This window comes from Fontibacter flavus, assembly GCF_042432905.1.
GTDB lineage: Bacteria > Bacteroidota > Bacteroidia > Cytophagales > Cyclobacteriaceae > Fontibacter > Fontibacter flavus.
This window is the reverse complement of the sequence record NZ_JBHLWI010000009.1, coordinates 1-57,671: the sequence shown is the minus strand read 5'-3', so window position 1 is coordinate 57,671 and position 57,671 is coordinate 1. Positions and strand designations below refer to the sequence as shown.

At 39.7% G+C, this 57,671-nt stretch carries 46 protein-coding genes (1 of these 46 running past the window's edge); 31 read left to right on the top strand and 15 right to left on the bottom strand.

All coding sequences use genetic code 11. From position 1 onward, the window contains the following. The 12 genes from ACFFIP_RS04825 to ACFFIP_RS04770 form a co-directional block, all read left to right on the top strand. Positions 1-1,465 carry the 3' portion of a c-type cytochrome gene (locus ACFFIP_RS04825; RefSeq protein WP_382386440.1) on the top strand. The gene continues 365 nt to the left of window position 1, outside the view, so only the last 1,465 of its 1,830 coding nucleotides appear in the window; its start codon lies beyond the left edge, outside the window; its stop codon occupies positions 1,463-1,465. A 22-nt stretch (positions 1,466-1,487) separates the two neighbouring features. Then, positions 1,488-3,446: a Sec-dependent nitrous-oxide reductase gene (gene nosZ / locus ACFFIP_RS04820; protein WP_382386439.1), complete on the top strand. Its 1,959-nt coding sequence runs from the start codon at positions 1,488-1,490 to the stop codon at positions 3,444-3,446. Between the two features lie 53 nt (positions 3,447-3,499). Then, the gene (locus ACFFIP_RS04815; RefSeq protein WP_382386438.1) at positions 3,500-4,069 is read left to right on the top strand and encodes a hypothetical protein; all 570 of its coding nucleotides are present in this window, start codon (positions 3,500-3,502) and stop codon (positions 4,067-4,069) included. A gap of 49 nt (positions 4,070-4,118) precedes the next feature. Then, positions 4,119-4,553 carry a nitrous oxide reductase accessory protein NosL gene (locus tag ACFFIP_RS04810; RefSeq protein WP_382386437.1) on the top strand — a complete coding sequence of 145 codons (435 nt, stop codon included), beginning with the start codon at positions 4,119-4,121 and terminating at the stop codon, positions 4,551-4,553. A 79-nt stretch (positions 4,554-4,632) separates the two neighbouring features. After that, on the top strand, positions 4,633-5,880 hold the full coding sequence (locus ACFFIP_RS04805; RefSeq protein ID WP_382386436.1) for a nitrous oxide reductase family maturation protein NosD: 1,248 nt from the start codon (positions 4,633-4,635) through the stop codon (positions 5,878-5,880). Further along, positions 5,855-6,601 carry an ABC transporter ATP-binding protein gene (locus ACFFIP_RS04800; RefSeq protein WP_382386435.1) on the top strand — a complete coding sequence of 249 codons (747 nt, stop codon included), beginning with the start codon at positions 5,855-5,857 and terminating at the stop codon, positions 6,599-6,601. The genes ACFFIP_RS04805 and ACFFIP_RS04800 overlap by 26 nt, the downstream gene beginning before the upstream one ends. Further along, positions 6,594-7,361 carry an ABC transporter permease subunit gene (locus ACFFIP_RS04795; RefSeq protein ID WP_382386434.1) on the top strand — a complete coding sequence of 256 codons (768 nt, stop codon included), beginning with the start codon at positions 6,594-6,596 and terminating at the stop codon, positions 7,359-7,361. The genes ACFFIP_RS04800 and ACFFIP_RS04795 overlap by 8 nt, the downstream gene beginning before the upstream one ends. 168 nt (positions 7,362-7,529) lie before the next feature. Continuing rightward, positions 7,530-8,141, top strand: a complete 612-nt coding sequence (locus ACFFIP_RS04790) for a fumarylacetoacetate hydrolase family protein (protein ID WP_382386433.1) — start codon at positions 7,530-7,532, stop codon at positions 8,139-8,141. Then, on the top strand, positions 8,128-9,987 hold the full coding sequence (locus tag ACFFIP_RS04785) for a M23 family metallopeptidase (RefSeq protein WP_382386432.1): 1,860 nt from the start codon (positions 8,128-8,130) through the stop codon (positions 9,985-9,987). Before ACFFIP_RS04790 ends, ACFFIP_RS04785 begins: the two co-directional genes overlap by 14 nt. Positions 9,988-10,013: 26 nt before the next feature. Next, positions 10,014-10,463, top strand: coding sequence for a thioredoxin-dependent thiol peroxidase (gene bcp, locus ACFFIP_RS04780; RefSeq protein ID WP_382386431.1), 450 nt, complete (start codon positions 10,014-10,016; stop codon positions 10,461-10,463). Positions 10,464-10,473: 10 nt separating this feature from the next. Then, positions 10,474-11,325 carry a transketolase gene (locus tag ACFFIP_RS04775; RefSeq protein WP_382386430.1) on the top strand — a complete coding sequence of 284 codons (852 nt, stop codon included), beginning with the start codon at positions 10,474-10,476 and terminating at the stop codon, positions 11,323-11,325. 1 nt (position 11,326) lies between these two features. Then, positions 11,327-12,295 (top strand): transketolase family protein, encoded by a 969-nt coding sequence (locus ACFFIP_RS04770; RefSeq protein WP_382386429.1) that lies wholly within the window; start codon positions 11,327-11,329, stop codon positions 12,293-12,295. A 139-nt stretch (positions 12,296-12,434) separates the two neighbouring features. Here the strand turns inward: ACFFIP_RS04770 and galE are convergent, their stop codons facing one another. From galE to ACFFIP_RS04755, 3 genes are all read right to left on the bottom strand, one after another. After that, on the bottom strand, positions 12,435-13,454 hold the full coding sequence (galE, locus tag ACFFIP_RS04765; protein ID WP_382386428.1) for a UDP-glucose 4-epimerase GalE: 1,020 nt from the start codon (positions 13,452-13,454) through the stop codon (positions 12,435-12,437). Positions 13,455-13,585: 131 nt separating this feature from the next. Then, positions 13,586-16,732: a PKD domain-containing protein gene (locus tag ACFFIP_RS04760; RefSeq protein ID WP_382386427.1), complete on the bottom strand. Its 3,147-nt coding sequence runs from the start codon at positions 16,730-16,732 to the stop codon at positions 13,586-13,588. 121 nt (positions 16,733-16,853) lie between these two features. Continuing rightward, positions 16,854-19,970, bottom strand: coding sequence for a PKD domain-containing protein (locus ACFFIP_RS04755; RefSeq protein WP_382386426.1), 3,117 nt, complete (start codon positions 19,968-19,970; stop codon positions 16,854-16,856). 114 nt (positions 19,971-20,084) lie between these two features. Between ACFFIP_RS04755 and ACFFIP_RS04750 the strand changes: the two genes are divergently transcribed. The 3 genes from ACFFIP_RS04750 to dprA all read left to right on the top strand — a co-directional run bounded on the left by ACFFIP_RS04750 (position 20,085) and on the right by dprA (position 22,155). Continuing rightward, a complete protein-coding gene (locus tag ACFFIP_RS04750; protein ID WP_382386425.1) occupies positions 20,085-20,429 on the top strand; it encodes an L-rhamnose mutarotase in 345 nt (114 codons plus the stop codon). 264 nt (positions 20,430-20,693) lie between these two features. Next, complete coding sequence (locus ACFFIP_RS04745) at positions 20,694-21,050, top strand: MerR family transcriptional regulator (protein ID WP_382386424.1); 357 nt, start codon at positions 20,694-20,696, stop codon at positions 21,048-21,050. Further along, on the top strand, positions 21,028-22,155 hold the full coding sequence (gene dprA, locus ACFFIP_RS04740) for a DNA-processing protein DprA (protein WP_382386423.1): 1,128 nt from the start codon (positions 21,028-21,030) through the stop codon (positions 22,153-22,155). The genes ACFFIP_RS04745 and dprA overlap by 23 nt, the downstream gene beginning before the upstream one ends. A gap of 125 nt (positions 22,156-22,280) precedes the next feature. On the opposite strand, the gene ffh is transcribed toward dprA, so the two are convergent. Next, positions 22,281-23,618, bottom strand: coding sequence for a signal recognition particle protein (ffh, locus tag ACFFIP_RS04735; RefSeq protein ID WP_382386422.1), 1,338 nt, complete (start codon positions 23,616-23,618; stop codon positions 22,281-22,283). A 203-nt stretch (positions 23,619-23,821) separates the two neighbouring features. Here ffh and ACFFIP_RS04730 point away from each other — a divergent pair, with 203 nt between their 5' ends. The 8 genes from ACFFIP_RS04730 to ACFFIP_RS04695 all read left to right on the top strand — a co-directional run bounded on the left by ACFFIP_RS04730 (position 23,822) and on the right by ACFFIP_RS04695 (position 32,636). Further along, positions 23,822-26,251 (top strand): YfhO family protein, encoded by a 2,430-nt coding sequence (locus ACFFIP_RS04730; RefSeq protein ID WP_382386421.1) that lies wholly within the window; start codon positions 23,822-23,824, stop codon positions 26,249-26,251. Between the two features lie 3 nt (positions 26,252-26,254). Next, a complete protein-coding gene (locus ACFFIP_RS04725) occupies positions 26,255-27,298 on the top strand; it encodes a glycosyltransferase family 4 protein (protein WP_382386420.1) in 1,044 nt (347 codons plus the stop codon). A 20-nt stretch (positions 27,299-27,318) separates the two neighbouring features. Continuing rightward, positions 27,319-28,161: an FkbM family methyltransferase gene (locus ACFFIP_RS04720; protein WP_382386419.1), complete on the top strand. Its 843-nt coding sequence runs from the start codon at positions 27,319-27,321 to the stop codon at positions 28,159-28,161. Between the two features lie 8 nt (positions 28,162-28,169). Beyond that, on the top strand, positions 28,170-29,648 hold the full coding sequence (locus ACFFIP_RS04715; RefSeq protein ID WP_382386418.1) for a lipopolysaccharide biosynthesis protein: 1,479 nt from the start codon (positions 28,170-28,172) through the stop codon (positions 29,646-29,648). A gap of 536 nt (positions 29,649-30,184) precedes the next feature. Next, the gene (locus tag ACFFIP_RS04710; protein WP_382386417.1) at positions 30,185-31,108 is read left to right on the top strand and encodes a universal stress protein; all 924 of its coding nucleotides are present in this window, start codon (positions 30,185-30,187) and stop codon (positions 31,106-31,108) included. A 104-nt stretch (positions 31,109-31,212) separates the two neighbouring features. Further along, positions 31,213-31,761, top strand: a complete 549-nt coding sequence (locus tag ACFFIP_RS04705) for an RNA polymerase sigma factor (RefSeq protein WP_382386416.1) — start codon at positions 31,213-31,215, stop codon at positions 31,759-31,761. Positions 31,762-31,795: 34 nt separating this feature from the next. Further along, entirely contained in the window at positions 31,796-32,173 is a 378-nt protein-coding gene (locus tag ACFFIP_RS04700) for a hypothetical protein (RefSeq protein WP_382386415.1), read from the top strand. 10 nt (positions 32,174-32,183) lie between these two features. Beyond that, positions 32,184-32,636 (top strand): Spy/CpxP family protein refolding chaperone, encoded by a 453-nt coding sequence (locus ACFFIP_RS04695; RefSeq protein ID WP_382386414.1) that lies wholly within the window; start codon positions 32,184-32,186, stop codon positions 32,634-32,636. Between the two features lie 103 nt (positions 32,637-32,739). On the opposite strand, the gene mscL is transcribed toward ACFFIP_RS04695, so the two are convergent. Next, the gene (mscL, locus tag ACFFIP_RS04690; RefSeq protein WP_382386413.1) at positions 32,740-33,159 is read right to left on the bottom strand and encodes a large-conductance mechanosensitive channel protein MscL; all 420 of its coding nucleotides are present in this window, start codon (positions 33,157-33,159) and stop codon (positions 32,740-32,742) included. A 322-nt stretch (positions 33,160-33,481) separates the two neighbouring features. Here mscL and ACFFIP_RS04685 point away from each other — a divergent pair, with 322 nt between their 5' ends. After that, entirely contained in the window at positions 33,482-33,865 is a 384-nt protein-coding gene (locus ACFFIP_RS04685) for a methylglyoxal synthase (protein WP_382386621.1), read from the top strand. Further along, positions 33,855-34,841, top strand: coding sequence for a 6-phosphofructokinase (gene pfkA, locus ACFFIP_RS04680; RefSeq protein WP_382386412.1), 987 nt, complete (start codon positions 33,855-33,857; stop codon positions 34,839-34,841). Before ACFFIP_RS04685 ends, pfkA begins: the two co-directional genes overlap by 11 nt. A 46-nt stretch (positions 34,842-34,887) precedes the next feature. Here the strand turns inward: pfkA and ACFFIP_RS04675 are convergent, their stop codons facing one another. The 4 genes from ACFFIP_RS04675 to ACFFIP_RS04660 all read right to left on the bottom strand — a co-directional run bounded on the left by ACFFIP_RS04675 (position 34,888) and on the right by ACFFIP_RS04660 (position 41,547). Further along, positions 34,888-36,441, bottom strand: coding sequence for an alpha-amylase family glycosyl hydrolase (locus ACFFIP_RS04675; RefSeq protein ID WP_382386411.1), 1,554 nt, complete (start codon positions 36,439-36,441; stop codon positions 34,888-34,890). Positions 36,442-36,508: 67 nt separating this feature from the next. Next, a complete protein-coding gene (gene fbaA / locus ACFFIP_RS04670; RefSeq protein ID WP_382386410.1) occupies positions 36,509-37,570 on the bottom strand; it encodes a class II fructose-bisphosphate aldolase in 1,062 nt (353 codons plus the stop codon). Between the two features lie 19 nt (positions 37,571-37,589). Beyond that, entirely contained in the window at positions 37,590-40,394 is a 2,805-nt protein-coding gene (locus ACFFIP_RS04665; RefSeq protein ID WP_382386409.1) for an alpha-amylase family glycosyl hydrolase, read from the bottom strand. Between the two features lie 112 nt (positions 40,395-40,506). Then, positions 40,507-41,547: a SusE domain-containing protein gene (locus ACFFIP_RS04660; protein ID WP_382386408.1), complete on the bottom strand. Its 1,041-nt coding sequence runs from the start codon at positions 41,545-41,547 to the stop codon at positions 40,507-40,509. A gap of 349 nt (positions 41,548-41,896) precedes the next feature. Here ACFFIP_RS04660 and ACFFIP_RS04655 point away from each other — a divergent pair, with 349 nt between their 5' ends. The 4 genes from ACFFIP_RS04655 (at position 41,897) to ACFFIP_RS04640 (ending at position 47,874) form a co-directional block, all read left to right on the top strand. Next, positions 41,897-42,928: a LacI family DNA-binding transcriptional regulator gene (locus ACFFIP_RS04655; RefSeq protein ID WP_382386407.1), complete on the top strand. Its 1,032-nt coding sequence runs from the start codon at positions 41,897-41,899 to the stop codon at positions 42,926-42,928. A gap of 204 nt (positions 42,929-43,132) precedes the next feature. Beyond that, on the top strand, positions 43,133-45,562 hold the full coding sequence (locus ACFFIP_RS04650; RefSeq protein ID WP_382386406.1) for a glycoside hydrolase family 31 protein: 2,430 nt from the start codon (positions 43,133-43,135) through the stop codon (positions 45,560-45,562). Positions 45,563-45,589: 27 nt separating this feature from the next. Continuing rightward, entirely contained in the window at positions 45,590-46,924 is a 1,335-nt protein-coding gene (locus tag ACFFIP_RS04645) for an MFS transporter (RefSeq protein ID WP_382386405.1), read from the top strand. A 77-nt stretch (positions 46,925-47,001) separates the two neighbouring features. Then, positions 47,002-47,874 (top strand): type 2 periplasmic-binding domain-containing protein, encoded by an 873-nt coding sequence (locus tag ACFFIP_RS04640; RefSeq protein WP_382386404.1) that lies wholly within the window; start codon positions 47,002-47,004, stop codon positions 47,872-47,874. Here the strand turns inward: ACFFIP_RS04640 and ACFFIP_RS04635 are convergent. From ACFFIP_RS04635 to dnaG, 6 genes are all read right to left on the bottom strand, one after another. Beyond that, positions 47,828-49,795: a tetratricopeptide repeat-containing sensor histidine kinase gene (locus ACFFIP_RS04635; protein ID WP_382386403.1), complete on the bottom strand. Its 1,968-nt coding sequence runs from the start codon at positions 49,793-49,795 to the stop codon at positions 47,828-47,830. The genes ACFFIP_RS04640 and ACFFIP_RS04635 overlap by 47 nt on opposite strands. A 29-nt stretch (positions 49,796-49,824) precedes the next feature. Beyond that, positions 49,825-50,964, bottom strand: coding sequence for a S8 family serine peptidase (locus tag ACFFIP_RS04630; RefSeq protein WP_382386402.1), 1,140 nt, complete (start codon positions 50,962-50,964; stop codon positions 49,825-49,827). Between the two features lie 241 nt (positions 50,965-51,205). Beyond that, entirely contained in the window at positions 51,206-51,988 is a 783-nt protein-coding gene (surE, locus tag ACFFIP_RS04625) for a 5'/3'-nucleotidase SurE (protein WP_382386401.1), read from the bottom strand. Between the two features lie 5 nt (positions 51,989-51,993). Next, positions 51,994-52,632 carry a hypothetical protein gene (locus tag ACFFIP_RS04620; protein ID WP_382386400.1) on the bottom strand — a complete coding sequence of 213 codons (639 nt, stop codon included), beginning with the start codon at positions 52,630-52,632 and terminating at the stop codon, positions 51,994-51,996. Between the two features lie 98 nt (positions 52,633-52,730). Then, the gene (locus ACFFIP_RS04615) at positions 52,731-53,948 is read right to left on the bottom strand and encodes a bifunctional 3,4-dihydroxy-2-butanone-4-phosphate synthase/GTP cyclohydrolase II (protein ID WP_382386399.1); all 1,218 of its coding nucleotides are present in this window, start codon (positions 53,946-53,948) and stop codon (positions 52,731-52,733) included. Between the two features lie 83 nt (positions 53,949-54,031). Next, complete coding sequence (gene dnaG, locus ACFFIP_RS04610; protein WP_382386398.1) at positions 54,032-55,975, bottom strand: DNA primase; 1,944 nt, start codon at positions 55,973-55,975, stop codon at positions 54,032-54,034. Positions 55,976-56,155: 180 nt separating this feature from the next. On the opposite strand from dnaG, the gene ACFFIP_RS04605 reads away from it, so the two are divergent. After that, positions 56,156-57,250, top strand: coding sequence for an Mrp/NBP35 family ATP-binding protein (locus tag ACFFIP_RS04605; protein WP_382386397.1), 1,095 nt, complete (start codon positions 56,156-56,158; stop codon positions 57,248-57,250). Between the two features lie 12 nt (positions 57,251-57,262). Then, positions 57,263-57,511 carry a NifU family protein gene (locus ACFFIP_RS04600; RefSeq protein WP_382386396.1) on the top strand — a complete coding sequence of 83 codons (249 nt, stop codon included), beginning with the start codon at positions 57,263-57,265 and terminating at the stop codon, positions 57,509-57,511. Positions 57,512-57,671: the final 160 nt, after the last annotated feature.

The following is a 57,671-nucleotide window of genomic DNA, read 5'->3' as shown; positions in this document are numbered from 1 at the left end:
CATTACTTTTTCTACCATTCACCTGCTGATCAGTTATGTTTTTGCCTTTCATTTCTTAAAGGATTTAGCCAAAGCTGAGAAAAGCACCGGTACATATCTGATCAAATTTGCGCTTATCTGGATGCTGATCTCAAGTATTGGCCTATGGGCTGTTGCACCTATTGGGGCAACTTTGGGAAGATTACACCCACTTTATTTTATGAGTGTGCAGTGGTTTTTGCACTTTCAGCTGAATGGTTGGTTTGTCTATGCCTTATTGGGCATTCTAGCCTATCAATTGGAAATCAAGGGCTGGGGTATTGCGTTTTCACAAGTCAAAGCATGGATCTTACACTTCTCCTTGCTGCTCACTTATGCACTTGCTGTTTCCTGGAGTACACCTATCCGAGGTCTTTTTTTAATCAACGCAGTGGGTGTTATCCTTCAGGCCATTGCATATTATTGGATTCTCAAACCTTATGTCCAACAAGCTTTTCCAAATTTCAGCATTCCAAACAGTTGGATCAACAGGGTGATGTATTTAGGCTTATTTAGCCTTGTTTTAAAAGCAGCTATTCAAGTAGCCTTGGTAATCCCTGACGTGGCGACCATTGCCTATACCATCCGAATGTATGTTATTGGTTTTGTTCATTTGGTTATGCTTGGCGCTATAACATTTGGATTGGGGGCCTATTCCCTGAAAAACCAAGTCCTTCCGATTAGCTCCCTTTCCAAGTGGGGATGGTTTTCCTTATCCTTAGGTTTTATTCTAACAGAAATCCTGATCCTTGGACAGGGAACTTTAATATGGGCTAAAATGGGATTCCTCCCAAACTACTACCTATTTCTTTTTCTAAGCTCAATCTTTTTCCCAATCGGCTTGATCCTGATTTTGACAGACATATTTAGAAAAAACAATACCCTAAAAACAAGTGAACAAACCATTCAAATTATGAAAAATAATACCCAAATCTTAATAAACAGAAAAACTATGAAAAGTACAATGCTCATGTCATTTGGAGTAGCATTACTTCTGATGACCAGTTGTGGAGGTGGCAGTAATGAAAGCCAAGGAACATATACCCCACCAAGTGCACAGACAACAGAAAAGCAAGCTGATCCCAAAGGTGTAGGAGAAATTCGAAGCGTGGATCTGGGAGAGGGTATAGATGAAGCTATGGCCAGTAAAGGCAAAGCCATAGTGGACATGAAGTGTACAGCCTGCCATCAACTTAATGACAAAAGAGTTGTTGGACCTGGTTTCCAAGGAGTTACTTCTAGAAGAAGACCAGAGTGGATCATGAACATGATCACCAATGTAGACGTGATGCTGGATGAAGATCCGGTAGCACAGGCCCTCTTGGAAGAATGTTTGACCAGGATGCCAAACCAGAATATTTCTATAGGTGATTCCAGAGATATTTTGGAATTCCTAAGAAAGAATGACCTTGAAAAAACTGGCAGCATGGATGCTGCATTAAAATAAACAATCCAAAACCCCAATTAAAATGAAAACAAAATTTTGGTTATTGGCAGGAGCTGCGATAGCAATCGCTTTTGCCCCTGGCTGTAAGCCGAAAGGTGCACAATCTGCACTTTCGGGAGATGCCGCCAGTAAAGTATATGTGGCCCCAGGCCAACACGATGAATTCTACAACATAGTATCCGGTGGTTTCAACGGACAGATGTCTGTAGTTGGTCTTCCTTCAGGAAGGGTATTTAAAATTCTTCCGGTTTTCTCAGTTCACCCTGAAAACGGTTGGGGATTTTCCGAAGAATCAAAGCCAATGTTGAACACAGCTCATGGTTTCGTACCATGGGATGATTTGCACCACATCGCCATTTCCACCACAAATGCAGAACATGATGCCAGATGGGCATTTGGCAATGCTAACAATACTCCAAGGATTGCAAGAGTTGACCTGACTTCATTCAAAACAGTAGAAATACTGGAAATCCCAAATTCTGCGGGCAACCATTCCTCTCCCTTCATTACTGAAAACACGGAGTATGTGGTAGCAGGCACCAGATTCTCTGTTCCAACAGGTGACAACAGGGATGTTCCTATTGATACTTATAAAGAAAATTTCAGGGGCACTATTTCTTTTATCTCTGTAGACAAAGATCATGGTGACATGGATATTGCTTTCCAATTGGAAGCACCTCCATTTAACTTTGACTTGGCAAGGGCAGGTAAGAAAAAATCCCATGGATGGTTCTTCTTCTCAACCTACAACACTGAAATGGCCCACACCTTATTGGAAGTAAATGCTTCCCAAAAGGACAAGGACTTTATCATGGCTGTAAACTGGAAAAAAGCCGAAGAGTATATCAAAGCAGGAAAAGGTAAAAAGGTAAAAGCCAAGTATGCCCATAACAAGTGGAATGAAGATACCCATATGGCCACTTCTGTCATCAAAGAAGAAGTGCTTTCACTGGATCCTAGAGAGTTGAAAGACATCATCTATTTCATTCCATGTCCAAAATCTCCACATGGTACTGATACTGACCCAAGCGGTGAATACATTATCGGTAGTGGTAAATTGGCCGCCATCATCCCTGTATTCTCTTTCACAAAAATGCTTGCGGCAATTGAAAATGAAGATTTTGAAGGGTCAGTCGATGGAATGCCTGTTTTAAGATATGAATCTGTATTACACGGTGAAGTTGAAAAACCTGGTTTGGGACCATTGCACACTGAATTCGATGGAAAAGGAAATGCTTATACCTCGATGTTCGTATCTTCTGAAGTGGTAAAATGGAATATCGAAACACTGCAAGTATTGGACAGAGTTCCTACTTACTATTCTGTAGGTCACTTGATGATTCCTGGCGGACCTACCGGTAAGCCTCATGGAAAGTACATGGTTGCCTACAACAAAATTACCAAAGACAGATATCTTCCAACAGGACCAGAATTGGCTCACTCAGCACAGCTATATGATATTTCTGGAGATAAGATGCAACTTTTGCTTGACTTTCCCACTATAGGTGAACCACACTATGCTGAAGCCTTCCCAGCTTCATTGATCAAAGACAAGCAAGTGAAATTCTATCCTTTGGAAAATAACAACCACCCAAGGGCACTTAAAGGAATCAATGATGCCAGAGTGGAAAGAGATGGCAACAAGGTCCATATTTACATGACCACTATACGTTCCAACTTCCGACCTGATAATATTGAAGGTATCAGAGTTGGAGATGAAGTGTACTTCCACGTGACTAACCTTGAACAGGACTGGGATGTACCGCACGGATTTGCCATCAAAGGTGCCAATACTGCCGAACTTCTTGTAATGCCAGGTGAAACCGCTACATTAAAATGGGTTCCAGATAGAGTTGGTGTTTTCCCATTCTATTGTACAGACTTCTGTTCTGCATTGCACCAAGAAATGCAAGGTTATCTCAGGGTATCTCCTGCAGGCAGTAGCACTGCAATTAAATACTCCACCGGAGAAGCTGAATAATGACAAAATTTTTCCCGCCAACCAATGGTTGGCGGGAATTAACAAACAAAAACATGAAAAATATAAGCCCATTAAATCGCATATTGGTTTTTATAGCCGCTGCTCTGATGATTTCGGCCTATTTCACCCCTCTTTGGCAAATCAGCCTTTGGGCACCACAGTATCCTGAAGGGTTGAACATGAAAATTTGGATTGACAGACTAAGTGGTGATGTAGAAATTATCAATGGTGTCAATCACTATATCGGTATGAAACATATAGGCGTGGAGATGTTCCCTGAATTCACCTATCTGATTTATGTTTTCGGCGTCATCATTGCCTTCGGTTTTCTGGCCGTTTTATTGGCAAAAAGATGGGCAGCTTATTCTTTCTTCGCAATGATTGCTATTCTAGGTGTAGGGGTTTTGGTAGATATGTACCTTTGGGGATACGACTACGGACATAACCTCGACCCTACTGCAGCTATAAAAGTACCAGGAATGGCATACCAGCCACCGCTTTTGGGTTATAAAGAATTACTGAACTTCCTGGCTTATTCAGGACCAGACACTGGGGGTTGGATACTTGGTGTGTCCGGTCTCTTGATGGCCATTGTCGTATTGACTGAGTTTCGTAAAAAATAAACATGAAACTCCCATAAAACCTCAACAATCTACATTAACCAACAATTCCATGAAATCATTTCCAATTTATATTGCTGTTTTGGCTCTTTTATTTTCTTGCAGTGCAGATCCCAGACCGATCAGTTATGGAGAAGATGTCTGTCATCATTGCAAAATGAAATTAATGGACCCTCACTATGGGGCCGAAATCGTCACCCAAAAAGGAAAAATATTCATTTTTGATGATGTCAACTGCCTAATGTCATTTATTGAATCCGATGAAGTAAATGATGTGGATTTGAAACATATTCTGATCACAGATTATGATCAACCCGAAACTTTATATGATGCGACCATTGCTTTCTATCTGAAATCTGATCAATTCAAAACCCCAATGGCAAGCAATATAGTTGCCTTTTCAGACTATGAAACCCTTAAAAAATATAAGGCAGAGCATGGGGGTGTTTATATGGCATGGGGTGAGTTGGTGACACAATTTAAATAGCTGGATTATCCCGAAAAGGGAAAATCACGTTGAATCTCCCTTTTTAAATTATGCCGTACCGGTTTCAAATCCAATAACCATGAAAACTATACACATCATCATATTGACTTTAGGGTTGCTGATGGCATTCCCTGCCCAGGCTAGTACGATAAAGGTAAAATCCGGAGAATCCATCAAAGAAGCCATTGAAACAGCTTCATCCGGTGACACACTTTTATTGGAAAGCGGATTGTATCAAGAACATGAAATCATCATCCGTAAACCATTGACAATCATTGGCGAAAACCACCCTATCATAGATGGTCAGGACCAGGGAAATATCATTCTGGTAGCTGCAGAGAATGTCCATATTCGCGGATTAAAACTCATCAATACCGGCAAATCCAATATGGACGATTCTGCTGGCATCAAATTCTTTGATTCTAAATATTGCAGTGTTGAAGATATGGTTTTAGAAAACACTTTCTTTGGGCTCCATTTTTCAAATTCCTCCAATTTAACGATCAGGAACAACTCTCTGATTTCAGAAGCCGAGAGAGAATATCAAACCGGTAACGGCATTCATCTTTGGAAATGCAAGGATTCAATGATCGAAAACAATTATGTCAAAGGTCACCGTGATGGCATTTACCTGGAATTTGTGACCAATACCGTAAGTCAAAGCAATACCATTGAAGGAAATAAACGATATGGGCTGCATTTTATGTTTTCTCATGACAACTCTTATATCCAAAACACCTTTAGGCACAATGGTGCTGGCGTAGCGGTCATGTACACACGGAATGTGCTCATGAAAGAAAATATTTTCGAAGAAAACTGGGGAGCAAGCTCCTATGGCATCCTGCTCAAAGACATTACTGATAGTGAAGTAACCGGAAATATTTTCCGAAAAAACACCATTGGAATCTATATGGAAGGAAGCAGTAGAACCCTTTTCAAAGGCAATTCCTTCAATCAAAATGGTTGGGCACTTAAACTCATGGCTAGCTGTGACCAAAATACTTTTGAGGAAAACAATTTCTTCGCCAACACCTTTGATATCAGCACCAATGGCAGTGTGGTACTCAACACCCTTCGACATAATTATTGGGACAAATATGAAGGCTATGACTTGGATAAAGATAAGGTTGGCGATGTTCCTTACAGACCAATTAACCTATTCAGCGTTATCGTTGAAAAAATTCCCGCCGCAGTAATCCTATGGAGGAGTTTTTTGGTAACCTTACTTGACCGAATGGAAAAGGTCATCCCTTCCATTACACCTGAAAATATGATTGACAACTCTCCTAAAATGAATCCTTATGATATCCGTACAGCACATTCATAAAAAATTTGGCAAACTGGAAGTCCTGAAGGATTTCAACTTAGAGTTTGAATCCGGCAATAGTTATGCTTTAATGGGACCAAATGGTTCCGGAAAAACCACTTTGATTAAAATCATTTTGGGAATGGTCATACCCAATTCGGGTGAAATAATGGTTCAGGGCAAATCCATAAAGGGAAGTTATGCTTATCGCTCCAACATCGGATACATGCCCCAAATTGGCCGTTATCCTGACAATATCAAAATCGGTCAGCTGTTTGCCATGATGCAGGATATGAGACCTGAAATCAAGGAATATGACATGGAATTGGTAGAAGCTTTTGGATTAAACGAGATGATGGATAAGCCCATGCATACCTTAAGTGGAGGTACAAGGCAAAAAGTAAGTGCAGCTTTGGCTTTCATGTTCAGAGCGGATATCCTGATTTTGGACGAACCGACTGCTGGATTAGACCCAATAGCAGTAGAGGTCCTCAAAAACAAAATCAAAAAGGAAAGAGATTCCGGCAAACTGATCTTGATCACTTCACACATACTGAGCGAACTCGAGGAACTGACCAATCATGCCATTTATATTTTTGAAGGAGATGTCTTCTTCAATGACTCTGTCAATAGTCTCAAGGAAATAACAGGTGAAGACAGGTTCTCTACCGCAATTGCCAGACTGATGGAATGGAGTTTAAAAAAAAACAGTCCAAAGAAAACTGAATTGAAAAATGCTTAAGCTATTAAAATATTCGCTATACGATATAGTAAAGTCACGATTTGCTTTGCTGTATACCCTATTTATGATTCTGGTAGCGATCTCCATCTATCAGGTGTCAGAGGACATGAGTAAGGTTTCTCTTAGTCTGCTCAATATCATGTTGATGATAGTACCTTTGATCTCAGCAATATTTGCCACAACTCACTTCTTCAACAATCTTGAATTTACAGAACTGATGTTGGCTCAGCCGGTAAAGAGAAGGGATGTCTTCCTAAGCCAAATATTGGCAGTCATCTTGGTGCTGAGTATGGCCATCATCCTTGGTTTTGGACTTCCTATGATTATTTGGGGGGCAGATATGACAGTCTTGACCTTGCTGGGCATAGGAATTGGACTGAGCATCATCTTCGCAGGCCTTGCCTTCTTGGCTTCTGTTCTGACAAGGGACAAAGCCAAGGCAATCGGCATCAGTCTTTCCTTTTGGATTTACTTCTCATTGGTCTATGATGGACTAGTCCTTTACCTGATCTACAGTTTTGCCGATTATCCTTTAGAAAAGACCACTTTAGGATTGATTTTCTTCAATCCGGTTGATCTTGGAAGAATCATCATGTTGATGCAGTTGGATATTTCTGCCCTGATGGGCTATACGGGTGCTTTTTTCCAGCAGTTTTTCGGCTCAACCAAAGGAATTTTACTTTCATCCATGATGATGTTTGTTTGGATGATCTGGCCGGTAACCATTGCTATGCGCGTATTCAAAAAGAAAGATTTTTGAATCTTTCCATTACACTTTGACAAAGTTGCTTGTCCCCTTAACCCTATTTTTTAAGGCAATGATCAGGAACTCTATCCTGATCATTGTTATTTACCTTGGGTGGACTTTTTCTTATGCCTTTCAGCAAAAATTCACTTTCTTTGTCAACAGAGAAATACCCCAATAGATATGAAGATCATTGCCATAGGAAGAAATTATGCAGAGCATATTGAAGAGCTTCAAAACGAGCGTCCTTCCGCTCCTGTTGTCTTTTTAAAGCCGGATACAGCTGTTATCAAAAACGGTGCTCCTTTCTACCATCCGGATTTCTCAGAAAACATCCATCATGAAGTCGAATTGGTTCTCAAAGTATCCAAAGAAGGAAAGTATATCCAAAAGAAGTTTGCAGACAGGTATTTTGATGAAATAGGCTTGGGCATAGATTTCACAGCGAGAGACCTGCAGGACAAATGTAAGGCCAAAGGTCTTCCCTGGGAAATTGCCAAAGCATTCAACGGATCTGCACCTGTAGGGGGATTTTTGCCAGTCAGCGAATTTAAAAACCTATCTGACATCAATTTTCATTTGAATATCAACGGTGAGCTGAAGCAAAAAGGCAACACCTCCATGATGCTTTTTGACTTTGGAACCATTGTAGAATACATCTCCCAGTTTTTCACCTTGAAAAAAGGAGATCTCATCTTCACCGGAACTCCTGCTGGAGTTGGGAAAGTGCAGATTGGCGACCATTTGGAGGGCTTTATTGAGGATAAAAAATTGCTTGATTTTGAAGTTAAATAGTTATCTCCTTCTTCTTCTTTTCATTTTTTCATTTGACCTGTCTGCTCAAGAGTATCTTTTTCCAGTAAAACCAGGACAAAGGAACTTGCTTGCGGGTAATTTTTCGGAAATACGTCCGAATCATTTCCACTCTGGAATTGATGTAAAGATAGGTGGAGTTGACGGAGAACCCATCAGGTCTATAGATGATGGCTATGTCTACCGCATCAAAGTATCCACTTTTGGATATGGAAATGTGATTTACCTGAAACACCCCAATGGTCAGTCTTCTGTATATGCTCATTTACGCAACTTTTCTACCAGCATAGCGGAATACATACGCCAAAAGATGTACGAGGCGCAGGAAAATGAATTGGAGTTATTTTTAGATGAAAAGACCTTGCCGGTCAAACGTGGCGACATCATTGGAAATGGTGGCAATACAGGTAGTTCGGGAGGTCCCCATTTACATTTTGAAATACGGGACAGTTTGGACAGGGCCATTGACCCCTTTAATTTTGGCTTTGATGAAGTGGTGGACAGGACAGCCCCTGTACTTTACAGGATGGCCATCAAACCTTTGGATCTTGAGTCAAGAGTCAATGGTAGATTCGAACGGCAGGAATTCACGCCTGTACTAGTAGGCAATCGATATGTTTTGAAAGAACCTGTTAAAATCACCGGACAAGTTGGTCTTGAAGTGTATGCTGTAGACAGAATGGATGATGTGCATAATGTTTTTGGGGTTCCAGTTTATGAATTGCTGGAAAGCAATAAGCTTCTATTCGGAATCAATGTAGATCATGTTGATTTCAATACAGGGAGGTTTTTATTGACACATACACATCACAACAGATTTATCCGCTTATATGCCTATCCCAATAATCCACTACAGATTTACCGTCAGGATTCGCTTTCAGCTGGAACAATCACCGCCCGTCCAGGTGAACAAAAATCTTTACGTGTAAGGATGCAGGACTTTTTTGGAAATGCCCGTGAGTTATCATTTCATGTAGAAGGAGAAGAAGCCCCTTTTCAAATTACAAGCAAAAAAATCAATGCAAATAGTGCAACCCAGATTTCCTATGACAGAAATGTGATGGTGATTCAAACAGGGAAATCTGAAATAGGTGAATTGGCAAAAGTCAAGGTGAATGGATTTGAAATGGAAATAGAACCTGCCTATATCCAAAACGGTCAAAGAACCTATCTTTGGGATTTGAATTATGGTATTCCTGAAGTTATTGATCTGTGCACAGACATTGTTTATCCGGATGTCATCGCAAAAATTCCTTTTGGCAAGGAAATCAGTTTTTCAAATCAGGTTGTAGAAGTTAATTACTTAGAAAATACCCTTTTGGATGATCTTTTTCTAAGAATTGAGAAAAAAATCCAAGGAGCCTATAGATTTCTGAAAATCAACAGTCCTTTTGATTATTTGCAGGGAAATGTGGAAATTCTTTGGAAAAACATCGGATTCACAGGAGATAAAAACTACACTCATGTCTATTTACAGGCAGTTAATGGACGGAAAACTTTTATTGGTGGTGAATGGGAATCAGATCATATCCGTTTCAAAACCAGAAATTTTGGTACTTTTGTGCTCGAAGAGGACAAGATCTCTCCAACAATCAATCCTATCCGTGTGAATGCTTCAGAATTGCGATTTATCATCAAAGACGATAAATCCGGAATCAAAGATTTTGAGGCATTTGTGGATGGAAAATGGGTACTGATGAGATATGAACATAAACAAAATGTCATCTGGTCAGAAAAATTGGATAAACAACCTTTCAAGGGAGAGGTTTTATTGAAGGTAAGGGACATGGCTGGGAATGAATCCCAGTATGTGACCACCATTAAATAAATAATCAACCTAAAAAAAACAACATTATGTCATTAGAAGTAGGTAAACCCGCCCCAAATTTTGAAGCAAAAGACCAAAATGGAAATTTGGTAAAGCTTTCTGACTACAAAGGAAAAAAAGTTGTCCTTTATTTTTATCCAAAAGACAATACCCCTGGCTGTACTGCTCAGGCCTGTAACCTCAGAGACAATTACGAATCACTTCAAAAAGCTGGTTATGTCATCTTGGGAATCAGTTCAGACCCTGTAAAATCACATCAGAAATTTATAGAAAAACAAAACCTTCCATTTGACCTGATCGCAGATGATGACCTGAAAGTTCACGAAGCGTATGGTACCTGGGTAGAAAAGTCAATGTACGGCAGAAAATACATGGGTACGGCCCGTACGACATTTATCATAGATGAGGAAGGAAACTTGGAAGAAATTATCGAAAAGGTAAATACAAAAGATCATACCAATCAAATTCTCAAATAATTCCAAACCAATGGAAAAGCAATCTATCGATCAACTCAAGCAAATCTGTTCTCAAGTAAGAAGGGATTGTCTGCGTATGGTTCATGCGGTACAATCAGGCCATCCCGGAGCGGCATTAGGCCTCACTGAATATTTTGTCGGTCTTTATTTCAACGAAATGAAGCATGACAATAAATTCAATATGGATGGAAAAGGTGAAGACCTATTTTTCCTTTCCAATGGACACGTATCAGCCCTTTGGTACAGTGTATTGGCAAGATGTGGCTACTTCAATACAGAAGAGCTGGGTACTTTCAGAAAACTTAACAGCCGTCTTCAAGGGCATCCTGCGACCCACGAAGGCCTTCCTGGGATAAGAATAGCCTCTGGATCTTTGGGTCAGGGCCTGTCAGTTGCCATAGGAGCAGCCCAAACCAAAAAACTCAACAATGATGATAAGCTTGTTTATGTCATGATGGGTGATGGTGAGCAGCAAGAAGGTCAAGTATGGGAAGCTGCCATGTATGCATCACACCACAAAGTTGATAACCTGATCGCTGCCATTGATTATAATGGCCAGCAGATTGATGGTCCGACTAGTAAAGTAATGGACTTGCTAAACCTTCGCTCCAAATATGAAGCATTTGGCTGGGAAGTGATCGATATCAAAGAAGGAAATGACATGGCTTCCGTCGTGGAAGGCATGGCAAAAGCCAAAAGTCTGACCGGAAAAGGTAAACCGGTAATGATTCTACTATATACTGAAATGGGATATGGCGTTGACTTTATGGTCGGCACCCACAAATGGCATGGCGTTGCTCCAAACGATGAACAACTTGCAAATGCACTGGGACAATTAGAAGAAACACTTGGAGACTATTAAGATGGAAAAGACTTTGGACTTAAAATATACATTTACAGAAAAAAAAGATACCCGTTCCGGTTTCGGTGACGGTTTGTTGGAAGCTGGCCGCAGAAACCCTAATGTAGTAGGGCTTTGTGCTGACTTGACCGGTTCCCTAAAAATGAATGCCTTTGAAAAGGAATTCCCGGAAAGATTCTTCCAGGTAGGAATTGCTGAAGCCAACATGATCGGCTTGGCAGCTGGGATGACCATTGGAGGAAAAATTCCTTTCACAGGTACCTTTGCCAATTTCTCTACAGGGCGTGTGTATGATCAGATTCGTCAATCTGTGGCATATTCTGAAAAGAACGTAAAAATCTGTGCTTCACACGCAGGCCTTACCTTGGGTGAAGATGGGGCTACTCATCAGATTCTTGAAGATGTAGGAATGATGAAAATGCTTCCCAACATGACTGTAATCGTGCCATGCGATTATAACCAGACCAAAGCAGCAACATTAGCACTTGTGAACCATGTTGGACCCGCATACTTGAGGTTTGGCAGACCTAGCTGGCCGATTTTCACTCCAGCTGACCAAAAATTTGAGATTGGCAAGGCTATCAAAATGATCGAAGGTACAGATGTCACCATCTTTGCGACTGGCCATTTGGTATGGGAAGCAATTGTAGCGGAAGCCATGTTACGTGAAGAAGGAATTTCAGCTGAAGTGATCAATATCCATACGATTAAGCCATTGGATGAAGAAGCGATCTTGACTTCTATCTCCAAAACAGGATGTGCTGTTTCTGCAGAGGAACATCAGATCAACGGTGGATTGGGTGACAGCATTGCTCAGGTATTGGCTAGAAAACAACCATCTCCTTTGGAACTTATTGGGGTGAATGACTCATTTGGTGAGTCCGGTACGCCTACCCAATTATTGGAAAAATATGGCCTGAATGCTGAAAACATCGTAAAAGCAGCAAAAAGGGCTATTGCCAGAAAATAAAATACATTATCATAAAAAAAGCGTGGTGGATCTTTCCATCACGCTTTTTTATTTCGGTCTAGTCATGTTTAAATTGGATATTTACTCCAACTCATAACTGAGTCTAAAAGAAAAACTAGAAATGAAAGGAGAAATTGGGTTAGCTCTTCTCCACCAACTTCTGCTGCCAGTGCCAGGAATCTCTAAGGGAATCTTCCAGACTATATTTAGCCTTCCATCCAAGTACTGAATTTATCTTATCTGTATTGGCCCAGACCTTCTCTATGTCGCCCGAACGTCTTGGACCTATTTGATAGTTCAATGGCTTCTGACTTACTTTTTCAAAGGTTTTGATGACCTCCAAAACAGTATTGCCATTTCCTGTACCCACATTGAACAGGTCATAAAAGTTATCCTGCTGCTGAAACAGGTATTTCAAGGCCTTCACGTGGGCATCTGCCAAATCCATCACATGAATATAATCACGCACACAGCTACCATCAGGGGTATTATAATCATCTCCAAAGACTGTAAGTTTTTCCCGTAATCCTGCCCCGGTTTGGGTGATAAAAGGAACAAGGTTATTAGGGATTCCCAAAGGCAACTCCCCTATCTCTCCGCTTGGATGTGCCCCTACCGGATTGAAATAACGCAATGATATAATTCTGGAATTTACACCGCTTTTGATGTAATCCTTCAGAATATCTTCGCAAATCTTCTTGGTGTTACCATAAGGACTTTCTGCTTCCTTTCTTGGTGTGGACTCTGAAACAGGCAGTTCATCAGGCTGTCCATAAACAGTACAGGAAGATGAAAAAACCAAATCTTTAACCTTGAATTTCTCCATGGTTTCCAACAAAACCAATAGGGAATTAATGTTGTTGGAGTAATAATTCAAAGGCAGCTTTGTGCTTTCACCTACAGCTTTAAAAGCCGCAAAGTGGATGACACCTTTAATTTCATTTTCGGAAAAAATTTTCTCCATCAAAGCCCTATCATTACAATCTCCCTCGTAATAGGTCAATTCTCGACCTAATATATTTTTTAGGCCTTTTAAAACTGAAACATCAGAATTGGAGAAATTATCTATGATAATGGGTTCAAATCCAGCTTCAACAAGTGCTACAGCTGTGTGGGAACCAATGTAACCTGCTCCCCCAGTAATCAAAATATTATTCATTTGGACAAAAGTTTGTAACAATAATAAGTGTTTCTATCCTTTTACACAATTCTTCCAAAGTATATAAAAACCTGATTGTTTCCTGAATATTGATTTCCAAAATATCAAACATTTATCGACTATTAGGCAGGCTAACGGATCAAAGCAAAAAATCCGGTTTGTTGTTTATTCACCACAGTTTCCTCCAGTATGTAAGAATATTCTACCATATAGGTGTATGAACCTAAGGGAGCATCTTTTCCTTCAATTTTTCCATCCCATCCTTGGGTTCCTGCATAAATCAATTGTCCCCATTTATTGTAGATGAATAGCCTAAAACTTACCGGACAATTACTGACGCCTTGGTAAATGCCTTCATCAGGTCTAAAACCAGTTGGCATTCTTAATTGGGGTATCCCTTCTTCCATTTTTCCTGTGAAAGTCTTGGAACAATTATTGGCATCAGTAACCGAAACTGTATAATCTCCAGCTCCAATATTACTTAATTGATTGGACGTGTTCCCATCAATTTCCCATCTATAGATGTATGGGCCCAAGCCCCCTGAAGGAACAACCAAAAGATTACCTGTATCTTGTCCGGGACAGGCTATACTTTCACTAAAAAATTCCACCGTCAATTCCTCAGGCTCCCCTACAGTAAATTCAACTGTAAACACACAATTTACTGCATCCACAATACTTAAAGTATATTCTCCTTTTTTTAATCCAAATAACTGAATTTGAGAATCTAATATAACTGCATCTTGCCAATTGATTCCATATGGCGCTACTCCTCCTGCAACTGTAAAGATTGCCTGTCCATCTGCGGCACCAAAACAAAATGCATCTTTTACCTCCACCTCACCTGATAGGATCATGGGACTGGCTTCCCGAATCTCCAACTCATCCAAATAAATTTCACAACCACCAGAATCTAGTACCCTTACATGATATTTTCCAGCGGATAGATCTGTAGCCCTATTGCTATTGAGCGTTTCATCGTGGGACCATTGATAAATATACACCCCGCTTCCTCCACTTACTGATAACTCAATTTGTCCATCCTGACTTCCTGCACAAATAAATTCTGACAGTGATGTAACGGTTAAAGCCAAGGGAGGATTAATTTCGATTTTCAGGCGCTTGGATGGGCCTCCACAGGATGAATTGATCAAACTATATTCTTCATACCAAATTTCACCTGCGGTACCTATGCCTCCCCATTGTACTTCTACCTGATCGGCATACTTATCTGTCAAAATGGTCCCTCCTTCGACAAACCATTCATATGCCCTATTGGGAATCATATCTCCGACCTGATAGGAATAGGTAGTCCCTTCCTCAAAGCAAATCTTACTTTGTCCCATCGGCTCCTTAGGCTCTATGGCCTCATTTATCAGTACTTTCAATTCAAGTGTATCACCTAAACAGCCATTCTCAGTAACAGGTATGGCCAAAATTTTTGCCTCAGGATTGAAATTACCCCATTTTACTTTCACCGAATAGTCATCTGAACTAAGTATCTCTCCTCCAATAATATCCCAAAGTACCTTGTCTGTATGCTGCACATTTTCATAAAAATAGGTGGCTTCATCAATATCCGGACAAACATTTACAGGGCCATTTAGAATGCCCTTACTTTCGACCACTACAACTTCAAAATAGGATTCTTCAATTTCATCACAGGCCCTGTCTCCTGTCAAGGCCACTATCTTGACCTGATAGGTCCCGGGCTTTTCAAATAAATGCTCTACAGTTTTTCCTTCTTTCATTTCGGAGCCATCCCCAAATGTCCATTCAAAATTCACAAATTTGGGATTTCTAGGTAGCACTGTCCAAGCACCGGTCTCTGCCAGACAGGCCACTTTATCTCCAGTCACCTCAAAATCGTATTTTACCTCCGTTTCAAAATTCAGGTTGTTCAAGCTGGCACCAGCTGAGTACCCATAAGATTCAATAAACCCAGAACCATACGCATAACCAATTATACCATCCGGATTGCTCAAGGTATGACTTCCTTCACTCACTTTTACACGGGCATAGGAAAATTCAGGATTACCCGGAACAGGTATAAATTGATTCCCTACAGAAATACCATCTAGCAGAGTCTGCTCTGCTGAAGCAGTCTTTGCAATGATATTGACAAAGTGTTCCACAATCCCAACTACCTTCACAGAGGAGAAAACCGTTTTTTTGATCAATTGTGGGGTTGGGCTTAAGGTAATCATTGTTGGATCTCCATAAATCGCATCTAGATCCATTTGATCATTGCATTTATAGCTTTTCGCAAAAACTGTCACCGCAATGGGTTTGTCAGATGTAATATTGGCCAACTCATCTTTATCAAATAAAAGCGTCGTAAATTTCCCAGCATTCAACACCGCTCTCTGCTGACCATTCACAAATACTCTTGTATTATTCTCAGATGCCAGTACTTTAACCATTTCACCTGAAGTCCTGCCGGCTAATGGCACATGTATATATTCCTTACCCCAGGAAAAAGTAGGGTAAATCTGTTGAAACAAATGGTCTCCAGTGGAAGCATCTTCACATCCCTGGCCGATTGAGGTCATCTTATTACCACCAAAAACAGCCACATTTTTACAATCCCCTTCCTCAGACCCAATGACCCGCACACGGGTACCGGTTAGGTCACCAACCGCCTTGACCTGATAGCTCTCACCTTTTTTCAAAGTAATTGTTAATATAGCTCCAGGTGGCACTGGAATAGGCTCAACACTTTGGGCAGATAGTGTAATCTCAATACTTGTATCGTCTTCAACAGCCACAATCAAAAGCGTACTTTCAAAATTCATATTTGAACCTGAGTTGACTCCTGGCGCAAAATTCTCATGATGGGCCGTGACCCAGTAATCCTTACCCAAAGAAGATAAGGGCAGAACTACAGTCCCATCAGCACTCCGCTCCCTAAAATTGAAAGCATGTACGGAAATGTTTCCATTGGAAATAATGTACACTCCTTTATTTTCAACTTGCCTAGAGGTTCTATGAATAATATCTAAGCCATCTTTTGGGAATTCGTAGACATATTGCTCGCCTGCTCGGATAGAAAAACTAATGGTATTGTTGACATACTGAATAACCCCAGAGGCGTCTTCCTCAGCTGAAATAATGATGGTAGCCTGATCAATTCTGTTTGGAATGATGCGGTAGTTTTCCATAAAACCCACATAAAACTCTCTTCCTATGGTAGTCAACTGGGCCTGTGCATTTTGGGAAATCATTAGACCCAAAAGCAACAGATTTATAAAAACAAGTTTGACTCCCCAAGAATGCATGACTTTACGCTATCCAACAAAGTGAATTTATCAAATATTTATGAACTATTTCCAAATAGATTCCCATTACTTCATAAGGTATTACAACAATAAGCATATTTTCATACAGAAGGTTTGCTTCTTATCTTACCAATGTAAATACTCCTCTCCTCTCTTCTGATGTCATGACACCATTTAGACTATAGTGATATTGAATCAAATAAGAATAAGTGCCCATGGGTGCTTCTTTACCGCTTACCATTCCATCCCAACCTTCTGTTCCCGAATAAACCAATTCACCCCATCTATTGAAAACCGAAAGTGTGAATTCAAAATCACAATTTGAAACCCCTCTATATAACCCTTCCTGATTCCTAAATCCTGTGGGCATTCTTACTTTCGGTGCCTCTTCGACCATCTGACCTGTACCTATAGATACACATCCTCTACTATCAGTCACATTTACTTGATAACTACCCCTTGGCACTTCAGTAAGGAGGGGCTCATTTGAGCTGTTATAATCCCATTGATAAAAATACGGAGCATATGTGCCGTCCATGACTGCGATTAACTCACCATTATCCTTACCTGGACAGCTTGGCTTATTAATCCTGACCTCCACATCTAAGGGTGCTGGAGAATCAATAGTGAATGTTACAGGAACCGCACATTCATTGGCATCTTTTATTTCAAGATTATAGATTTGACCAAAAAGTCCAAATAGCGAGATCTGATCTCCAATAATCATTGCATTCGGATAATCAATGGAATAAGGCCCAACTCCTCCTTTTAACTGAATCAATACCTCACCATCATCCTTGCCGAAACAACTTGTAGCGCCGGTCTCGACCTGAAGTACTTCCAAGAGTTCGGGTTGTTTCACTTCCAAACCTTCAAGCTTGATTTTACAGCCAAAGCTATCTTTTACTTCAACAGCATATATTTCTGCAGGTAAATTCATGGCAGAAGCTTCATTCAAGTTAGGATTATGTTCCCAAAGAAATGTATAAGGAGCTACTCCACCTGTAACGTTTAAAATGATGTTGCCTGATTGATCTCCAAAACAACCCACATCATTGATCGTGAAGTCACTGATTTCAAATAAGTTGTTGATGGTAATAGCGAGTTTGGGTGATTCTCCCTCACAAAGTTCATCCAAGACACTGAATTCTCTGAACCAGATACTACCTGTTGAACCAGGATTCGGCCAGATCACGAGAACTTTTCCGGATCCGTCATCTTCTGTAATCTCTCCCCCTTCTATGAACCATTCATAAAACCTCCCATTGACACGATTAGGTACCGAATATTCAAATACTTCCAAGGGGTCAAAACAAACATTCTGAATACCAATGGGTATTTCTGATTCAATCACTTCATTTATCCGAACATTAAGCCTGATTTCCTCTAATGGGCAACCTTCTGCTGTATAGGGGACCGCAGCTACAAAGGCATCTGGATTACTTTCTCCCCATTTTACCACTACCCAAGATTCCTCATCATTGGACTCTATGATTTCACCACCTGAAACAGTCCATTCTACCTTTGAAAAATCTCCAGAACTTCTAAAACCATAGGTTATTTCTTCAATGTCAGGACATACGGATACAACACCTTTAATCTCTCCTTCCACATCTTTCACCTCAACCTTAAAAGTTACTTCCTCTTGTTGGTCACAACTGTTCTGACTGATGGAGGCGATTACTTTTACTTCAAACTCTCCTTTTTCTTTATAGGTATGATTGACTGCCTTTCCTTCTTGGATTTCTGAACCATCCCCAAAATCCCATAAAAAATAGGTAAATGCTTCATTTTCGGGAAAAATCTCCCAGAGCCCATCATAATTAAGACAAGCAACTTTTTCTCCTACTACCTCAAAAGAATACTCAGGTTCTACTTCAAAATTCAAGTTCAAAAGACTCGCCCCAACAGCATATCCATAAGACTCTACAAAACCGAAACCATAAACATAAGCAATAAAACCCTCGGGGTTTTGAAGGCGATGGACTCCTTGACTGATAGGGATCCTTGCGTATGAAAATTCAGAATTCTGGGGAAATGGAGTAAACTGGCCACCTATATTCTGACCATCCAATCTAGTTTGGCCAACAAATGCTGTTTTGGCGATAATATTGACATAATGGTTAGTCACTACAGGCAACTGAAGGGCATTGAAAGTGACTGATTTCAATAATTGCTGATTCGGACTATAGCTCAGCATAAAAGGGTCGCCAATCCCATAAAATGGTGCATTGGGATCATTACATTCCTGGCTCTTGGCCAAGGCTGTCACCAATGATGGCTTATCTGTTTGAATACTGGCTACTTGATCCGCCTTTAAGTCCAGGGTGAGAAATTGACCGGAATTTAGCTCCCCAACGGTTGCACCATCTAGGGTCACTTTGGTATTATCTGATGCGGCCAGTACTTTGACCAATTCACCAGATGATCTTCCTAAAAATGAGATATGCAGGTAATCAGTCCCCCAAGTTGAAACGGGATACATCTGCTGAAACAAATGGTCATTGGCTCCCCCGCAATTTCCAACACTGGTCCACTTATTCCCTCCAAAAACGGCAATGTTTTTACAATCTTCGACATTATCACCGATTACCCGTACCTGACTTCCTGTCAGATCAGCTTTTGCTTTTACCTGATATGACTCCCCTGCATTGAGGTTAATCACAAAAGGTGTATTGGCCGCATTCCCACTTAAAGTAAATACCGCCGGTGTAACCTGAATCCTGGTATTGTCCTCCACTGCTACTATCAAAAACAAACTCTCATCATTGATATTGGGGTTGTAATCAAGACCAGTATTGGCTGTCATCGTTTCAAAGTGAGATACGACATAATATTCCTTTCCCAATGAGGAAATGGGAAGTACTACAGTACCATCAGCTGATCTTGACCTTTCATTGAACGCATATACAGAAACATTCCCTGTTGTAAGTATATAGACCCCCTTTCTTTCCACTGTACCAGTGGTCCGATGTAGGATATCAAAATCCTCAAATTTGTATAAAAACTGTTCTCCTTCTGCTAAAAAAAATTCAATTGATTTACCGTTGTATTCCAAGACTCCTGAAGTAGCCTCAGCAGCGGTAATCAACACAATACCGACATCCAATGCTGAATTCAAGGGATTATTGGTCTGCACCCGGTTATTCTCCATAAACCCAAACCAAAATTCTTTTCCCACAGTGGATAATTGCCCATAGCTTTGTGCCATGGGCAAACTCCAAAGTAAGATGATCATGATACAAAGCCGATATTTAAATCGCCACATAGAATTTTGAAAAGAATTTATCCTTCAATATAAAAAGCTATTTTGAAAAATGTTTTCCAATTTTACTTAAAAGAATACCCGACTATGCAAATTAGAAGATTCTGTCTGACTCTAGATCTTAAAAATGACCCGGATTTGATTTTGGCTTATGAAAAACATCACCAACAGGTTTGGCCTGAGGTCCTTCAAAGTATCCAGGATTCCGGAATAGTGAATATGGAAATATACCGATGGGAGAACCGCTTATTTATGATGATGGAAGTGAATGAAGCGTTTTCTTTCGAAAGAAAGAGGGAAATGGATGAAAGCAATTCCAAGGTGCAGGAATGGGAGATCTTGATGTGGAAATACCAACAAGCCTTACCTGGCTGTAAGCCTGATGAAAAATGGAAGATTATGGATAAGATTTTTGAAACTAAACAAGAGTAGAAAAGCCTAAGTATTCAATGTTGGTAGCGATATTATTTTAACGTCTTAGAAAAAAGTGAAGAAAGTCCTCCAAGTAGGTTTGATCAAACATATTTAAATCATGAAAATATTCAACTGACTATCAACAAAATAACCTAACTGAGATAAAAAAGAGTTTATTTCGAAAAAGTATGGAAGTAATTTTGATTGATAAATATTAAATTGGTTGTTGAATTCGTTTTGTTAACAGGTTCAAATCATTCTTGGACCAAATCTTGATAAGCCGTGCCCTACAAAGAAAAAGAAATCGAAAAGAAATATTACTCTATTGGAGAAGTAGCCAGTATTTTTAAAGTAGCTCCTTCACTGATCAGGTATTGGGAGGGTGAATTTGATATTATCAAACCCAAAAAAGACAAAAAAGGCAATAGACGGTTCACTAAAGACGATATTGAAAAAATCAGATTTATATATCAACTGGTCAAGGTGAAAGGTTATACCCTTCAGGGAGCACAGGAAGTCATCAAGAAAGACCAGGAAAAAGTTTTTGACAAAGCCAGTTTGGTGGACAGGCTCCATCAGATCAAACGTTTTTTAATAGAAATAAGAGATAGCATACATGTTGACCCAGCAGAAAGATGAATTACTCTACCAATTAGCACTGCACAGAATTCCAAAAATAGGCCCTACGGTCTATAGAAATATATTGGCATATACAGGCTCTGCCCAAAGTTTTTTTGAAATGCCTGCCGGCAAAGCCGCCAAGATTCCAAGAATCAGCCATAAACTTTTGGAGCTTAGAAAGCTAAGGGACAATTATTTGAAAGAAGCAGAGGAAATCATTTCCTCATGCCACAAAAAGGGCATCAATATCATCACCTTTTCAAATCCTGCATTTCCTACAAGGTTGAAATCCCTAGATGATTGCCCTATGGTACTTTTTACAAAAGGAAATGTGAACCTGAATCCCAGTAGATCCATTGGGATCGTGGGCACCAGAAATGCCACAGAATATGGCAAAAGCATTACCAAAAAGATCATTGATGACCTAAGCCCCTATCAGCCAACCGTTATCAGTGGTCTTGCTTATGGAGTGGATATTGAATCCCATAGAGCTGCGCTGCAAAATAAGATTCCAACTTTGGGAGTCCTTGGCTCATCTGTAGATCAAATTTATCCTTCAGCACACAAAAGCACCGCCAACGCCATGCTGGAAACAGGAGGGCTTATCAGTGAATATCCTCCTGGTACGGTCATGCATCCCAGTAATTTCCCTCAAAGAAACCGCATCATCGCTGGATTATCAGACGCCTTAATTGTGGTAGAAGCCGCTAAAAAAGGAGGTGCCTTGATTACGGCTGAAATTGCCTACAGTTACAATCGAGAAGTTTTGGCCGTTCCGGGAAACCTTCAGGCTACTTACAGTGAAGGGTGTAATCACCTTATTAGGACTATGAAGGCCTCTATATATACAGGACCTAAGGATCTTGAAGAGGCACTTTCTTGGTCAAAAGACAACCTGATAGAAATCAAAAATAAAATCAGCACTTTGGATTTCTCCCAGTACGACGAGGAAGATCAGAAAATCCTCAAGCTCTTCCAGGAACACCATGAGTTGGAAATTGACCAACTTTCACTCCTAACCTCTACCTCTATTTCTACTTTATCCATGAAGTTATTAAACTTTGAATTTGAAGGACTTATAAAATCACTTCCTGGAAAAAAATACCGTCTGACAAAAGGATGACTGAAGGTATTACTAATGGGGCGCTATATCAAAAACAAAACTCCAAACTGCTCGAGCAATTTGGAGTTTGGACATTGAAAATTTGGAATTTGAAGCTTGGTAATTGGTAATTCCCAATTTCCCTCCTACCTTCTTCCCATTTTAGGAACCATACCGCTTAGCGCCTGTTTGGCTCCTCCCATTTTATTCATTTGTTTCATCAGTTTTCTCATATCTGAAAACTGCTTCATGAGATTGTTCACTTCAGTAATGCTTCTTCCGCTACCGGTAGCGATTCTCTTTCTCCTGCTTCCATCGATCACATCAGGATTTTCTCTTTCCAAAGGCGTCATACTTCTGATAATTGCTTCAATCGGTTTGAAAGAATCATCATCAATATCCAGGCCTTTCATCGCTTTCCCCATACCAGGAATCATTCCAACCAAATCTTTGATGTTACCCATTTTCTTGATCTGATCCAATTGGGAAAGGAAATCGTCAAAATTAAACTGGTTTTTACGGATTTTAGCATTGATCCTTTTGGCTTCATCCTCGTCAAAAGATTGCTGCGCTCTTTCTACCAATGAGATGACATCACCCATCCCGAGGATTCTCTGTGCCATCCTATCCGGGTGGAAAACGTCAATGTTCTCCATTTTTTCACCGGTCGAAATAAACTTGATCGGCTTATTCACGACGTGCCTGATAGAAATGGCTGCACCACCTCTGGTATCACCATCCAACTTGGTAAGGACCACTCCGTCAAAATTCAGTCTTTCGTCAAAGGTTTTTGCGGTATTGACCGCATCCTGACCGGTCATGGAATCGACCACAAAAAGTGTTTCTGAAGGATTGAGCGCCTTTTTCAAGGATTCAATTTCCTTCATCATCTGCTCATCCACAGCCAAGCGACCCGCAGTATCTACAATGACTATCTTCTTACCATGTTTCTTGGCATATTCAAGGGCATTATTGGCAATTTCAAGGGCATTTTTATTCTCCGGCTCAGCATAAACTTCTACACCAATCTGTTCACCCAAGACTTTCAACTGATCAATCGCTGCCGGTCTGTAGATATCACAGGCAGCCAAAAGCACTTGCCTGCCCTGCTTCTTAAGCAAATTGGCAAACTTACCTGTAAAAGTTGTTTTACCGGAACCTTGTAAACCCGATATCAAAATCACTGCAGGATCACCTTTGATGTTGACATCAACTTTGGTTCCACCCATCAATTTGGTCAACTCTTCCTGGGTAATTTTTACCAACAATTGCCCAGGAGAAACAGCTATCAATACATCACGGCCTAATGCCTGTTCTTTGATCGTATCTGTAACTTCCTTGGCTACTTTATAGTTAACGTCAGCATCAATCAAGGCCCTACGGATTTCTTTTACCGTAGTGGCAACGTTGATTTCTGTGATTTTACCAGTACCCTTTAGGGTTTTAAAAGCTCTATCTAATTTTAAACTAAGATTATCAAACATGCTGATTTCAATTTGGGACAAAAATAGGAATTTATTTCGTTTTTGCGGAATAAGGCGTCATTAAATGGCTTTCCAGATTGACAATATTTACCTTTCCTATCATTCATTAAAACCCAACAAGTGATAAAAGTTCACATGTGCATCAATGCTTTTATCAAATATTCCTAATTTGCGCATTGTCTTTCAACTGAAACATAACCGGAATGCAAATCAATATCAAAAAAGATATTCTGCCCCATCTGATCGGTGTGGTGCTTTTTTACTTAGTAGTCGTTCTTTACTTCTCTCCTGCTGTTTATGATGGAAAAATCATTTTCCAATATGACATTCTTCAATGGGAAGGTGCATCCAAAGAGATTTTGGATATTAGAAAAGAAAGCGGTGAAGAAGCACTTTGGGCAAGCAGACTTTTCAGCGGAATGCCTGCTTACCTGGTGAGCTTCGAAATACCCGGTGATATCACCAATACACTTACCAAAATACTGACATTGGGATTGCCCCATCCGATCAACTCCTTATTCTTTGGGATGGTATCCATGTATATTTTGCTGCTCAGTTTCAAGGTTAGGCCTGAATTTTCAATTGCTGGATCTATTGCATTTGCCTTTAACACCTTTCATATCATCAGTTTGGATGCAGGACACAATGCCAAAGTCTGGGCAATCTGCCTTATTCCTCTCATCCTTGCAGGTATCCACTTGGCATTTCAAAGAAAATACCTTCTCGGTTTGGCCCTATTTTCAATGGGCATGATGCTGCAGCTGAAATTCAACCACCTTCAGATCACTTATTATACCCTATTAATTGTCCTTATTTACGGCATAGCCGAAATCATTACCACAGTAAAAACGAAGGCTTTTCCTTATTTTGGAAAAGCCGTCTTAATTCTATTTGCGGGCTTGACTTTGGCAGTGGGCGCCAATCTTAGCCGGTTTTTATCAGTATTGGAATACAGCCCCTATTCAACAAGGGGCAAATCCAATATCAGCTCAAATGAAGGTTCCCAAGCTGGACTTGACAAAGGATACGCCTTTAACTGGTCACAGGGAAAATTGGAAACAATGACCTTTTTGGTCCCTTATTTATACGGCGGAGGCAGTACGGAGGCTTTGCCTGACAATTCCGCAACGGAGCAAGCTTTAAAGGCCAATGGTGTTGACAATACCCAAACGAGGGATTTCATCAAAAACGCAAGAACCTATTGGGGTGACCAGCCTGGAACAGGAGGTCCGATTTATGGAGGTGCCATCATGCTTTTCCTGTTTGTTTTGGGAGTCCTCTATGCCCCTAAAAAACAAAAATTAATATTTCTATCCATCACCATCTTATCCATACTCTTGGCTTGGGGCAAAAATTTGGAATGGTTTAATTATGCCATTTTTGATTACCTACCAGGCTATAACAAATTCAGAGCAGTGACCATGGGATTGACCATGGCCCTATTTGCTATTCCAGTGCTGGGCACTTTGGGACTGGAACACCTCTTCAGGAGTAACAAGCTTGAAGCGATCAATAAAAATCTTTTGATTGCCTTGGGAAGTACAGCAGGATTGGCTGCGTTTTTCTGGCTTTTCGCAGGCATGTTCAGCTTCAGAGCTCCTGTGGACACCAATTTCCCTGACTGGCTTGCAAATGCCCTGATGGATGACAGGAAAGCATTATTGAAAAGCAGTGCGTTGAAAAGCATCTTTTTCATTCTTATTGCAGCAGGTTTGGTCTGGGCATCGCTGAAAAATAAAATTCCTACTCAAATCGCTGGCTTATCCCTAGCGCTTATTTTGGTAATTGACCTTTGGACAATCAATAGAAGGTATCTAAGTGATGAATCTTACCAGTACAGTCCTTCGGAACAATTCTTTGCCAAATCTCCTGCTGATGAAAAAATCCTACAGGACAAGGGGTATTACAGGGTCTTGAATCTCGATAATCCTTTCAATGAAGCAAGAACAAGTTACTACCACAATAGTATAGGCGGCTACCATGGTGCTAAAATGAAAAGATATCAGGAACTGATCGAAAATGTGCTGGGAACTGAAATCCAAAACTTTATCCAAAAAGCCCAGGAAGGTAACTTTGATTGGGAAAGTTTAAAAGCATTAAATATGCTGAATACCAAATATATCATAGCCGGAAGAGGTGAAAATGCGGTGTTCCAAAATCCAGAAAGCAATGGAGCAGCTTGGTTCCCCTCTTCAATCCAATCAGTCATCACCAATGATGATGAAATCAGCAAGGTAGCATCGATGGATACCAAAACCGTGGCTACAGTAAACGAAAATGAATATGGAAAACAAGTGACTGGAATGGGTACTGTTGAACTGAGCGAAAGGAAGCCAAATGAACTGACTTATGCAGTTGAAGCGGAAAAAGGAGGGCTTGTGGTATTCTCGGAAATCTTTTATCCTAAAGGTTGGAAAGCTTATGTCAATGGCTCAGAAACCCCTATTATCCGTACAAATTATTTATTACGAGGCGTTCAGGTACCTGATGGCAGTTCATTAGTAAATATGAGATTTGAGCCTGGCAGCTATTATCACACCAAAACAGCAGTAGTAGTTTTCCAGTATCTTATCTCCATTCTCTTGGTTTTTGCGATTGCATTCACATACTACAAGGATAATCAAAAACCTTAAAAAATGCCCAAATCAAAGGTATTACTGGTCACTCCTTCCTTCCAGTCCTTTATACAACAGGACATCATATTCCTGTCTGAAAGGTATGAGCTGATCATCAATACCTATAACTGGAAAAGAAAAGAGCTTGCTCCTTTGTACCTGGCCATGCAGTTTTTTCATGTGTTGGCCCATATCAACCAAGTTAAGTTTGTCTTGGTACATTTTGGAGGGTATTGGTCATTCTTTCCAAGCCTTTTGGGCAAGTTGTTCCAAAAACCTGTCTTCATCGTATTGCATGGTACCGATTGTGCTTCCATTCCTGACCTGAACTACGGCAGCCTTAGAATACCGGTTTTAAAATGGTTTTGTCAAAAATCCTATGAATGGGCCAGCATGTTGCTCCCTGTAAGTAGTTCATTGGTCAAATCTTCCAATGATTTCTACCAACAAGGAAGACAAATCGCCAATGGCTTTTTACACCATTTTCCCGAATTAAAGACGAGATACCAGGTCATACCCAATGGCTTTGACATCAATTTTTGGATACCGGATACAGCACTCGGGAAGAATAGCAAAACCTTTATTGCTGTCCTATCCGCAGAGCAGTACATCCTTAAAGGTGGCGATCTGATCACGGAACTTGCCAAAAAACTGCCTGATTACACATTTTACATTGCAGGAATGCAATCTCCAAACGGTATCATGATACCAAGTAATCTCAAATTTCTGGGCAAACTCCATCCCAAGGACCTCAGAACCTATTATCAAAAAAGCGACTTTTTCTTGCAGTTATCCATCTTTGAGGGTTTTGGATGTGCCTTATGCGAAGCCATGCTCTGTGGTTGCATCCCGATTGGAAGTTCGGTCAACCATATCCCTGAAATCATCGGAAACACTGGCTATATTCTTCCAAGGCGTGACATCAATCTTTTGAGAAAGATCCTTCAACCTATCTTACAACAAGAAAATACCATTGAAGGTGCTCCTTCACCAAGGGAAAGGGTCATTCGGTTTTATAACTTGGAAAATAGGAAAAACCTACTTTTTTCACTTCTTCCTGATTAATATTGTAAGAATTGCTATATATGGAAAAATTAGCTGCAACCTTTTCTAGACATCTATACATCATACCAGGAGGTTATTTTTTGGTTCAGTTCTTAAAAAACCTTTTTCATCAAAAATATACTGATCCTGAATGGCGGATATTTAGCTTTAGAGGGATTTCAATGAAAGTTGATATTTCCAAAAGTATGGGGTCTGCGATCTATTGGAGAGGTGCGCATGATTGGGCTCCTATATTTGCAATGCAAAAAATCATCCAAAAAGGCTACACGGTCATTGATGTGGGAGCCAATCAAGGGGAATACAGCCTTTGGGCAGCAAGATCGGTCGGGAAAAATGGTAAGGTTTATGCTTTTGAACCATTAAGTACCATGTACAGCAGACTTTTGGAAAACATCAAATTGAACCCTGACCTTATCAAGATTATTACCCCTGTCCGAATGGGGCTTTCTAACAAGGCAGATGAACTGGATTTATATTCCTCCAACCTATCCAATGAAGGCGTAAACAGTTTGTACGCTGAAGAAGGAAGTGTTTTTCTCGAAAAAATCAGTCTGAACACCTTAGATGATGAATTGGCCAAACTTGGAAACCCAATGGTTGACGCCATCAAGATAGATGTGGAAGGAGCAGAATTATTTGCTTTAGAAGGGGCAAAAAAAACGATAGAGGAGTATAGACCTGTTTTGTTCATAGAAATCAACCAAGAGGCATGCCGGTCTGCCGGATATCAAGCAATGGATATATTGTCATTTTTGGAAGAATACGGGTATTCTTTTGAGGTAATTGGACTGAGAGGGAAAACCTCAAGGCTAAATACTAAGGAGTTGCCTGCGTTCTGCAATATAATAGCAAGGAAAAAATAGAAAGGCAAATGAAGTCAATTGCACGCCAAAGTATACTCACCACATTTTCTTCCTATTTGGGAGTAGTGATCGGGTATTTTAATGTGCTTTGGCTCCTACCCTATGCGTTGGAGCCTGGGCAAATTGGCTTATTCAGAACCATTCAGGATTTGGCTTTACTTCTTGTTCCCTTTGCCCAATTAGGTCTTGGAAATGGAATTACGAGGTTCTTTCCAGAAGTAAAGGAAAAGCCTTATCCATTCTTCACCATGAGCCTGTTATTGAGTTTAATTGGTTTTTTGTTGGTGACTGTTCTGTTTTTTCTTTTCAAAGAAGCCTTGGTATCGGCCTTTGCCAAAAACTCTCCGGAAGTGATTGACTTTTTTGCGGTAGTACTTTTGATTGTCTTTTTCTCTGTTTTAAATTCCATCTTAGATGCATTCAGCAGGTCTTTTTTGAAAGTGGCCATACCTACCTTTTTCAGGGAAGTTTTGCTAAGATTACTGGTCGCCATTTTGATCATGGTTTATTTATTCAATTGGTTGGATTTTGAGCAACTGATGTGGGGATTATCCATAATCTATCTGATCACCTTATTGAGCATGATAGCCTATATGCGCAGTATAGGTATTTTCAAGATCGAATTGAATTTCAATTCTTTTCCAAAGGACTTTAGGTCAAGTTTCATAAAATATAGCCTGATCACTTTTCTGGGCACTACAGGTTCACTGCTGATCATGAAGATCGATAGCTTGATGGTCACCTCTATGATCGGACTAGATGCGAATGCCATCTATTCCATAGCCTTTGCCATCGCCATTGTCATTGAAATGCCAAGAAGGGCTATATCCCAAGTTGTCATGCCGGTGATAGCGGATCATTTCTCCAATAATAGCCTAGATCAAATCCATAAACTCTACAAACAGGTTGCTGTCCACCAACTTCTCATTTGCCTTTTATTGTTTATAGGAATTTGGGCTAATGTCAACAACCTTTACCATTTTGTGCCGAATAAGGAAGTTTATGAAACTGGAAAATGGGTGGTTTTCTGGATCGGACTGGGGAAAATTTTTGACATGTTATTTTCCATTAATGGGGAAATCATCGTCAATTCGAAGTATTACAAGTTCAATATTACTGCAACATTGATCATGAGTGTGCTCGTTATTGTATTGAATCTGTTGTTAATTCCTCAATATGGCATAGAAGGAGCAGCATTGGCCTCATTTCTGTCAATGCTTTCTTATAACCTAATCAAATATGCTTATGTCAAATACAGGCTTGACCTAGATCCATTTTCTCTAGACATAGCCAAAATTATCTTGGTTGGAGCATTTGTGTTTTTTGTCCAATTCCATCTCTTCAAAAAGATGGAGTCAGGTATTTTTGACCTTATAATGAGGTCAATTGTGATCAGTATCCTGTATTTGTTGGGGGTCTTCCTTTTAAAAATTGCTAAGACGAGTCAAGACGAAGTGATCAAAAAAATAAAAAGACTCAGGCCTTAGAGTGTTACCAAACCTCTTTATAGACAAGATTTGAGCTGCCTGAAATCCGCAAACTTCCACTGTTATCCTGCCTGAAAGACGAGGTCCCGATTGCTCGGGATGAGGCCTGTTTTTGGAAAGGGCTTCACTCGGAATTGTTAATTAATTGTGAAGTCGGAACATGTCAGCGACCTGAGTCTTGTGCAAATATACGGAGAAAAGATGGGATGGTTTTGTTTGGAGTTAGATAATCCTCATCAGTGTCTTTAATTTCTTTTTCAACAAACTATCGAACCATGAACAGAAGTATTTGACCAAAAATCATTTTGTTCAACTTTTATTATCTGTAATTTTATAATGTTAATATTAGACATGGAATGGTTTCCTTGCAAAAAAGAGCTGAACCTACTCTCCAAGATGTCTGGAAAATGAAAGAAACAGAATAAAAAATGGATTTGAGAAAAATATATTCCAGTTTTACAAAATATTATTTTAAAAAAATCAACTTTTCAAATCCGTAATCGTTAATTTTGCTGCACGAAAAGGCATAAAACAAAATGTACCAAATTAAGAAGCTAATCGTTTGTCTAGACCAGAGTTCTCTTGATGAAACTCTTGTGAATTTTGCCTCCTTTATAGCCAGGGCAAATCAGACCAAAAAAATCTACTTCACCAATGTCATCAGGAATCTCAACATTCCTAAAGATGTCTTGACTGAGTTTCCTAACCTCATAGAAAATATGGTTGAGGAGAGAAAAACTCAGATGAAGGAAATAGTTGAGAAATATTTTGAAAATGATAAAGAGATTGAATTGGCTTATGTGGTAAAAGAAGGCCAGCTTTCCAAGAAAATCCTGAAATTGGCACATGAAAAATCTGCTGATATGATCATCGTTGGCAGAAAGGTAAACCTACCTGGAACAGGTGTCTTATCTCAACGATTGGCTAGAAGAGCAAGCTGCTCATTATTGATCGTTCCAGAAAATGCCCAACCAAAAATCGACAAACTTTTGGTGCCTTCCGATTTTTCTGATTATTCAAAAGATGCCATGGAAGAGGCTGTCCTGATAGCTGAAAAATATGGGAACAATACAGAAATCGTTTGTCAAAACGTATTCACGGTACCATCAGGATACCATTTTACCGGAAAAAGCTACGAAGAGTTCACTGCAATCATGCAGATGCATGCAGAAATCAATTTTAAAAAGTTTATTCGGAAAATAGATACCAAAAATATTAATATCATTCCGGTTTATACCCAGGATGAAGACGATGATCCAGTAGAGGATATCCTGGCCAAAGCCAAAGAAATCTCTGCTGATTCCATTGTCATTGGAGCTAAAGGAAGAACCGCAGCTACAGCCCTTTTCATTGGAAGTATGGCTGAAAGGCTCATTCAGCTCAATGATGAGTTTCCACTCCTGGTAACCCGACCAAAAGGAAAAAATGCAGGTATCCTAGATTATATCCTTGAAATATAAAATCTGATTCGACAGGGCTATTTGCCCTGTTTTTTTTATCTTATTTTTAAGATCACTTTAGAATCACATTAAACCTCCGGGGAGTTTTCTTGTCAAAGGGCTGCATGATGTCATTAAGCGATTTAGAACTTTTAAAACTGATCAAAAATCCTGAGACCAAAGAAAAAGGTTTTAGATTTTTAGTAGAAATGTATCAAAAAAGAGTATATGGCGTCATCCGTAAAATGGTCATCATACACGAAGATGCTAACGATTTGACTCAAATGACCTTCATCAAGGCATTCAAAAATATTCAGAATTTCCAAGGTAACTCTTCAATCTTCACTTGGCTTTATAGAATTGCTACCAACGAAAGTCTGAATTTTTTGGAGAAAAAAAAGAAAAGGTTTTTCTTCAATATCGAAGATCATCAGGAATTGATGAAAAATTATATTGAATCTTCTCCCTTAATTGACGGTGAAGTGATTGAAAAAAAATTACAGAAAGCCTTACTGAACCTTCCTGAAAAGCAAAGACTAGTATTCAACCTCAAATATTACGATGACCTCAGTTATGACGATATCAGCAAAATCACGGATACTTCTGTTGGGGCTTTAAAAGCATCATACCACCATGCGGTAAAAAAAATTGAACACGAATTGAAAATTGAATAAACCATTGGCCATCAAACCTGTCTAAAGACTGAATATGGAAAATTTACCTAATAAAGATATTTTCAAAACACCTGAAGGATATTTCGAAGAATTACCCGATAAAATCCTGGCAAGGCATCATAAAGAAAAATCCAGATCTTTATCCTTGGTCATCCGCTATGCAGCAGCTGCGGTAGTAGTGATTGGAGTAGGCATATTTGCGCTGTTCAATATGAATGAACAAGATCAAATGCTTCAAAGTAACCTGAATGATGAAATAAACCTTTATATCAATTCGGATTACTGGCAAGCAGAAGATGTTTTGGGATTAGCAGATAATCCTGACAATATACTTGATGAAATCATCCTGACCGAATGGGGAAATTATGAATGGGAGGATGAGGATGAGTTTGAAAATGAAATGTGGTTTTAATTAAACAATCATGAAAAACATAACGCTACTGATTCTTATGGTATTCCTGTCTTTTTCCGGCTATGCACAGCGGCAAGGACAGCAATATGATAAAGAAAAACTAGAAGCAGCCCGAGTGGCATTTATTACCAACAGACTTGATCTTAAGCCTGTCCAAGCAGAAAAGTTTTGGCCGATTTTTAATCAATACCAAGAAGACAGGACCAAGTTGATGGAACAAATGTCTAAACTCAATAGGGCCGCATCTCAAGAAACCAACGAAGTAAAAGCACGGGAAATGGTGGAACAAAGGTTTGCAATCCAACAGGAATTATTGGATAGGGAAAAACTATTCATGAGCAATATCATGCAGGTTATCAGCCCTTTGCAGGCAGTAAAATTAAGTGGTGTCAACAGGGATTTTACGCGACAACTATACAGAATGAATCAAAGTAGAGACCGGGAAAACAAAAACAATCTTTAGATATTCCACTACTATCTCCAATTGAGAAATCATCAAAGTATTTGGCCTAAAACTCTAGATACTTTTTAAGAAAAGTAAAGCAGCCTTCCGGCTGCTTTTTTTATTATTTGTTTTTCAACAAATCGCGAATTTCTTCCAAAAGAACTTCGGATTTAGGAGGTGCTGCAGGTGGCGGTGGTGGGGCTGCTGCTTCTTTTTTCTTGAATGAGTTCATTGCCTTGATTGCCATGAAGATCACAAATGCAATGATCACAAAGTCCACCACATTCTGAATAAAATTACCATAACTCAATACCACTGCGGCCATTTCTTCACCTGCCTCTGTGGTATAAGCATCCCTTAGAGTGACGGCGAGGTCTTTAAAGTCAACCCCACCTAATAAAACACCAAGCGGAGGCATGATGATATCATTGACAAACGAGGAAACAATCTTCCCAAATGCGCCACCAATGATGACCGCCACAGCCAGGTCAACTACATTGCCTTTGACTGCGAATTCTTTAAATTCTTTTAATAATCCCATAGATTAAAGTTTTAAGATTGATTGATGTTCTAAAATAACTAATTTTTTGAATTTAAATAACAGTAATTCCAGCTTGACAAGAAATTATCTTTTATCCTACATTCCTTTACCAAAATACACACATTATTTTACTTTCATGTAATCATCCCTGATAAAAGAGACCTAAAAAAACATCAAAAAAATATAGACTTTAAGTTTATGCTCTCAAAAATAAGGATAGATCAAAGTGAAATCCTCTGCAGATTTTAATTAATTCATCCTCATTCCTCATGATTTCTACAAAATTTCCTAACTTTCGCATACAAACCTATTAACGAAGATGATGAAGATTGCCTTGATTGCCCATGATGGAAAAAAGGCTGATATGGTTCATTTTTTAATTGGATTCAAAGATCAACTGAACCATGCCGAAATTGAACTAGTCGCAACAGGAACTACAGGTTCGCATATTGAGCGGGCTGGTTTCAAAGTACAAAAATTACTTTCAGGACCTTTGGGAGGAGATGCCCAAATTGCATCTTTAGCAGCACAAAAAGAGCTGAAAATGGTTATATTTTTTAGAGACCCATTGGATAAGCACCCACATGAACCTGATGTCCAAATGCTGATGAGGATCTGTGACGTACACAATATTCCTTTGGCTACTAACCCTGCTGCGGCCAATTTGATGTTTCAACAATTAACGAAAGACTTTAATGGAAATTAAAACTATAAAAAGAATTGGTGTATTGACCTCAGGTGGTGATGCACCTGGCATGAATGCTGCTATCCGTGCTACTGTTAGAGCCGGTTTTTATTATAACCTGGAAATGTATGGTATTTACCGTGGATATGAAGGCATGATCCACAACGAAATCAAAAAACTTGAATCTAAACATATCAGCCACGTGCTGGAAAGAGGGGGCACTTTCTTAAAATCTGCAAGGAGTCAGGAGTTCCGTACACCAGAAGGAAGAAAAAAAGCCTATGAAAACCTTCAAAAGCACAGAATTGATGCTTTAGTGGTCATTGGAGGAGATGGTTCCTTGACAGGAGCACATCTTTTTTACAAAGAATTTGGAATCCCTGCTATAGGAATTCCTGGAACGATTGATAATGACCTTGCAGGAACAGACATGACCGTTGGTTTCGACACTGCTTGTAATACCGCCATCGAGGCCATCGATAAAATCAGGGATACTGCTACTTCACATGACAGACTTTTTTTCGTGGAAGTAATGGGAAGAGATGCAGGTTTTATTGCCATCAATGCCGGGATTGGAAGTGCTGCAGCTGCAACGCTGATCCCTGAAAAAAAGATGCCTATAGAAAGGTTGGTAGAAAGACTTCAGGCACGTAAAAAGGCCATGAAGCAATCTAACATTGTCATAGTAGCTGAAGGTGGAAAAAGTGGTGGCGCATCTGAGATTGCCGATAAAATAAAAAAACAACTCCCCTATTACGATATTAAGGTTACGATTTTGGGGCATTTACAACGTGGTGGAGCCCCTTCTTCTCTGGACAGGGTTCTTGCCAGTAAACTTGGAGTTGCTGCTGTTGAAGGCCTTCTCGCGGGTAAATACGATGTCATGGCAGGTGTCATCAACAACAAAGTTGTCTATACCCCAATTACTAAAGCCATAGTAGACGATAAAGAAGTGGATGAAGATGATTTTAGAATTGCCAAAATTCTTTCTACATAAAAAAAGGAGGTAAAACCTCCTTTTTTTATGCTATTTTTCATTGATGTTACTCCCTTTCTATTACAATACTTGAATATCCGGGAAGGATAACCTGACCATTTTCTAAGTCAGACATCCCATAGGAATAAATTATCTTAGTATATTCTTCTGAAATTTTAAGGCTTTGCTGAACATCACTGAGGTTATGCACCACCATAACCTCCTGGTCTTGATGATTTCTAAAGAAAGCCATTAAAGGCTTGGCCAATTCCCCTTCAAATAGTTCAAGATTCCCTAAAGCAAGTGCACGGTTGCTATTCCTAAGTTTGATGATTTCTTTGTAATGATTGAAATAACTGGTACTCATTGACTTTTGTATTGCCAAAGGCGTAACTGTTTCGTCAATAGAATAGATGGGTTCAATCCAAGCAGCCCTTCCTTTGTCATTCGCTTTCATATCCCAGAGGAAAGGTTCACGGATCTGCTCATCTGGCTTTTTGCCCAACATGCCTATTTCTTCTCCATAATATAGATAGGGAGCACCGGGCATTGTCATGAGGATATTGATAGCCTGCTTTAGTTTTTTAGGATTCTCATCCAGGGAATTAAGCAATCTTGGCTGATCATGATTTGAGGAAAAGGTAGCGTCAATAAAATCTTTGGTAATATCCAAATAGAAATCCAAGACCTCCTTCTGCTTTTTTACCAAAAGCATGCCGTCCTCTTTTTCGTAAGATTCTATTAAGTTGTAATGAAAATCAAAATTAAAAAGAGCCGGTAAACCTGGTAAATAAGGGGCTACAATATCTTTTTTGTCGTAAACCTCACCTACAAGGTAAACATCAGGCTTTATTTCCACCATTTTTTCCCTAAACTCTCTCCAAAATGCATGATTATCCTCCGGCCTGTCATCTGGAAAAATATGCTTTGCCGCATCCAGTCTAAATCCATCTACACCAACCTCTTCTAGCCAAAATCTTCCAATTTCATAAATTTCTTCTCTGACTCTGGGGTTGTCAAAATTCAGATCAGGCATATCCCCTATAAAAAAACCATAGTAGTAGTCTTCTCCAATTCCCGGGTCATGCCATTGCCTGATATTATCTGAGTCTATGGTGATGGTTTTCTTATTGATGTAATCAGCAATGGTATCCTTTTGAGCCCAAACATAATAGTCTCTGTAAGGGTTATCTCTCCCTTTTTTGGCTTCCAAAAACCATGGATGCTTACTACTGGTATGGTTGATGATCATATCAATGACCACCTTGATGTCCTTCTTGTGGGCCTCTGCCAAAAGCTTTTTGAAATCTTCCATTGTCCCATAATCCGGATGGATATCCTTATAATCGGTTACATCATATTTATGATAACTTGGAGAGGGCATAATGGGCATAAACCAAATGGCATTTGCCCCTAATTCTTTCACATGATCAAGCTTTTTGATCACCCCATTAATATCTCCAATGCTATCTCCATTCGAATCATAAAATGACTGGATAAAAATCTCATACGTGATACCCGCATGAGGCCAATGGTTTTCAACTTCTCCTTCTTTTAAACCTGTACAGGAAAATGTTAATGTCAAGATCAGTAAAGCAATTAGAGGTAAAAGATGTTTCATATGCAAGATTAATGAAAAGGAAAAAGTCACCTTTAAGTGACTTTTTCAATCAAATATTTAAGTCAAATTAATTTCTGCCAATAGCATTCAACATATCAAAAGCCAATTCCAACCTTTTGATAAAGCTCTCCTCCCCTTTTCTCAACCATACTCTTGGGTCATAATATTTCTTATTTGGACTATCTGGTCCTTCGGGATTGCCTAGCTGTGTCTGCAAATAACCTTCATTTGCCTGATAATAATTTTTGATTCCTTCCCAAAAAGCCCATTGCTGATCTGTATCAATATTCATTTTGATCGAACCATAGCTGTTGGCTTCTCTGATTTCCTCAACAGTTGAGCCTGACCCACCATGGAAAACAAAATAAACCGGCTTAGGACCTGTTCCAAATTTCTTGGAAATATAATCCTGGGAATTTTTCAGGATCGCAGGTTTTAAACTAACATTACCTGGTTTATAGACACCGTGAACGTTACCAAAGGAAGCAGCTACAGTGAACAAGTCTCCAACCTGCTTCAGGTGCTCGTATGCGTAAGCCACTTCCTCAGGTTGTGTATATAGCTTAGAGCTATCTACATCAGTATTGTCCACACCATCTTCTTCACCGCCTGTAATACCCAATTCAATCTCAATTGCCATTTCAAGGACTTTCATCCTCTTGAAATATTCTACCGAAATTTCAATGTTTTCACTCACTGGCTCTTCAGAAAGATCCAGCATGTGGGAGCTGAATAATGGTTTTTTGTGGGCTGCATAAAATGCTTTGCCTTCTTCTAAAAGACCATCAATCCAAGGAAGAAGCTTTTTAGCACAGTGATCCGTATGTAGGATAACCGGAACACCATATGCCTCTGCCATCCTGTGCACATGCATGGCGCCGGAAATTGCACCCTGAATCGCTCCATTCTGGTTTTCATTGCCCATGCCTTTTCCTGCATAAAATTGGGCTCCTCCATTTGAAAATTGTATGATAACTGGAGAGTTTACTTTTTTCGCTGTCTCAAGTACTCCATTTATGGTACTGGTATTGATTACATTGACAGCAGGCATTGCAAACTCACTCTCTTTTGCGTAATCCAATAGGTCTTTGAGTTCCTCTCCGTATTTAACTCCTGGTTTGAATTTCATGATGTTTTTTAATAGGTTATTACTGTTTTATGAATCTTTTTCTATGAACCTGACGGTTGTCAAAGATTTCAAAGATATAAATACCTGCATTAAAATCCTTTAAATCCACTTGTAAAATATTATTTGGAGAGAAGTTAGTACCCTCTATTATCACTTTCCCAGTCACATCAATCATCCTGTAATTGAATTCTTTGATTGACTCTGGAAGTACCACGTTCAAGTGGTTATTCGCTGGAACCGGATACAGCTTAAACTCTGACAAACCTATTTCCTCAGGACCAATAGAAGTAATCAAATCTTCCATTAAGATATCTCCTTCTGGGGTAGGAAGCGGCTGATTGGTAAACAACATGAATTCATTTGCCCTTAATCTAAAAGTTTGTGAACTTCCTGTGACCAGGATTTCTTCCCCTGTAAAATAATTGTACCATGTCCCAGAGGATGGAAAGGACAAATTTGCATTATTAGCGTCAGTCAATCCAAAATTACCGTGCAACACAACGTGAAAATCACCATCTGACAGCCTTATTGATTTTAAATTCTGTGTTAAATTCAAGACGGCATTTTCCGGTGAATTGAAAATCTTGTGTTCATTCTTCAATTTGATCATGGCCTGGTACAGTCTCCATAACCTTTGCCTTTCTGGATTATCCAGATAATTCCATCTTGTTGGCTTAATCCCCAATCGGTCATTATTAAGCTCAAGATCATATCCAAATTCCTCAAACTGCCAGATCATCTTTGGCCCTGGAATAGCAAAAAAGAATGCTGCCATCAGCTGATTTCTATTTACTGCATTATTGAGTTGTCTGATGTTCAAAGGAGAAGTCTGTCCCCAGGTAAGTGACTCCCACATGGTACGTTCTTCATCATGACTTTCCATGTAAGCAACGAGGTTATTTTGAGACCAGCCACGTGATTGGAAATACGCCCAATCGAAGTTCCTGGATCCTCCTTTGGCCATTTCCCGGAAATCCCCATTAATATTACCCCAGAACATCAATCCATGATCTGCCAATTCTCTTTCTTCAGCATTATCTGCAAAATGCTCCAAAATCACATATGCATCAGGAAAGTCAGATTTGATTTGATCGTGGATGTTTTTCCAAATGACAATTCTGGACTCATCACGCTGCCCCCATTGGCCTACATTATTTCCAGAGTTGACCTGTGTGAAACCTTTGCTCAAGTCAAATCTATACCCATCCACCTTATACTCTGAGAGCCAATAATGATTGACAGAATCTACAAATGCTTTGGTATAGCTACTTTCATGGTTGAAATCATAGCCCACGTTAAATGGATGCTTCGCCTCCCTGTTGAGCCAAGGATTGTCTAAGGTAGGCGCTCCATAATCCCCATCATTGTATAGACGTACAAATGGATTTTGACCAAAAGCATGGTTCAGTACCATATCCAAGATCACCACCATATCCCTCTTGTGGGCTTCGTCAATTAATTCCTTCAGATGATTTTTGGGACCATAAAACTTATCTACCGCAAAGAAAAAGGATGGATTATAGCCCCAGGAAAGATTGCCTTCAAACTCTTTTATGGGCATCAACTCTATGGCATTGATACCGAGATCTTTTAAGTAATCAAGCCTTTCAATCACTGCTTTAAAAGTTCTCCTTTCGTCAAAATCCCTCACCAAAAGCTCATAAACCACCAGTTCTTCAGGTTTTGGTTTTTGATAGTCCAAATGTTTCCACTGGTATTCGGGCTGTGCTGTCTGTAAGTAAGTAGCCTGGAATTCTGTCTTTCCTTGAGGATAAGGCTTTAGGCCAGGATATCTGTTCTGTTGTATGATTTCATTGTCATGAAATGGATCTGAGACTTTATCTGCATAAGGATCCCCAATACGGAGACTTCCATCAACCAAATATTGAAAAATATATTCCTCTCCTGGTGTTAAACCAGTCAGTCTAAACCAAAACAGCTCACCATCAGGGGTCTGATTCATCTGATAATCCCCTAATACCTGCCAATCATTAAAATCTCCAATGACAAAAGCGTTTTTCTTTTGGGGAGCTTCCAATACCAGCACCACTTCAGTATCGGACACATAATTGATGCCCTTCTTGATACCTGCAGGAAGGGGCAATTTCAGGCTTGGTCCTACTACGGAAATAATAATTTCGTTTTCTGAACTTTCTCCATCTTTTTCCGCAAGTGCTTTAATGATATAAGTTCCTTCCAGAGTGGCTGCAAAAGTGTAGTTAAGTTCATCTGCCGAGGCGGCGTTGGCTACCTCTATATCATTCACAAAAATTGAAAGATCGGCTTTTTCTGAAGCAACGATTGAAATTTCTTGTGTTTCATTGATTTCCAATAATATTGAGGATGTTGATGGATTGGTAAATGTAACTTGAAATCCTTGGCTAAGGTCTACAAAAAAATCACCATTGGTATCTGTTTTCCCCTCTCTACTACCGTCAACATTCCGGAAAACCATACCTAACCTATAAATAGTCTGACTTTCGGAGGGTTGAAAAAATTCATTAGGGGTAAATTCCCATTCCCAAATATTGTCCTCACCTTCTACTTTTTTCATTTTGGCTTTTGGATCATCGGTTCCCCATTGGGTTGGGACTATTTCCCAAGCTGTGGAGTTTGGTCCTGCAACAACCGCTCCGATATGGATATACACCTGGGAAGCCCCTATAAGACCTGTTGTGCCTTTTGAAGCATCATAGATAATTTTAATGTTTTGATCAGCCCTGGGAAAACCTGGCACTGTTGTTACCTGGGCATATAGAGGTGTTGATAAAAAAAATAGAAAAATTATGCTTATAGGTAGGAGAAATGAGATCCGGATATTCATGGAAAAGGATTTAACTGGAATGAACAAAACCGGTAATGACCTTGAAACTGATCATTACCGGTTTGTAAGAAATGTATAACCAACCACATTCAGATTGGCAAAATGAGGTTATTTAATTTTTAGTTACTGAATACAAAACAGCTCCTGGGGTTTTGAAATCCAAAGTAATGGTGTAATTACCTGCAGAAGTGATCGGAATATTACCGCCATCAAAACCACCTACACCATCCGCAGTGCCCAAGCCATAATTATTATCCCAAGACTGCGTACGGAATTTCATTTCACCTTCGGTGAGGTCCGTAGTGATGGTCAAAATATTGTTGGCTGCATTAAAACTCATTGGCGTTTCATTGTCCCAACCACCTGCAGTTGCACTACCGATTATACCCCACACACCTATTCTTTCCATTTCATAAGTAAGGTTATTCAGATCTGCCTTAACACGGTATGTACCTGGATCTCCAGAAATTTTTAAGTTACCGCCTTTTTCTACCAAGGTATTGTTACCTGCACTTCCAAAATCAGGAAACTCATCCCAAGCAGGACCAGTAATAAACTTAAATTCACCTGACCCCCCTAGGATATGCACAAAGCCTTCATAGACATCATTTGCCTCAGCAGAATAAATAATGGTATTGTCATTACCAGGATTCCAACTTTGATAATCACCAGGCACTCTAAGGAAAGGAAGGTCGACCACATCAGAATAAGGGGTTACATTCAAGGTTATCGGTGAACCAAAAATATCCCTCAAAGATTTGTTGATACTGGATTTCACCCTAACTTCTATGGCTCCTGCCACTTCTGGTTCCAACCCCTCCGCTATTAATTTTTTGTTGAATTCGCCGATTTCGACTTCAATTGTAGTAGTGGTGGATGCACCAAAATCTACTGGATTGGCAAATTGGTTTCCGGAAATATCCATCTGAAGCGTGTAAGTAACCTCTCCAGTGGTTCCGAAATCCGCTGAAGAAACTTCAAAAACCAACTTCTCTTCCGCATCTTCCTGACTCAATACAATATTAGTTCCTGATGCAGGATTGGTAAGCGTAGAAGGAGACTGCTGAATAATGGGTGGCTGATCCATTTCGCCACATGCCCATACTAAAGGTAGCAAAGCTGCTAACCAAGTGAATTTGTAAATTACTCTCATAGTAAACTGATTTGGTATTTATTGTTGCTTTTATGAATTTGAATAATAATAATTTTTCTTGTTAATATTAAATATTGTTTGAAAACAATCAAGATTCAAACAATTCGTTGATCGCAATGATCTAATTATATTAACTAATACTCCTTTTACCTGCAAGAAAAATATCAAAATAATTTTAAAATAAATGCATGCAAACGTCACCGCAATCGATTTCATTCATGATATTTTTTCTTGAATTTTAGGACATTTGTGAGTCACTTGTTTTAAAAATGAATAATTTAAACGTAATTCGGTATTTGAAAAGATTTAAAACTCAGGTCATTTTAAATCTTAGAAAAATATAATTTTTATGAAATTAGGACAGGCTACCATCAAAGACATCGCAAGGGAACTTAACGTTTCTAACTCTACTGTTTCTAGAGCATTGAAAGATTATCCTGGAATCAGTGACGAAACAAAAAAAAAGGTAAAAGAGCTAGCTGAAAAATTAAATTACAGGCCTAATGCCGTGGCTTTGAGTTTGAGAAAAAGTAAGTCTTTTACCATTGGAGTGATTATTCCTGAAGTGGTTCATTTTTTCTTTTCCACGGTGATCAGCGGAATTGAAGAAATTGCCTTTAAGAATGGTTATAATGTAATCCTTTGTCAAACCAATGAAAAACTGGAAAGGGAAAAAAGTGTATTGAATACCATGCTTGATAATCAGGTTGATGGGTTGCTGGTCAGCTACTCTAAAGAAACCACTGATTTTGATCACTTTAGTAAGTTGTTGAATTTAGAATTTCCAATTGTTTTTTTTGACAGGTTGCCTGAGATCGATAACACCATCAATGTCACAGTCAACGATTATCAAGGAGCCTATCAGGCAGTCAAACATCTTGCAGAGCAGGGATATAAAAAGATTGTTCACCTCGCTGGCCCAAATAACCTGGCTATCAGCAGAAAAAGGAAAGATGGTTACATAGAAGCCTTGAGGGATAGTGGTATGGAAATAGATGAAAATTTGATCTTATCTTGTCCAAATGGAGATGAAAAGGAAAGTTTTGACGCTACACTTAAGTTATTCGAAAAACCGGAAACAAGGCCTGATGCAATTTTTGCCCATCATGACATTGTAGCCGCTGGCGCCATGATGGCTATTAAATCCTTGGGATTAAAAATACCAGAGGATGTTGGCGTAGTAGGCTATTCCAACTGGCAGTTTTCTTCCATGATTGACCCTCCACTATCTACTGTAGCACAACCAGGGTCAAGAATCGGAGAAAAAGCGACAGAACTTTTATTACAGATGATCGATGGGAAACGGGAAGCCTCTGCCAAAGGGGAAAATGTGGTTTTGGATACAGAACTCTTGGTCAGGAAGTCATCCGTAAAAATTTAATTTTTTTTCCTGAAATACCATTTTTTTATGCAAACGTTTGAATAAGGCCCTCATTTAAATATTTGCCATTCAATTGAATAAAATAAAGCCAAAGCATTGCTTAGACCTATTCAGAATCATTTTTTACTTTAATTATACTTTCTAAATTAGCTTTTCGCAGTCTGTAAAGTGGCTGTATTCTTTTGCATGATGAAAATAAAATCAATGACTTCTCTTTCAAAGAAAAACAAAAATAAACAGAACCTCTCTGTCGGTAATGTTCTGGTGTGGGAAAAAACCAAACATGGTTTGTCGGGAAAAACAGAGGAAGCAAATTTCTGCATCACTGTATATGAAAGCCATACAATTCGGATTCAAATTGGCAGGGAAGATAACTTTTACCCGAACCCTTATGCCGTTGTAAATCAACCAAGCGCAATCACTCCTTTTGAGTTAATAGAAGAAAAAGAGGCAGTTCGCATTCTGACTTCTAAAATACAGGTAATCATCAACCTTAACCCCTTATACCTGACTTTTTTGACAATAGATGGAAAAATTCTCAATCAAGACGACCCTGCATTCTCTGTTTCCTGGTTAGGCACAGAAGTCACCAATTATAAAAAAGTACAGAAAGATGAAAAATTTATGGGTTTGGGTGAAAAAACAGGCAACCTCAACAGGGCAGGTCAGGCATACACCAATTGGAATACTGATTACTTCGCTTATGGCGTTGGGGATGACCCTCTGTACATGAGCATACCTTTTTACATTGGGGTTCACCATCAGCTTGCCTATGGGATATTCTTTGACAATAGCCACAAAACTGTTTTCAATTTCGGAGCCTCTAACAATAGGTTCATTTATTATGCCGCTGAAGACGGGGATATGGATTATTATTTCTTTCATGATGAAAGTGTGTCCAAAATCATCACTGCATATACCGATTTGACAGGTAAAATGGATATGCCTCCTCTCTGGTCATTAGGATTTCAGCAATGTAGATATTCCTATTATCCGGACTCTGAGGTGCTTACTTTAGCCAATACTTTCAGAGATAAGGATATGCCGGCAGATGTGATCTACCTTGATATCCACCATATGGAAAAATACAAAGTATTTACCTTTGATGGAGAAAAATTCCCCAATCCCCAAGAGATGATTGCAAGGCTTAAAGAAAAGGGATTCAAAGTTGTGGTCATCATGGATCCGGGTATCAAAAATGATATTGGTTACGCTCCATACGATGAAGGAAAAGCCAATGATTATTTCTTAAAATATCCGGATAACAGTATCTATGAAGGACAGGTATGGCCAGGTTGGTGTGCTTTCCCTGATTTCACAAAACCTGAAACCAGATCTTGGTGGGGGGAGAAAATGAAGTTTTATAAAGAAGCCGGAGTAGATGGTTATTGGACAGATATGAATGAGCCTGCTTCTTGGGGTCAATTCACGCCAAATCTGATCAATTTTCATTATGAAGGTGAAGAGGTCAGCCATAGAAAAGGCAGGAATGTCTATGGAATGCAAATGGCACGAAGTGCCAATGAAGGGAGTTTGCTTCAAAACCCCAACAAAAGACCTTTTATCCTGACAAGATCAGGGTATTCCGGAATCCAGCGATATGCTGCTGCCTGGACCGGAGACAACGTGGCCAGTGAAGAACATATGATGGCCGGGATCAGGTTGGTAAACAGCCTTGGATTAAGTGGAGTCTCCTTTGCAGGCTATGACGTAGGTGGATTTGCAGGTGAAGCAAGCAAAGGTGTCTTTGCACGCTGGATGAGCATTGCAGCTTTTTCTCCCCTTTTCCGGGCACATTCCATGATCAACAGTAACGATGCAGAGCCTTGGACATTTGGGGAAGAAGTAGAAGAAATTTCCAGAAACTACATGAAACTCAGGTATAGGCTTCTTCCAACTTTATACAGCAGCTTCTACCAAAGCACTTTGAGTGGCCTTCCTCTTGCTAAAAGTTTAGCGATAGATTATCCTCACGATAATATCATTTACGAAACAGCCTTTCAAAACCAGTATCTCTTTTGTGACTTTTTCCTGATAGCACCGGTTGAAAGTACCAAAGAAATCACAAAAGTTTACCTTCCTGAAGGAGATTGGTACTACCTCTACGACAGCAAGTTCCATGAAGGACATCAGGTAATTTATCAAGATTGTCCCCTTAATTATTTACCAGTATTTGTAAAAGCAGGATCTATAATCGCATTACAGGCCCCTATTTCCCATACGGCAGATTCTCATGATGGAACATTGGAATTCCATGTATATGCCGGTAAAAATGGTTCAAGCTACCTACACTATGAAGATGACGGCAACACCCTGGGCTACAAAAATGGGGAATACTTTAAAAGGGAGATTAAATGGGACGCTCAAAACAAGCAGATTATCTTTGAAAAGCCTGATACAGAAATTCAAAGCAGTTATACCAAGCTCAAGGTTTATTTTCACGGGTTAAAACCAAAGCAGGTTGAATTAGATGGTAAACCTTTAGAAATCAGGCAGGAGAATGTAGCTTTTTTGTCTAAACTGACTGAGTTTGACCCATTACCAGAACACCTACACCCCTTCTTCGAATCCAAAAACACCCCATATATTACAATTGACCATCAAGAGGGAAAATTCATCATTCAACTAAGTTAAGTTAAACTTCACCCATAACCCAAAATAATGCAAGAAGAAAAGGCTAAACCAAAACTCAGTTTTTGGCAAATCTGGAATATGAGTTTCGGATTCTTGGGAATCCAGTTTGGATTCGCACTTCAGGGAGGTTTCATGTCGCGGATTTTTCAAACCCTTGGCGCAGAAAAAGATACTATACCGATGCTTTGGATTGCTGCGCCTTTGACCGGATTACTCGTCCAACCTATTGTAGGTTATATCAGTGACAGGACCTGGCATCCTAAGTTTGGGAGGAGAAGACCTTTCTTTTTATTTGGAGCTATCCTGAGTACCATCGCTTTGTTCTTCGCCCCATACTCTAGCGCACTTTGGATGGCAGCTGGGTCTTTATGGATCCTTGATGCATCAATCAATATCAGTATGGAACCTTTTAGGGCCTTGGTGGCTGACAAACTCCCAGATAGTCAGAGATCTTTTGGTTTTGTCGTCCAGACATTGATCATAGGTATTGGCACTTGGGTGGCCAGTAACCTTCCTTGGTTTATGACCCAGATTGGGATTCCCAATACTGCCGAACCTGGGGTTGTTCCGGATTCTGTCAAATTTGCTTTTGCTATAGGAGCCTTGGTTCTCTTTTCCTCAATACTTTATACCATTCTCACCACAGATGAATATCCTCCTGAGGACATGGATTTGTTCCAAAAAGAAAAAGAGGAAAGCAAGGGCTTTTTCAATGGTGTAAAAGAGATTTTCAAAAATATTGCAGGAATGCCCGAGGTAATGCTTAAACTTGGGGTAGTACAGTTTTTCTCCTGGTTTGCATTTTTCACTATGTGGAGTTTTGCCACCCCCGCCATCACTGAACATGTTTTTAAAGCTACAGATACCTCTTCCCTTGCTTACAACAATGCAGCAGATAGCGTTGGTAATTATCTAGGTACTTATGGACTGGTTTCCATGATATTTGCCCTGATATTGGCTTTTGTAACCAGTAAAGTCAAAATCAATAGAAAATTGGTTCATATGCTAAGCCTTTTTGCAGGTGGATCAGGTTTTATCTTGATCTATTTTATTTCTGAACCATGGATGCTTCACCTTTGCTTTGCCTTGGTAGGTATCGCTTGGGCCAGTATTTTATCGATGCCGTACGCCATGCTTTCAAGCTCCGTGAATCCCAAGCAAATGGGCGTTTACATGGGTATTTTCAATATGTTTATTGTGATTCCACAGATTGTAGCTGCTGTAGGCGGGATCAATTTTACTTACAAGTTCCTTTTTGGGGAAGAAGTGATCTTCACTATGGTTTTGGCTGGAACTTCCTTGATTTTGGCTGGACTGGCAAACCTATTGATCACCAATAAGCAAGTCACCCATGATGGGTAAATATCACTGAAATATGTTTTCAGATACCACTTTACCAGATAAAGCGGTATTTTTGTTTTAAAACAACTTCACAGATCATGACGACAATCAGTATTATGGGAGTCCCAGAACATTTCAATTTTCCCTGGACTGAAGTGATTAAAGTGCAACCATTTGCACATAAAGGCATTGAACTGGTTTGGAAAGACGAATCCAGAGGATCAGGAGCCATGAACAAAGCCATCCGGGAAGGTGATGCAGATATTGCCATCATTCTGACGGAAAGTTTCCTTAAAGACAAAATTGAAGGAAATCCCGGAAAAATTATAGGCTGGCATGTAAAGAGTCCTCTGATTTGGGGTATTCATGTATCTGCAAAAACAATAGAGAATACTGTTCAGGAAGTTGAAAAAGCTCCCTTTTTAATCAGCCGATACGGCTCAGGTTCTCATCTGATGGCCTATGTTTTGGCTGAGAGAGAAGGCTGGAAAAAGGAAGCCCTCAACTTCGAGTTAGTAGGTAATATGGATGGGGCAAAGAAAGTTTTTCTAGAAGAGGGTATGCCAAAAATATTCCTTTGGGAAAAGTTCACAACCAAACCTTTGGTAGACGAAGGAATATTTAAGCGCATTGGTGAAATCCCAACTCCTTGGCCATGTTTTGTAATTGTAGCATCCGAAAAAATCCTGAATGAACATCGGGAAGTGGTCAGAGAGTTACAGCAATTGGTATATCAAAAATCAAAAGATCTGATTATTGATTCCCAAACTCCCAAAAGAATTGCATCAAAATACGGCATTCAGTTGGAAGATATCAATGAATGGATAAAACAAACCAAATGGGCTGAAAACAGTACAATTGAATCCTTTGATTTGGAAAATACCATAAATACATTGAAGGAACTCAACCTGATCAAAAATGGGATCAAACCATCGCTTCTCGTCGATGAGGAGTTGGCATATCTGAAATAACCTGTACTTTTTTGAAAGTGAGCGAAACCAAGGTCCCTTTATTGCGCTCACTTTCAAAGCTTATCTGACCTCCCATCAAGTCAACAAACTCCTTACAAAGGTTTATTCCGATACCTGTACCTTTTTCATTTTCGGTTCCTCTACTTGATTCCAGTAAAGAAAACTTATCATTTTTAATTTTTTCGAGTTTTTCCTGGGTCATCCCAACACCAAAATCCTGGATGGTCAATATCATGTTATTTGCTTCTTCTTTTGCAAATATCCTGACTATTGACCCCTTGGAAGAAAATTTAATGGCATTGCTGATCAGGTTTCGGATAACGATTTGAAGTAGGTCCTGATCTGCCCAAATTTTCACTCCCTGAATAATTTCAAGGTGAATGGTTAAATCTTTAATTTTTGCCTGATGATGGAGTAATTCCAGACATTGATTGATGGTTTCTACATAATTCACCGGGCTTAAATGGACTTTGAAACCTTCCATTTGCGATCTTGACCAACTGAGGATATTATCAAGAGTCACATAAAGCCCGTCAACATTTCTTTTTAAAACATGTGAAATCGCATCAAACTCTTCTTTATTCAAATCCTGATTATGCATCAGACCCAATACACCTTGCAATTGTGCCACAGGCGCTTTGAGGTCATGTCCAAGAATAGAGAAAAGTCTATCTTTAAGCTTGTTCATCCTATCAAGTTCTTCGGACTGTTTTTCTAAAGACAGTTTTTGTCTATTTACCTTTTCCTGTTGAAGTCTTAGATCTATATTGATTGCTTTGGCCTTTTGATGGAGGTAAAACAGCCATACTAAAAGTCCACCTAATATCAGCACACCAATCGTGATCAACCAGCTAAAAGTTCTGAAATTCTTAATTTCTATTTCTTTCAATGCATTTTCAGATTTCAAAAACCTCAATTCTGCATCAGTTTTCTCGACTTCAAACATTCCTGAAATCAAGGCAAGCCTATCCCGATCTACCCGTTCATTAATAAGGTCCTGTAACCTATTGAAGGCCATTTGATTTTGAAAGGCCAAGTCAATTTTACCTTGGGATTCATAGACAAGGGCTAGGTTTTTATAGGTATTGAGCAATTCATCCTGAAAATTATTGACCATACCAATTTCTTTGGCCTGTTCTAATATTTCTATAGCTTTTTTTGAATCACCCTTTAACCAATATGCTTTACCTAAGCGGTGATATATGGAGGCTTCAAAAGATTCAAGTCGGTGATGACTGACCACAGAAAGTGCATTCTCATAAGTTTCTATCGCTTCATCCAGCTGATTTTTTTCGAGCTGCACATCTCCAATTACTCTTTTGGAAAAACTGGTGTAATAACTGGAACCTGATTTGGTGTTTTGCCTAAGTGCCTCATTTGCGTAATAAAGTGCTGAATCCAATTCACCGGATCTACTGTAATTCAAAGCAATATTGTTGAGACTTCTGATGGTAACATATGGCTCATTGAGCTGAACCCCTATTTCATAGGATTCCTTGAATTTTTTAATGGCTTCAGGGTAATTCCTTTGTTGATAATAAATGGCCCCCAGGTTATTCAAGGACATAGCTATTTCCCTGTCATCTTTTTGTTTGACCGCAATCAGATAGGCATCTCGGGAGTATCTAAAAGCCTTGTCCCAAACACCTGTCCTATAATAAATCCAACCCAGGTTTCCCTTTGCCCTTCCTATGGCCACGCTGTCTTTTAATGATAGCGCCAGTTTCTCAGCCTGATTGCCGTAGTGAAATGCTTCAGTCAAATCCTTTTCTCGCAACAAAAAAGTAATTTCATTCAACACCTGAACTTGCTCATAACCAAGCAGTCCTTCCACTTTGGATTTTAAACTATCCAAATGGAGGTCAGTTTGCGCTTTTAAGCCCAAGCTTAAAAAGAGAAAAAAAACTAAAAATCTATTCATGATAATAAAATTAAGAAAAAAGCCTTTTTTTATTCAGGCTTTCCAAATGCTATAGGATCCGGTACAGACAATGGATATCTTAACACGTAACCATTGGTATAAACATCACCCAATACTCTCAAGCCAGCGACATGCGGCGCTGCCATTGAAGTACCTGTAGAATTCACATATCTGGCATTTATCCAAGTGGACAAAATACCTACTCCCGGAGCGGAAAACTTTATAGGTGGCCCAAAATGTGAAAAGGAAGCAAAAATATCCCCTCTTTGAAAAGCCGAAACCGTGATCGTATATTTCCCATTTACTCTGGCTGGACTAAAACTATCCGCAGTCAGGGCACTGTTACCTGCCGCAATAACCATCCATATTCGCCTTTTTTCAGAAACATTTAAGACAGCTTCATCCAGAGCAGTACTACTGTCAAAACCTCCAAAGCTTAAATTCGCAACGTCTCCCGGAATTCCCCTGACTCCAATATGCTCTATCCCGGCGATCATTCCAGAATATGTGTAAGCAGCCCTTGGTCCTGTAAATATTTTGACAGGGACGACTGGAACACCCGCAGCAACTCCAACAACCCCATAATGATTATCAAGCGCCGCAATTGTTCCTGCCACGTGGGTTCCATGACCATGTTCATCGTCTAAATTCCAATCCTTCTTTTTTTCCTGATAGGGATCAAAGCCTTTTTTTTCATCTACATTCAAATCAGGATGGTCAAGGTCTATCCCTGTGTCCACCACAAATACACTATTCCTTCCTCTATATTGAAATGGTCCCCCCACCCTTTCTACCCCCCACGGTATTACCTGAGTACTGACAATAGGATCCTCCTCATTTTTAGGCTTCTTCCCAAGCATCCCCATCCTGTCCTGTTCGACATATTTGACCCTTGGGTCATTAATGACATCTTGGATTCTTTCTTTATCAATCTTTGCAGTAAAACCTGTAAGCGCAAAAGTGAAAGTGCGGTCAACAACTTCCGGGTCAAGCTTGTGGCTTATTAAAAAATCAGTTGCTTCTTTTCTCATTAATACTTGACTTCCTTCATAATCATCGGGATTCAGCTTAAAAGAAATTTTATTTTCATGCAGTACAATGATATACTGATTTTCGATCAGTTCTGTATCATAATTGGGGAAAAGTGATAATTCTTGATCTTCTGCCATTTCCGGTATATTATCACCCTCTATGGCGCATGCAATCATAAAAAAGCATAACAAAAACGAAGAAATGCTTTTGGAGGCAATTCCAAATAAAGTCCTGTCATTCATATTGATATCAAAATAAAAAGAATATTTTAAATGTAATTAAAATCCCAAAATTACCATAAAAAACCAAAAAAAAATATTAATACCATGATCAAAGAAAAAGCCCACATAAACAACCTAAAGCTTATGTGGACTTTTATTAAAATTCATTCCAGTTCCACTCCTCATTGATCTGATTGATGGCATGATGGGCTGTCAAATCATATTGGCATGGCACGATGGATACAAAGTTATTGGCGATGGCCCATTCATCGTTGTCCTCGCCTTTATCAAAATTGACAAAGTTGCCTGCCATCCAGAAATACTTCCTGCCATTTGGGTCAAAGCGTTCCGAAAATTCCTCCTGCCATTTGGCATGGGCCTGACGGCAGACTTTAATCCCTTTTATGGATTCGTTTCTTTTAGGAGGAAAATTCACATTGAGCGCCACACCTTTAGTCAGACCTTTTTCCAATACTTGCTTGGCTATTTTATAAACATAATCTTCAACGTGACTGAAGTCAGCTTTTGAGGAGAAGTCACATAAACTAAAACCAATGGATGGCAATCCTTCCAAAGCTCCTTCAATGGCCGCAGACATGGTTCCTGAATACAGCACAGAAATTGAAGTGTTACTTCCATGATTAATCCCAGATACCACCAGGTCAGGTTTTCTGTCTTTCAGAACATAATGTTTGGCTAATTTCACACAGTCTGCTGGCGTACCACTTGACTTATAGGCCTGTACATCTTCAAAGATATCTTCTTCATAAAGCCTTAATGTTTCTCCAATTGTAATGGCATGGCCCATCCCGGATTGTGGGCTATCTGGTGCTACCACTACAACCTCTCCCAGTTGTCTCATGACATTGACCAAAACCCTAATACCTTTTGAGGTAATGCCATCATCATTCGAAACCAGGATCAAAGGTTTTTCTGACATAAAAATTATTTTATTTGATTGTAATATGCTGTAATTCTTAAAAGGTCTCCCCTTTTATCATGGGACAACCTGTTTTTTCTCATAAAAAGATCGACCTCATCAGCCCTATCTCCCAGGATATCCAATAATTCTTTTTTCTTGAGGGAATACTTCTGAATTTTACCATCTTTGATAAAGAAGTAATTGAAAGCCAATCTATAAGCTCCTCCCATAGCAGGACCCCACATGGGATTCATGGCCATAGGACCATACATCCCCATACGTCTGTTATCTACCACAATCTGCTCTCTGCAAAGTAGCACGATGTCATCACCTTCTGTCAAAATTTCGAAAAAAACAGGTGTCTCATAATCAGCTGCCAATGAATAAGGTAAGGTGTAAAAATTTCTAATACCACCATAAACTTCATCAAAGATTTCAAATTGTGAGACATTGGAGGAACCGAAAGTTTCTACGCCACTTTGCGTCTGTAGCTGCACCACATTGTTCTCAAGATCATATTTGACCATACCTTGGTAAACCTGGCCATTGACACTGACTACCTGTCCTTTGTGCCAAACCTGAGAAGGAAATTGATTTCCTTGGGAAAAACCATGTAAACTTGATAGAAGAAAGAAGATAGTGATATATGCTGTCTTGATCATAAGTCTCTTTTTAATACCCATAATAGATAACGTTTCTAAAAGAGAATTGGTTGATCGTTTAAGGTATTCTTTTTTCAATCTTCTGACAAGTAATAGTTTTATTTCTTCAAAATATTATGACCCATTTTATCTCTTTTGGTCATCAAATATTTTTCATTGTGCGGATTGGGCGATATTTCAATAGGGACCTGCTCCACAATTTCAAGTCCATATCCTATCAGTCCAACCCTTTTTGTTGGATTATTGGTGATCAACCTGATTTTTGAAACGCCCAGATCTCTTAAAATCTGTGCACCTACCCCATAATCTCTTTTGTCCATAGGCAATCCCAAAGCCAGGTTTGCCTGTACAGTATCCATTCCCTGCTCCTGAAGTTTATAGGCTTTCAGCTTATTGATCAAACCGATTCCTCTTCCTTCCTGATTCATATATAAGACTACTCCCTTACCTTCTTTTTCGACCATTTCCATGGCTTTATGAAGTTGGGGACCACAGTCACATCTACAAGAGCCAAATATATCTCCGGTAACACAGGAAGAGTGTACCCTGACCATCACAGGTTCATCTTTATCCCAAGAACCTTTGATCAATGCCAGGTGAAGATCATTCGTATTTGTCTGTCTGAAAGCAATCAGATCAAAGTCACCCCAAGTAGTTGGCATTTCCACACCGATTTCTCTTTTGATCAAAGACTCATTCTTAAGTCTGTAAGCAATAAGATCCTTGATAGAGACCAACTTTAACTGAAATCTTTCTGCCACTTTGACCAAATCAGGAAGACGGGCCATGGTGCCATCTTCATTCATGATTTCAACCAATACACCAGCTGGAGACAATCCTGCAAGTCTTGCAAAATCAATGGCTGCTTCAGTATGGCCAGCACGACGGATGACCCCACCTCTTTTGGCTTTCAACGGAAAAATATGTCCTGGCTTACCCAGTTCATCTGGATGAATAGAATCGTCCACCAAAGCCCTGATGGTTTTCGCCCGGTCACTGGCAGAAATACCTGTGGTACAGCCATGACCAATTAAATCTACCGATACAGTAAAGGGAGTTTCATAGGCAGCGGTATTCGTTCCTACCATGAGCTCCAAACCCAATTGCTCACACCTATCTTCAATAAGTGGGGCACAGATTAGGCCTCGGCCATGGGTCGCCATAAAATTGATGATTTCGGGAGTAACCTTTTCGGCAGCACAGACAAAATCACCTTCATTTTCACGGTCTTCATCATCCACCACTATGATCACTTCACCTCTTTTTACCGCTTCAATTGCATCCTCTATTGGATCGAGTTTAAATTTTTGGGACATTTTATTTTATTACTTGGGTTTTTCTGCACGTAAAATTAAACGCTTTATTCAGGAAAACAGTGAAAACCAAATTAAAGTTTGGTTTAAAAACTGATCACTATTCCCAGCTGTTTATCAATTTCTACCTGGAATTTTTTCAATTCCATATAAATGGATAAACGTTCGGTAAGGACATGCTCATCCAGTTTTTCCATTTCGGCTTCTTTTATTTTCATTCTTGCTTCTTCCAGCATTTTTTTGAGTACTTTTTTCTTCAAATGCAAAATACTATCATACACTGTTTTGGCTAGATCATCAGCTTCATGGTATGTAAAAATCTGAAAACGGCTTTCCCAAAGTGTCGACAATTCATATCTCCTTGTGATCATATTGATGACTTCTCTTTTTACTTCTGCATCATCATGCTTCAGGAAATATTCAGGCTGAGGTAAAACACCTTCAGAAAGCGCATCTTTATAGATCTCCAAAATTTTCTTATAAACAGGGGTTTCAAAAACCAGTTCGTCTGTTTCCTGAAGTAGATATTGACATACATGCAGGTCATCGGAAACCATTTCAAAACCATAAGAAACCAATAACCTCAACATCTCCCTTTCCTGTAATTCCAGAATTTTGGATACAGAAGTAGGCTCCTCCTTAACAGGCAGAAGATCTTCCACAAAAGAAGCGGCTTCAGCCTCCTGTCGCTGTTCCTTGAAATGTTGGTCTTTTTGGCCTTTCAGGTAAATCTTGTTCAGTTCTGCCTGAATAATATCCTCATCAATCTCCAGCAGGTTTGCCGACTGCCTGATGTACACAGTTCGGATAACAGGATCAGGTATTTTCGAAATACTCTGCACCACCTGCTTGATCAATTCTGCCTGCTTGATTGGATCTTTGGAAGCCTCTTCGGCATAAAGCCCGATTTTGAAGGAAATAAAGTCCTGGGCATTCTTTTCCAGATAGGTGGTAAATGCTGCTGATCCGACTTTTCTTGCGTAACTGTCGGGGTCCTCACCGTCCGGAAAAACTACCGCTTTGACGTTAAGACCTCCTTCCAAAATCATATCAATCCCTCTCAAGGAGGCTCTGATACCGGCAGCATCCCCATCATATAGCACTGTGATATTGTCGGAGAACCGCTTGATGAGCTTGATCTGATTTTCTGTAAGGGATGTCCCGGAAGATGCTACCACATTCTCAATGCCGGCAAGATGAAGGGAGATTACATCCGTATAGCCCTCTACCAGGTAACAGTTGTCTTTCTCCCTGATGGATTTCTTTGCCTGGAAAATACCATAAAGTATATCACTCTTATGGTAAACTTCTGTTTCAGGAGAATTGATATATTTGGGCTGCTTTTTATCCTGGGTCAAAATTCTGGCACCAAAACCTATTGGCTTGCCACCGAGATTATGAATGGTAAAAGTTACTCTTCCCCTAAAGCGGTCATAAAACCTGTTGGCATCTCCTTCCTTCTGAAGAATAAGACCTGCTTTCATTAAGAGTTCATCAGAATGCCCCGCAGCTTTTGCAGCCTTATGCAAATGATCCCAACCATCGAGCGCATATCCCAGGTCAAACTTATCAATGATATTTTGGTTGAATCCCCTTTCTTTAAAGTAGCTCAGGCCAATGGATTTCCCCTCCTCGGTCATAAGGTTCTTAGCAAAAAAATCTTTGGCAAAATTGAGTACTATGTAAAGGCTTTCACGTTCATTATAAGCTTGAATCGCTTCAGGAGTAACATTCTGATCTTCTTCTACTTCTATCCCGTATTTCTGAGCAAGATGACGGATGGCTTCATTGAAGCCAATGCCCTCTATGTCCATCACAAACTGGATAGGATCTCCCGCTTTACCACATCCGAAACATTTATAAATCTGTTTGGCCGGAGAAACTGAAAAAGATGGCGACTTTTCATTATGGAAAGGACAGCATGCCCAAAGATTCTGACCTTTTCTCTTCAAGGGCACATAATCACCAACAACCTCTTCAATGTCGGCCCTATCCTTCACTTTTTCTGTCGTCGCTCTACTAATGGTCATATGAATTCAATTCGGATTTCAAAGATAAAAAGTATTGCTTCAAAACATAAGGATATTCAAGTTCGAAACTATTTCTAAGGCTTGGAAGTTTCTTTATTTTAGAGGTGATTAACTTCACCTTACTCTTTTTATTTAGAATATTTATAAACTAAATTGCGCACAAAATAAGTTTCTATCAGAATGTCCATCAATAAAGAAGAAGTATTAAAAGCCTTATCAACCGTTGAAGATCCAGATCTTAAAAGAGACTTGGTCTCATTGGGGATGATCCAAGGTTTGGCAATAGACGGTAATAAAATAAGTTTTAAGGTGGTATTGACTACCCCAGCATGTCCTCTTAAAGAAGTAATCAAAAACAATTGTATTGAAGCACTCGAAGAGGCATTTGGAAAAGATATAGAGTTGGACATTTTTATGACCTCCAACGTGACCACAGTTAGGGACAACACACCTTTATTGCCCCAAGTCAAAAACATTATTGCCATTGCATCAGGAAAAGGAGGGGTAGGTAAATCCACTACCTCTAGTAATCTTGCCGTGGCTCTTGCCCATTCGGGTGCAAAAGTCGGTTTGATTGATGCAGATATTTCCGGTCCATCTATCCCTACCATGTTTAATGTAGAGGCAGAGCAGCCTGCGGTAAAACAGGTGGATGGCAAAAATATCATTATTCCGATTGAACAATATGGAGTTAAGCTGATGTCCATTGGTTTTTTGACCCCAGCTGAATCAGCTGTGGTTTGGAGAGGGCCGATGGCAAGCTCTGCATTGAAGCAATTTATCGCTGATGTGGATTGGGGTGAATTGGATTACCTGCTTATTGACTTACCTCCAGGAACTTCAGATATCCATCTGACCATGGTACAGACAGTACCCGTCACGGGCGCTGTGATTGTGACCACACCTCAGAAGGTAGCTTTGGCAGATGCAACAAAAGGTTTGAGTATGTTCAAGCAACCACAGATAAATGTTCCTGTTTTAGGTGTTGTGGAAAATATGGCTTATTTTACTCCTGAAGAACTTCCTGACAACAAGTATTACTTGTTTGGCAAAGAAGGAGGTCAAAGACTTGCTGAGAAATTTGGAGTACCTTTCCTTGGAGAAATCCCAATAGTACAAAGTATAAGGGAAAGTGGAGATACAGGCTATCCTGCCTACTTCAAATCGGGAGTTACCCAGGAAGCATTTTCTTTCCTAGCGGAGAATGTCGCACGACAGGTGGCGATCAGAAATGCTGAACAGAAAAAAACAGAAGTTGTACAAGTGAACATTTGATGATTGAATAAGATGGAAGCAGAATTGAGAGAAAGAGTTGAGAAAGCTTTGGATAGTATTCGGCCTTATTTAGAGGCCGATGGCGGCAATGTCAAAGTGGTGGAACTGACCCCTGAAATGGTACTAAGACTTGAATTGACAGGCACGTGCAGCTCTTGTCCCATGTCTACCATGACCCTTAAAGCCGGTGTCGAGGAGGCGATCAAAAGAGATATCCCTGAGATCAGCAAAGTTGAGGCTGTAAATGTTGCCGTAGCTTAAAGTAGTACACATGAGAAATTCATTTCCCCATTATCGGGGGTGTCCGAAAAGTCGAGACACCCTTTTTTTATTGTTGATCTTCTCTAAAATTATTATTTTAGAGTTGAACAAAATACAACAATGTCTAAGGTAGTTTTTAAAAATCAGACTGGCAATTGTC

What these genes read in the sequence shown, in the direction of transcription:
- ACFFIP_RS04650 (WP_382386406.1), top strand. Translation starts at nt 43,133, where the DNA reads ATGACTTCTCTTTCAAAGAAAAACAAAAATAAACAGAACCTCTCTGTC.
- dprA (WP_382386423.1), top strand. Translation starts at nt 21,028, where the DNA reads ATGTTGACCCAGCAGAAAGATGAATTACTCTACCAATTAGCACTGCAC.
- galE (WP_382386428.1), bottom strand. Translation starts at nt 13,454, where the DNA reads ATGAATAATATTTTGATTACTGGGGGAGCAGGTTACATTGGTTCCCAC.
- ACFFIP_RS04770 (WP_382386429.1), top strand. Translation starts at nt 11,327, where the DNA reads ATGGAAAAGACTTTGGACTTAAAATATACATTTACAGAAAAAAAAGAT.
- ACFFIP_RS04655 (WP_382386407.1), top strand. Translation starts at nt 41,897, where the DNA reads ATGAAATTAGGACAGGCTACCATCAAAGACATCGCAAGGGAACTTAAC.
- ACFFIP_RS04725 (WP_382386420.1), top strand. Translation starts at nt 26,255, where the DNA reads ATGCCCAAATCAAAGGTATTACTGGTCACTCCTTCCTTCCAGTCCTTT.
- ACFFIP_RS04730 (WP_382386421.1), top strand. Translation starts at nt 23,822, where the DNA reads ATGCAAATCAATATCAAAAAAGATATTCTGCCCCATCTGATCGGTGTG.
- ACFFIP_RS04805 (WP_382386436.1), top strand. Translation starts at nt 4,633, where the DNA reads ATGAAAACTATACACATCATCATATTGACTTTAGGGTTGCTGATGGCA.
- ACFFIP_RS04660 (WP_382386408.1), bottom strand. Translation starts at nt 41,547, where the DNA reads ATGAGAGTAATTTACAAATTCACTTGGTTAGCAGCTTTGCTACCTTTA.
- ACFFIP_RS04755 (WP_382386426.1), bottom strand. Translation starts at nt 19,970, where the DNA reads ATGATCATCTTACTTTGGAGTTTGCCCATGGCACAAAGCTATGGGCAA.
- ACFFIP_RS04760 (WP_382386427.1), bottom strand. Translation starts at nt 16,732, where the DNA reads ATGCATTCTTGGGGAGTCAAACTTGTTTTTATAAATCTGTTGCTTTTG.
- ACFFIP_RS04620 (WP_382386400.1), bottom strand. Translation starts at nt 52,632, where the DNA reads ATGATCAAGACAGCATATATCACTATCTTCTTTCTTCTATCAAGTTTA.
- ACFFIP_RS04750 (WP_382386425.1), top strand. Translation starts at nt 20,085, where the DNA reads ATGCAAATTAGAAGATTCTGTCTGACTCTAGATCTTAAAAATGACCCG.
- ACFFIP_RS04700 (WP_382386415.1), top strand. Translation starts at nt 31,796, where the DNA reads ATGGAAAATTTACCTAATAAAGATATTTTCAAAACACCTGAAGGATAT.
- dnaG (WP_382386398.1), bottom strand. Translation starts at nt 55,975, where the DNA reads ATGACCATTAGTAGAGCGACGACAGAAAAAGTGAAGGATAGGGCCGAC.
- ACFFIP_RS04705 (WP_382386416.1), top strand. Translation starts at nt 31,213, where the DNA reads ATGATGTCATTAAGCGATTTAGAACTTTTAAAACTGATCAAAAATCCT.
- fbaA (WP_382386410.1), bottom strand. Translation starts at nt 37,570, where the DNA reads ATGAAATTCAAACCAGGAGTTAAATACGGAGAGGAACTCAAAGACCTA.
- ACFFIP_RS04635 (WP_382386403.1), bottom strand. Translation starts at nt 49,795, where the DNA reads ATGAATAGATTTTTAGTTTTTTTTCTCTTTTTAAGCTTGGGCTTAAAA.
- ACFFIP_RS04715 (WP_382386418.1), top strand. Translation starts at nt 28,170, where the DNA reads ATGAAGTCAATTGCACGCCAAAGTATACTCACCACATTTTCTTCCTAT.
- ffh (WP_382386422.1), bottom strand. Translation starts at nt 23,618, where the DNA reads ATGTTTGATAATCTTAGTTTAAAATTAGATAGAGCTTTTAAAACCCTA.
- ACFFIP_RS04775 (WP_382386430.1), top strand. Translation starts at nt 10,474, where the DNA reads ATGGAAAAGCAATCTATCGATCAACTCAAGCAAATCTGTTCTCAAGTA.
- ACFFIP_RS04815 (WP_382386438.1), top strand. Translation starts at nt 3,500, where the DNA reads ATGAAAAATATAAGCCCATTAAATCGCATATTGGTTTTTATAGCCGCT.
- ACFFIP_RS04810 (WP_382386437.1), top strand. Translation starts at nt 4,119, where the DNA reads ATGAAATCATTTCCAATTTATATTGCTGTTTTGGCTCTTTTATTTTCT.
- ACFFIP_RS04640 (WP_382386404.1), top strand. Translation starts at nt 47,002, where the DNA reads ATGACGACAATCAGTATTATGGGAGTCCCAGAACATTTCAATTTTCCC.
- ACFFIP_RS04645 (WP_382386405.1), top strand. Translation starts at nt 45,590, where the DNA reads ATGCAAGAAGAAAAGGCTAAACCAAAACTCAGTTTTTGGCAAATCTGG.
- ACFFIP_RS04605 (WP_382386397.1), top strand. Translation starts at nt 56,156, where the DNA reads ATGTCCATCAATAAAGAAGAAGTATTAAAAGCCTTATCAACCGTTGAA.
- ACFFIP_RS04710 (WP_382386417.1), top strand. Translation starts at nt 30,185, where the DNA reads ATGTACCAAATTAAGAAGCTAATCGTTTGTCTAGACCAGAGTTCTCTT.
- ACFFIP_RS04790 (WP_382386433.1), top strand. Translation starts at nt 7,530, where the DNA reads ATGAAGATCATTGCCATAGGAAGAAATTATGCAGAGCATATTGAAGAG.
- mscL (WP_382386413.1), bottom strand. Translation starts at nt 33,159, where the DNA reads ATGGGATTATTAAAAGAATTTAAAGAATTCGCAGTCAAAGGCAATGTA.
- ACFFIP_RS04630 (WP_382386402.1), bottom strand. Translation starts at nt 50,964, where the DNA reads ATGGCAGAAGATCAAGAATTATCACTTTTCCCCAATTATGATACAGAA.
- ACFFIP_RS04800 (WP_382386435.1), top strand. Translation starts at nt 5,855, where the DNA reads ATGATATCCGTACAGCACATTCATAAAAAATTTGGCAAACTGGAAGTC.
- ACFFIP_RS04675 (WP_382386411.1), bottom strand. Translation starts at nt 36,441, where the DNA reads ATGAAACATCTTTTACCTCTAATTGCTTTACTGATCTTGACATTAACA.
- nosZ (WP_382386439.1), top strand. Translation starts at nt 1,488, where the DNA reads ATGAAAACAAAATTTTGGTTATTGGCAGGAGCTGCGATAGCAATCGCT.
- ACFFIP_RS04685 (WP_382386621.1), top strand. Translation starts at nt 33,482, where the DNA reads ATGAAGATTGCCTTGATTGCCCATGATGGAAAAAAGGCTGATATGGTT.
- ACFFIP_RS04695 (WP_382386414.1), top strand. Translation starts at nt 32,184, where the DNA reads ATGAAAAACATAACGCTACTGATTCTTATGGTATTCCTGTCTTTTTCC.
- ACFFIP_RS04720 (WP_382386419.1), top strand. Translation starts at nt 27,319, where the DNA reads ATGGAAAAATTAGCTGCAACCTTTTCTAGACATCTATACATCATACCA.
- bcp (WP_382386431.1), top strand. Translation starts at nt 10,014, where the DNA reads ATGTCATTAGAAGTAGGTAAACCCGCCCCAAATTTTGAAGCAAAAGAC.
- ACFFIP_RS04615 (WP_382386399.1), bottom strand. Translation starts at nt 53,948, where the DNA reads ATGTCCCAAAAATTTAAACTCGATCCAATAGAGGATGCAATTGAAGCG.
- surE (WP_382386401.1), bottom strand. Translation starts at nt 51,988, where the DNA reads ATGTCAGAAAAACCTTTGATCCTGGTTTCGAATGATGATGGCATTACC.
- ACFFIP_RS04665 (WP_382386409.1), bottom strand. Translation starts at nt 40,394, where the DNA reads ATGAATATCCGGATCTCATTTCTCCTACCTATAAGCATAATTTTTCTA.
- ACFFIP_RS04795 (WP_382386434.1), top strand. Translation starts at nt 6,594, where the DNA reads ATGCTTAAGCTATTAAAATATTCGCTATACGATATAGTAAAGTCACGA.
- ACFFIP_RS04600 (WP_382386396.1), top strand. Translation starts at nt 57,263, where the DNA reads ATGGAAGCAGAATTGAGAGAAAGAGTTGAGAAAGCTTTGGATAGTATT.
- pfkA (WP_382386412.1), top strand. Translation starts at nt 33,855, where the DNA reads ATGGAAATTAAAACTATAAAAAGAATTGGTGTATTGACCTCAGGTGGT.